Origin of the sequence: Planotetraspora kaengkrachanensis (assembly GCF_016862895.1) — a bacterium.
Classification (GTDB): domain Bacteria; phylum Actinomycetota; class Actinomycetes; order Streptosporangiales; family Streptosporangiaceae; genus Planotetraspora; species Planotetraspora kaengkrachanensis.
Genome location: NZ_BONV01000037.1, coordinates 57672 through 113823, shown reverse-complemented (window position 1 = coordinate 113823; position 56152 = coordinate 57672). Strand labels below are relative to the sequence as shown.

Below are 56152 nucleotides of genomic sequence, written 5' to 3'. Positions count from 1 at the left end.
TCTCCGCCTGCAGGGCTCCCGCCTGTTCCAGGGCCAGCGGAAGATCGCCCAACTCCTCGGCCAGGCGGCTCGCCTCGGGCTCGGCGATGGACGCGGCCACCCGCTTCTTGAGGAACTGGACGCTCTCCTCCCGGCTGAAGACGTCGACGGGGACCGTGTCGACCACGCTCTGCCAGGCGAAGTTCCGGGACGTGATGAGCACGTGCCCGGGGCCACGCGGCACCAACTCGTTGATGTCCTCCGGCTCGTCCGCGTTGTCGAAGATCAGCAACCAGCGGGAGTAGGGCTCTCCCCTACGCAGAGCGTCCAGCACGGCCTCGGACGCGTCGACCACGCTTGTCGCCGCGGAGGACGGCAGGCCCAAATGCGGGGCGAGACCGGCCAGAGCCGACCTGATCAACATGAGCTGGTCCGCCGGAATCCACCAGACCACGTCGTACTCGTGCCGGAACCGCCATGCGTACTCGATCGCGACCTGGGTCTTGCCCACGCCGCCGAATCCGTGCAGCGCGTGCGGGAGGACGGCCGTGACCTCGGACGTCACTCCCTGATGCACCTTGTCCAGAAGGTCGTCCCTGCCGGTGAAGTTCTTGTTCCGCTGGGGAATGCGACCCCACACGCGCGGCTGCGGTCCGGGCCCCGAGGGCTGCGGGATCGACACGGGAGACCTCTCGTTTGACGGGCCGATCCGCCCTCGCGCAATAACCAGATAATTCAGAGCGGACTCGCCGGCGATCTTGACCGGGAACACAGGTGCGTCTCGATGTTAGAACTACATGCTGAGCGTGGAAAGATTACGGCGAGCACTACGAGGAGGCACATATGAGTGAGCACGTTTCCCTGGTAGACGAAGAGCTGACCACCGACCTCCTCGATGTCAGCCGGTGGCAGCTGACCGAGTTGGACACCGTGGACGGTTCCGTCCTCAGTGTCGCGCTTCAACGCATCATCGGCGGCGAGGACTTCGCCCCTGTCGCGGGGTTCAGCGCCGAAATATAAATCTTGACGGATCGCCGACTTTATGCGAGATAGGGTGTCATAAGGAGACATTCCCATCAGAGCAGCGGGGCGGCGTGGTGGATGATGCGGACTGGAGACGTTTGGTCAACCAGGTCCGCTCTGGCGACTGCCTGCCCTTCCTCGGTGCGGGAGCGTGCAGCGGGACGATCCCGAACGCACGCGACCTGAGCAGGCGATACGCCGATCAGTACGGTTATCCGTTCGACGACGACATGGATCTCGCGCGGGTCATGCAGTATGCGTTGACCGAAATCAGAGATCCGGTTGATCTGAAAGTCGAACTATGTCGATTTTTCGGCATGTGCGGTTATCCACCGTCGACAGACCTGGCCGAACCTCATTCGCTGCTCGCAAGCCTCCCGATTTCCACGTTCCTCACCACCAATTACGACGACTTTCTTGCCGTGGCCCTTCGTCGCGTGGGCAAACGGCCACAGGTGGAGCTCTCTCGATGGTGGGACATCCTGAATCACCCGGTCGACCCTCCGCTGGAAGCGACCGTGGAGAGCCCGCTCGTCTACCATCTGCACGGCAACTGCCGCAATCCACTGTCGATGGTGCTCACCGAATCCGACTATTTAACCTATATGGTTAATATTGTGGAATTTCCGGCATCTACGGGACGTTCCTTGCTGCCGCCCGTCGTCCTGGAAGCGATGAGCAACAAGCCGCTCCTGTTCATCGGGTACAGCCTCCAGGACTGGACCTTCCGCGTGCTCTTCCACGGACTCGCCAGAACCACGCCCCGGCAGAACCAGCGCCGGCACGTCAGCGTCCAGCTCATGCCCAGGGTCAACGGCGGGGCGAGGGACGCCGAGCAGAAAGCACGCCGCTACCTGGAGCACTATCTCAACGGCTGGAACATCTCGATCTTCCTGGGTAGCGCCTCCGACTTCTGCGCCCAGTTGCGGGCGAGATTGGACGCCGCCTCATGACGCCGTCGCCGTACGTCGGCCTGCGCGCCTTCGGCACCGACGAGAACGCGCTCTTCTTCGGGCGCGAACGTGAGGCGCGTGAGCTTGCCATCATCTGGCAGGCGACGGGGCTGACCATCCTCTACGGAGCGTCGGGAAGCGGCAAGACGTCCCTGTTGCAGGCTGGAGTCCTCCCCCGTATCGAACCCGGGCGGGCGGACCTGCTACCCGTGGCGAGGGTCCGCCCGGAGACCGCCGGCCACGGCAACCCCTACGTCCGCGGCCTGCTCTCGGCCCTCGCGCCGGACAGGCCGGTGGAGGCCCTCGCCGGCATGACCGTCTCTCGCTTCTTCGGCGACCGGCCGGAGCTCAGGGACAGGTACGGCGATCCGATGCCTGTGCTGGTGGCCGTCGACCAGGCGGAAGAGCTGTTCGACGTCCCCGCGCAGCGCGAGGACGAGCGGGACGCGTTCCTCGCCCAGCTGGCCGAGGCCGTGGCCGAACACGACGGGCTTCATCTGCTGCTGGTCCTCCGCGAGGAGCACCTCGCCGGCGTTCTCCCCCACGAACGGCTGCTCGGCCGGGGTTCCCGTGCCCGCTTCCCCCTGCAGCCGCTGGCGCGCACCGCCGCGCTCGACGCCGTCGTGCGACCGCTGGGAGTGACCGACCGGGTTTTCGCACCCGGCGCCGCTGAGCTTCTCGTCGACAGCCTGCGCACCGTGACGTACGCGCGAGATGACGGTCGTGTCTCGCAGATCGAGGGCAAGACGGTCGAACCGGTGCAGCTCCAGGTGGTCTGTTCCGCTCTGTGGGAGTCGCTTGAGCCGGACATCTCCGTGATCACCGTCGAGCATGTACGGCTGCGTGCCGACGTCGACAGGTTCCTGGTCGGGTTCTGCCGACGCGCGCTCGAGCGGGTGGCCGCCGAACATGGCCGTACCCCGGGCGAACTCCAGCACTGGCTGCGGACTTCTTTCGTCACCGACCACGGCACCCGCAACACCGTCTACGAGGGCCTGCACGAGACCGCTGGAATGCCCAACGAGATCGCCGCGGCCCTCGAGGACAGGCACATACTGCGTGGCGAGCACCGGCTCGGGATCCGCTGGTACGAACTGCAACACGACCGGCTGATCAGCGCTGTCCGAACCGCCGCTCCGCCCAGGAACTACCTCGACGACGCTCGTCTGGCACTCGGACGCGGGGAGTTCGAAACGGCGCGGAGGCTGACGGACGAGGCAGTGCGCGCGTCGTCGTTCGACGACGTCCACGTGGAGGGTGAGGCGCAACTGATCCTCGGCGAGGTGGCCGCGGCGAGCGGCGACGTCGAGGGGGCCAAGGATCATTTCGAGAAGGCCGCGGGCATTTCCGCCAGTCTCCAGCAGTACGACGCCGTCGCCGAGGCGCTCACCGCGGACGGACGGCTCTGGCTGGCCCAGGGCGACTACCCGCAGGCGATCGACCGGCTGAAGGCGGTGCTGAGCTGGGTGCCCAATCATTCGGGCGCGCAGTTGGCCCTCGGGCAGGCCCTGTGGCACTCGGGACAGCCTCAGGCCGCGCTCCCCCTGCTCAATGGGGCGGTGGAGCTCGCCCGTTCCCCGTCGGGCGAGGCGCTCGCCCTGCGCGGCCAGATCCTCGCCGACCTGAACCGGTCGGCGGACGCCCTGCGCGACCTGGACCGGGTGCGAGATCATCAGCAGCCGGACATTCTCGCTGCACGTGCGCTGGCCCTCGCGGCCACGGGCCGCCTTGACGCCGCGGAGCAAGAGATACTGGACGCTCTCGCGGCCGGTCCGCCGACCGGACCCGTCCTGTTGCGGGCCGCCCGCGTGTACGCGCTCCTCGGCCGTCCCGAGTCGGCCGTCGAGTTCTCCGCCCGCGCCCTCGACGCCGCTAGTCCGGCGCTTCCACCGTATCTACGGGCGATTGCTCTGAAACTGCGGGCCGCTGCGTGACCGCGGCCGCGTCCCACAGGCTTTCGAACTGCTCGATCCAGTAGGAATACCAGCGCTCGTTCCGCTCGCGGGTCAATTCCAGGTGCATGCGCGCGAACGTGGACTGATTGCGGAAGCCGTGGATCTCCACGATCACCCGGCCGTGTGTCGTCTCCGGATCGATGATCACGAGACTGAACCCCGGATTGTAAGGAAAGAGCCGATAGCCGAAAGAGCCGGCGACCTGCCATCCGCTCATCGCTCCCAGCCTGTCGATCATGCTTTCCAGCGCGCCGGGCAGGTTCTGGATCTGGTAGCGGACCGACTGGTCGAGCTGGCGGGAGGCGATCTTCACCGCTTCGGTCTCACGCGGATCGAGGATGACCACACGCACCGAACCTCCCCTGCGGTTCAGCACGCTCGTACGGAGGATCTCACAGGCGTGCGGCGACAACAGGTTCACGGCGGAAGGGGCGAAGACCCGGATGTCCCGCGCGTTGGCGAAGGCGACGGAAATGGGAACGGAATCGAAGGAAGCCCGATCATGCAGGAAGTCCCCTCCCTGGTCCCGATCCTCCGGCAGGGTGATCCGGTAGACGAGAAGTCCCACCCCGGACAACAACGCCGCCCATTTCAGGCTGAGCGGAACGATGTCGTCGACCACCGACACGACCGCGAAAGAGCCCACAACGAGCGTCACGACGTACGCCTCAATGTGCCGCCGGGCTTTCACATCCGTAATGATCTTACGAAAGAATTTCATATGATCATCTCGCCTTCGCACGCATTACCCGAATCACGGCACGTTTGTTGAAAACACGATCACCAGGATGAGGCGAGAATATCCGGGCTGATCTACGGACGATAGGGCCGGACGATCCGCTCTCCCCGTGCCTGCGGAGGTGAGCACCCGTCAGGACGGAGCACCTAGACTCCGGCTGTGAAGAGCGACGACCTCGAGTCGATGAGCGTGCTCGCCGATCCCGTACGGCGGGACCTGTACCGATTCGTCGCCGCGCAGGGGCGGGACGTCGGGCGCAACGAGGCGGCCGAGGCGGCCGGCATTCAGCGCACGCTCGCCGCCTTCCACCTCGACAAACTGGTCGACGCCGGCCTGCTGGAGGCGGATTTCCGCCGGCTCGGTGAGCGCAGGGGGCCGGGCAGCGGGCGGCCGGCGAAGGTCTATCGAAGAGGCGGGCCGGAGCGGACGGTGAGCCTGCCGCCCCGGGACTATCGGACCCTCGCACTCGTCCTGGCGGAGGTGGTCGACCGGCTCGACGGCGACCAGGAGGGACAGGAGGCGGCCCGCCGCACGGGTGAGCGGCTGGCGGCGGCGAGCGAGCACACGACGCTGACCGACGTCCTGGCCGAGCGCGGATACGAGCCGTACGAGGAGGGCGGCCGGATCAGGCTGCGCAACTGCCCGTTCCACGTTCTGGCCGAGACGCATCCCGTGCTCGTCTGTTCGATGAACCTCGCGATGTGCGAGGGCCTGCTTCGCGGCCTGGGCGAGGACCGGTTCACGGCGGCGCTCGACGCCCGTCCCGGCGAGTGCTGCGTCGCCTTCGTCGCGGAGGACATCACCGGGCACATCCCAGAAGGCCCTTCTAAAAATAATCAAGACTGACATAGAATCCGGTCATGCATCTGGCCCAGCTGAACGTCGCGCATCTCATCGCCCCCATCGACGGTCCTGAGCTGGCGGACTTCGTCGCCGCGCTGGAACCCGTCTACGCCATCGCGGACTCGGCGCCCGGGTTCGTCTGGCGCATGAAGCGGAGCGACGACCCCACCGAGGTCATCGTCCACGAGTACGGCGACGACCTGCTGGTCAACGTGTCCATATGGGAGTCGCGCGAGGCGTTGTGGAACTTCGTCTACCGCAGCCCCCACCTGGAACTGCTGCGCCGCCGTCGCGAATGGTTCCTCCGTACGGCCGTGCCGTACACGCTGATGTGGTGGGTGCCCGAAGGGCACACGCCGACGCTCGGCGAGGCCATGGAGCGGCTGGAGTCGCTCCGGACCCGGGGGCCGGGACCGGAGGCGTTCACGTTCAAGGAGTTCTACGAGCCCGGCGCATCAGAGCCGTCCCTGCCATGACCCGCCCGCCGTGCGCGGCTGACCCGACTCGGGGAGCATGGCCTGCCCGCCGTCCGCGGCTGACCCGACTCGGGGATGACCGGCTTTCAGCCGCCCGGACCGACCTCGTTGTTCGGCGCGCCGTCACCCACCGTCGGCAGGTCGCCTCGCTCGACCGGAGTGCGCGGCGGCTCAGGAGCTTCGGTAACGTCGCCGGTGATCTGCCGCGCACCGGCGACCGCCGCCTTCAGCGTCTCCCGGGTCACCTCGGTCGCCATGCCGTTGAGCCGGATGAAGTGGTCGCCCCGGACGACGATGTACTCGTGGCGATCACCGGCCGTCCGGTACCAGCCCACGTCGTCGCGGTCGCAGGTGACGGGGGCGTCGACGACGTTGTGAACGGGCATGTCCGCGCACACGGCGTCGTCGAAGGCGCCGCGGTCCACCCGCAGTTCCACGGTCCTCCCCTCGGATGAGGAGTAGATCGCGCCGAACCCCTCGTCGTTGATGACACCCAGCGACTGCTCAGCGAGCGTGTAACCCGGCACGTCGACCAGATAGATGAGGTCCGGGGCGACGCCCTGGGCCCGAATCCGCGCGAGATCCGCCTCCGGCAGCGATGCGCCGGAATCACGCCCGGCGAAGGCGACGAGGCCGAACACGACGAGCACGAGGGCGACGACGCCCGCGGCCACAAGCAAGATCGCCCGAAACTGCATTCGGCCATCCTGCCCCACGGCCGGTCCGGGTGCGACAATCGGCGGCATGGCCGCCTTCAAGCGACTCACCGTCGAGGAAGCACGGACACTCAGCCGCGACGAGCTCCTGCCGCGCGTCGAAGCCGAACAACACCACTGGGACCGGCTCATCTCACGCGGCCAGATCCGCGTCGGCGAGGACGAGGACTACAAGACCTTCCTCCTGATCACGCAGGTCGTCATCGACCCCATGGCCGGGGAGGCACCGCAGGACCGGGACTTCTGGACGAAACCCCTCGGCGAACTCGGCGAGCTCTGAGCCGCACACCCCAGCCGGAAAGGGCTCGCGTCCCGGCCGCCCTCACCGATAGCGTTAGCCGACACTTACGCTTGGAGGGTTTCATGAAGTACGTGATGTTCTACGACTCCGGCGACGACGCCGCGTCGAAGGCTCCCGCCCACTTTCCCGCCCACCGCGCCCTGCTCGACGAGTTCCACGCCCGGGGCACGCTCCTGATGGTCGGCCCCTTCGGGGACCCGCAGAACGAAGGCTCGATGGCCGTGTTCACCACCCGCGAAGCGGCCGAGGCGTTCGCCAGGGAGGACCCCTTCGTCCTGAACGGCGTGGTCCGCAACTGGTACGTCCGCGAGTGGAACGAGATCTTCGCGTGACCGGGCCGGACCCCGGCGACCCCCATGGTGCGCCGCGCCGATCGGAACATCCCCGTTAGAGTTGATCCGGGTCGTGACTGGCGCTGAGGTGGGGCACCACCGGGGAGCGGCCCGGCGGACATCGTCAATGCCGTGCGCCTGGGCGAGATCACCTGACGCCTGGAGCAGCCCGTGCCGATGACACCGACCGCCCGTCTCATGGACGGCACCCGCCTCGCCCGCCAGATCCTCGATCACAGTGCGGCCACGGCCAGGGCCGTCACACAACAGACCGGCGAGGCTCCGTGCCTGGCGACCGTACTGGTGGGAGACGACCCCGCTTCCGCGACCTACGTCCGGATGAAGCGTGCCCGATGTGAGAAGGCCGGCATCGCCTCCCGGCACCTTTCCCTGCCCGCGGCGACCACGACGGCGGAGCTCGTCGAGGCCATCACGGCCCTGTCGGAAGACCCCGGGGTGCACGGCATCCTGCTGCAGCACCCGGTGGGCGCCCACATCGACGAACGGGCCGCGTTCGAGGCCATCGCCCCGCACAAGGACGTCGACGGGGTCACGATGCGCTCGTTCGCCGCGATGAGTTTCGGCCTGCCCGGCTTCGTGTCCTGCACACCGGCTGGAATCATGCGCCTGCTGGATCACTACGACGTCGATCTGGCGGGCAGGCACGCCGTGGTCGTCGGCCGCAGCGCGATCCTCGGGAAGCCTGCCGGCATGCTGCTGCTCGCCCGGGACGCGACCGTCACGTACTGCCACTCGCGCACCCGCGATCTGAAATCGATCGTCCGGGAGGCCGACGTCCTGGTCGCCGCGGTGGGCCGCCCGCGCTTCATCCGCGGCGAGGACATCAAGACGGGTGCCGTGGTGATCGACGCCGGCTACAACCCCGGCAACCTCGGCGATGTGGATTTCGACGCCGCCGCGACCCGCGCCGGCCTGATCACCCCGGTGCCCGGTGGTGTCGGTCCCATGACCATCGCCATGCTGCTTTCCCAGACGGCGGAGGCGGCCGCGCTGCAGTCGGGCCTCGCACCCGCCGATCGCCTCCCGGCGTCGTCGGGGTGACGGCCTGACGGCATACGGCTCGAGCGGGCGACGAGCCACTCGCAGCCCGCGCCTTTGCCCTCGTCACACCGTTTCCGTGGCCGTCCTTTCCTGATCATCCTCCCAGGTTCCGGTCACGGATCGGCGCCGACCCCTAACGTGGAGTGAGTGAAACGACACCCCTACGTCGCACGCCCGCGGTCGCGCCTCACCTACCAGTTGACGTACGCGCTACGCCATCCGAAGAAGGTCTGGCCGCATCTGAGGCGCCTGGCCCGGGACGCGAAGCTGCGGAGCACGACACGGGACCACGTCTCGTACTACCGCGAGGTCATGCGGGCCGACATCCGGGATATGACCGCGGACGGCGCTATCGGCAGCCACCGGCGGGCGAGCTGGCTGCGCGTCGGCAGGATGCAGTTCGACTACCTGGTCAAGCACGGGCTCACACCGCAGGATCGGGTCCTGGACATCGGCTGCGGCAACCTGCGGCTCGGCTGGCGCCTCGTCGAGCATCTCGAGACGGGCAACTACTACGGCGTCGACATCTCCCCCGAGATCCTCATGGCCGCCGCGGACACCGTCACGGAGCACGGGCTGCAGGCGAAGCTGCCGCATCTGAGCCTGGTGAAGGACCTCACCTTCGCCTCCCTTCCCGACGCGCACTTCACCGTGATCCACGCGCACAGCGTGTTCTCCCACAACCCGATCGACGTGATCGACGAATGCCTGCGGCACGTGGGACGGATCCTTCACCCGGACGGGTTCTTCGACTTCACCTTCGACCGGACGGAGAAGGCCGAACATCACGTCCTCCGCGAGGACTTCTACTACCGGACGGAGACGCTCATCGGGCTCGCCGAACAGCATGGGCTGAAGGCCGAATTCATGGGTGACTGGGAACGGTCTCGGCACAAGCAGTCCAAGCTGCGCGTCACGCATCCCCGATGATCAGGTGAGCCGGGAGTCCCCGACCTGAGACCGCCCCGGTGGGCGTGGGGCCTCCCTCATGGCCCGAAACGGGCTCGCGAACCGATCGCGATCTGATCAACTTTCTGGTGCGGGACCCTGCGGTCACGGTGCAATGAGACCGTGAGCCGGCGACAAGGCACCTTTTCCCAGACACTTCGGTACGCGAGCGACAACCCAGCGATCACCCTCTCCGCCGTGCTGGCCGGATCCGGGGCGTTCGCCTTGACGATCGTCGGCGCTCTGTCCGCCGACAACCTGACCGTCGTGGCCGCAACAGCGGCCGGCAGCGTTCTACTGATCACCACCCAGTTCCTGTGGGCGTCCCGGAGACGGCGCAAGGCCCTGGAACAGGCGGGTGAGGATCCGGGCGAGCGGCTGCGCCGTCGGGTGGAGAGCGTGAGCGCGGCGTTCACCGAAGCGGTCACCCTCATGGACGACCTCCGGCGAGACGTCGAGGCACAGCAGGCCACCCGTCAGGCGCTCATCACCGAGGCCGAACGCCAGCAGCAACTGCTCGCGGTCAACAGGGGTGAGGCCGAGAGGATCCGCGAAATCCTCATCGGCGAGACCAAGGAGACCCTCCGCGCCGAGCGGAGGCGCGAATGGATGTTCTTCGTGCTCGGATTCGCGGCCTCCGCCGTCGTGTCCGTCCCGATCGGGATCCTGGTCAACCGCATCAGCTGATCGCGGCCTGTGCCGCACGACAGCGTCTGTGCAGGCAGGCCGACCTCCATGCGGCCAGGACGTCTGCTCCCTGGGTGTGCCACACCCAGGCGGCCCGCCGCCTCGCGGCCTAGCCTGAAGCCATGCCGGAAAACCAACTGGGGGATTTCCTCCGCGCGCGCCGGGCGGGCCTGCGGCCGGAGGACGTCGGCATGACGAGCCACGGCGTGCGGAGGGTCGCCGGACTGCGCCGCGAGGAGGTCGCCGTCCTGGCCGGCGTCAACGCGGACTACTACTCCCGCCTGGAGCAGGGCCGCGAACGCCATCCCTCGTCCCAGGTGCTCGACGCGCTCAGCCGTGCCCTGCGCCTCGAGGCCGACGCCCGCGCACACCTGTATGGGCTGGCGGGGACCTCACCGAGCGTCCGGTTCACCCCCACCACGGACCGGGTCAGTACGGCCCTGCGCCAGCTGATGGACGGCTTCACGGCCTCGCCGGTGTTCGTCATCAACCCGTCCTTGGACATCCTGGCGGCCAACGCGCTGGCGGAGGCCCTGCATTCGCCGTTCGAGCAGGCGGACAACCTGGCCCGCATGGTTTTCCTCGATCCGGCGGGCCGGCGGTTCTACTCGCGATGGGCCTGGACGGCGCAGGCCGCGGTGGCGAGCCTGCGGCACGCCTCCGGCCTCGACCCGCACAACCCGCGCCTGCGCGAGCTCGTCCGCACCCTCACCGAGCGCAGCAAGGACTTCAGCGACCTGTGGAACACCCACGCGGTGCGTGGCAAGACCCAGGAGGCCAAGGAGTTCTCACACCCGGACGTCGGCGCCCTGTCTCTCAGCTACCAGGCGTTCGACGTACGGGATGCCCCGGGTCAGCAGCTCATCGTCTACCAGGCCGAAGTCGGCAGCCCCAGCGCCCAGGCGCTCAACCTTCTCGGGTCCATCCACGTCACCTGGGGTCAGGCCGGGTCTCGCCCGGGCCAGTAGACCGGCCCCTCCGCGGGGTGCGGCCCGGCGGGGTTTTCCGCGCGCACCTGACCAGGTCAGGATGCAACGCGAAACGCCCTGACCGAGATCACGCGAGGGCAATGCTCTCGTTCTGCCCGTACCGGTGGCGCGGCAGGGAAGATGACTTCATGAGCTGGAAAACCCACGCTGCGCGGCTCGCCGACCGTGTCACCCATCAGGGTTCACGCTGGTGCGCCGCCATCGCTGATACTCCACGGCATTTCGTGCCCTCTTGGTGGACGTGGAGCGACGACCGCTGGGAGCTCAGCAACAGGCCAGGTGACGAGCGGTGGCTGGAGACCATCTACCAGGACCGGACCCTGGTCACACGCGTCGGCGCACTGCATGCCGACCAGGCCGCCCCAGGCGACCACCCGGAAGGGTGGCCGACATCATCCTCGACTCTCCCTGGCCTGCTGCTGCAGATGTACCGGCACGCTCGCATCGGAGATGGGCACACGATCCTGGACGTCGGCACCGGGTCCGGGTACGGCACCGCCCTGCTCTGTAACCGAGTCGGCGACGACCGAGTCACATCCGTCGACGTCGACCCGTACCTCACCGCAGCCGCCGGTGACCGGCTCGCTAAGACCGGGCTGAAGCCGCGCCTGGCAACGGTCGACGCGACGGGGCCGCTGCCGGACGGGTTCGACCGGATCGTGGCCACCGTTTCGGTCAGACCCATCCCCGCGTCATGGCTGGAGGCGCTCAGGGTCGGCGGTCGGTTCGCAACGACGATCATCGACACGTCGCTCATCCTCACCGGGCGGAAGACCCAGGAGGGCGGTGCCGTCGGCCAGATCGAGCGAGACTGGGCCATGTTCATGCGGACCAGGGACGGAGAGGACTATCCGCCGGGCCTGGCCGACCTCATGGAGACTGCACGGACCGCGGACGGGGACACGGTCGACCGAGCCAGATTCCCCATCCTCGATCTCCTGCAGACGTGGGATGTCCGGTCGATGCTGGAGATCACCGTACCGGGGATCGAACACCACTACTCGGAGGAGCCGGGGAGCCGTACCGCGCTGATGGTCCACGAGGACGGATCATGGGCTCGCGCCGTCTCGACCCACGGCCCGCCCATGGTCCACCAGGGCGGCCCCCGTCGACTATGGGACCTCCTCGACGAGGTGCGACTACTGGCTCCAGCACGGAGCACCTCCCCTGTACGGTGCCGCTGCACGCGTGACCCCCGAGGGGGCGATTCATCTCCAGCGTGGTCAGTGGAGGGCCACAATCACTTGAGAGCGGCCTGCGGGGTGCACTACCGAACAGCTGGGCCCGTCACCGCGCGGCCGAGCTGGGTGCTGTGCGCTTCGCCATGTCGATCTATCCGCTGTCTCATCGCATAACTACACCACTCGCTTGACGACCTCTCGTGCCCAGCCGATGCTGAGCATGCGAGCAATGTCGAGCAATCCCTATCACGAGGAGACGGCAATGCGGCTAACGTTTCTCGGCAAGACCGGCGGATCCAACGAGGGTGGGTGCCCCGCCCTGTACCTCACCGACCGCGGGACCTACGTCGTCCAGGGCGTGAAGGTCGAGGACGCCCAGGCCCTCGCCGATGTCCGGGACCTGGCACCGGACGAGACCCTGGTCGAGATCCCTGCCGACGTCCTACTGCTTCACCGGGAGGCCCAGCCGTGACCGATCTCGTGACAGGTGAGGACTTCCTTCGCCTGTTCACCAGCTTCGAGCACACTGCATTCCGCCTGGAACTCCGCGATCAGTACAACGAGCCCAGCGAGCGGGAGAGGTTCGCGGCGTTCCTCTCCGGCGAGGCCGAGCAACTCGACCGGCTCAACAAGATTCAGCGCGTCCGTTGGTTCGACCTGATGAGGGACGCGACGTCGGCCGGAAAACGGGTCGAGAGGGTCCGCGTCGTGACCGAACCGCACGGCGACTACACGCGATACACGCTGGCACTCACGGCCGGAAACGCATCGGTCGGAGAGGACATCCGGTACCTGCCGCGCCACCACACCAGCGTCAGCGCGCTGCCGTCGTGGGACTACTGGCTCTTCGACTCCCGGCTGGTCGCGCGGCTGTGGTTCGACGATGGGGGAGACAGTCGGCTGTTGGGGGCCGAACTGATCGAAGTTCCGGCTCAGGTCGTGGAGCATTGCGCCTGGCGTGACGCCGCCTGGCACTATGCGATCCCTCACACCGAGTACACCAAGGGCTGATCGTGCCGAACGTCCGCCAGACCCGGGAAGCGCTCGGGACCCGGTTACGTGAACTGCGCCTCGACATCGGCCTGAACGGAAAGCAGTTCGCCGAGTCCCTGCACTGGCTGGCGACCAAGGTCTCCAAGATCGAGCACGGGAAGCAGACACCGACCGAAGACGACATCCGCGCATGGGCAGCAGCGACTGGCACCGAAGATCAGGTGCCATCGCTGCTCGCGCAACTCCGAAGTCTCGAGTTGGCCTACGCCGAATGGCGGCGGCACCTGCGTTCCGGGACGACCGCCCGGCAGCAGCAGATCGCAGCGATCGAGGCTGAGACGACGGTGACCAGGGTCTTCGAGCCGTCCACCGTGCCGGGTCTCCTTCAGACGAGTGAGTACGCGCGGAGCATCATCACCCAGTCGATCCGAGTCCACCAGATCCCTGACGATCTCGACGCCGGCGTGGCCGCGAGGATGGCTCGCCAGGACGTGCTGTATCAGGCGGGTAAGGGTTTCCACTTCATCCTCACCGAGGCCGTTCTCCGAAACCGCCTCTGTCCGGTCGACGCGCTCAAGGGGCAGATCGAACGGCTCATGGTGACCACGTCGCTGGCGAATGTCGTCTTGGGTGTGGTCCCGTTCACGGCCCGGCTACCCAAGGCGCCGGTTCACGGGTTCTTCCTGTACGACGATCGGATTGTGCAGGTCGAGACCTTCGCCGCGCACCTGACGTTGACGCAGCAGGAGGAGATCGAGTTGTACGGCAAGATCTTCAACCTGATGCACGGCGCCGCCGTCTACGGTCGCGAAGCCGTGGCGCTCATGACCCAGGTTCTCCACGACCTGTCCGCTGCTGAGCAATAGCGAGCAATCCCCTTGAGGATGCGAGAGACGCGATCGTAGCGTCGGCTTCGGTGAACGCCGATGCGCGCAACCAACCTGTTCTCTCGCCCAGGAGCCCCCCGCATGGCCGTGCTCTTTGCCCAAGACATCGAGAAGCGCCTTGATGTCGTGACCCCACGCGTCAACGGGGCGGGCCTGTTCCCTCCCGCGCCTCCAACTGAGCAGTACGTGCGCCTCCCGTTCCCAGCGCTGCGTAGGCCCCGACGAGGGGATGTACAGTCATGATCGAGATCGTTCGCGAGGTCCTCCCCGAGGAGCGGGTAGGCCGCGCCGAACAGGTCGCCAGGCACCTGGTCAACGTGCTTGCCACCAAGCACAACATCCCAGCCGACGTGCACGTGCCGGGATGCGACGAAGCCGTGGTGTCCGTCTTCGTGGGCCTCCTCGCACGAACTGACGGCCGCAGCATCTGGTGGTCCGTGCCCAACATCGACGGCAACCGCAAGAGGCCGTTCGTCCGCCTCCGGTACTTCGTGCCGACCGCCGCGGCCGGGCTAGCAGACGACTATGCGACGATTCGCGGCGCCGATCTCGGCGAACTGTTGGCCAGCGGACGCATCACGCACGTGGCGGCCGAACTCGCCGCCCTCTGGTTCGGCGAGGAGGTGGGCGATGTCGCTTCCCCGGTTTGATCAGGAGAACATCGCCCACGCCGAGCACATCCAGGCGATGACCCCGCCTGGGTCATCGTGTACGACCTCTGCAGCCGGACCTTCACCGCCTTTCACGTAGGCGACCCGCGTGAATGCCGAATCGTCTGGGCCGAAACGCCTGCCGACCTGCGGGACGGCAGGCAGAAGGCCGAGGCGGAGGTCTGGCGGACCTCCCATCTCCTTCCTCGCCGCGCCCACCCCAGCGGCACCCGGGGATGTCCGCCAGGCCAACCCCACCGAGACACGACCCACGACGTCGTGATCTGGGACCCGGTCCCGGGGCCGTTTCCAGGCAGCCCTGGGACCGCCAACCCCATCTCCACGAACAAGGGAGCGCCATGGCGTCACCGCACGAACTCCCGACCACGGTGCCCGCCTCCGCGCCGGCCCCCGTGACGTTCCTCGAACTGGACATCACCGGCCGGCTCGAATGCGATCCCTACCAGGCCGAATCCGGTCCCACGATCTTGCGCGGCACCATGAACACGGACGACTGGGAGCGGCTGATCATCTCAGCACCGGCCGCCGGAATCACTGCCGTCCAGATCATCGGCGGTGAGCCGACCATGCACCCGGACTTCGAGCATCTGATTGGGCGCGCGCTCGACCAAGGCCTGCGCGTGCAAGTCCACAGCAACCTCTACCAGGTGCGTGAGAGCCTGTGGGGCCTGCTGTCCGAGCCCGCCGTGTCTTTGTCCACGTCGTACTACTCCGATGACCCGGAACAGCACGAAAAGATCACCGGCCGACGCGGCTCGCACGGCCGCACCCTCGCGAACATCCGCGAGGCCATACAGAGAGGTATCCCGCTCCAGGTCGGCATCGTCGACACGGGCAACGGGCAGCGCGCCCAGGAAGCTCACGACCAGATGACCGCGATCGGCGTTCCCCTAGTCCGCATGGACAGGATGCACGGCGTCGGCCGAGCTACTCACGCCACCGCCACGATCGTCGGCGAATTGTGCGGCCGGTGCGGCCACGCCAAGGCCGCAGTGTCCCTTAACGGCGACGTGTGGATGTGCGCACGGTCGCGGTTCCTCCAGCCTGCCGGGAACGTCAAGGACTCCTCACTCGCAGCGATCTTCGCCGGTACTGTCTGGTGGCAACTCCTCGTGATGGTGCACCGCTCCTCGGCCTCGACCGAGTGCAGGCCGGACCCGGACGGGAACGACTGTCGCCCCGCCGAGATGATCTCCCCACCGCTGCCTCTCGGCCGCCTGTCGTCGGGCCCTTAAACAACGCTTCGTCGAGGAGATCAGCACTGGACGGACCGCCTGGGCGGCCGCCGCCGTGCGCGGTCGTGCACGCGTACCGACGGACGTGCTGCGAGGCCGACTGATCGCGATCCGATCACACCTGTTTCACCCGTCGGCTCCCTGCGATCAAATAAGCCATGGCTCGCCGTCAGCACAGGTACATATGGGTCACCATCATCACCTGCACCGTGATGGCTTCCATCACGGTCGCTTGCTTCTACGGGATGTACAGAGGCGCGATCAATCTGGGCGTTGAAGGGATTCCGGACGTGCCGGGGATCGGATGGGCCGCCTGCTTCGCCTTTGTATGGGGCGTGGCAGCACTGATGGCACGTGAGGACATAGCCCGCGCGAAACTGGCCCTCGCCAGAGCGGAGGAAGATCCCCGCGAACGTCTCCAACGCCGCGTCGCCCGCGTCAATTCACTCTTCACCGAAGCTACGGCGCTCATGGACGACCTGCGGCGCGACCTCGAGGCCCAGCAGGCCACCCGTCAGGCTCTCCTCGAGGAAACCGAACACCAGCAGCACCTACTCGAAGTCAACAAGGACGAAGCAGAGAAGATCCGCAAGCTCTTCGTCGGAGAGACCGAGAAGTCCATCCGCGCCGCACGGCTCCGCGAGTGGATGTTCCTGTTGATCGGCCTGGCCGCGTCCATCCCCATCGGCCTCCTGGTCAACTGGATGAGCTGAGCCGCGCCCCGCACAGGCCACCCACACAGCGGATCACGGTCCTCAAGCGAGGGCGAAACCACGCAGGCCCCAATGGAGGGGGTATTACCGGACGGGCAGGCCGGTGACGGCGCGGCCGATGATGAGACGCTGGATCTCCGACGTCCCCTCGAAGATCGTGAAGATCTTGCTGTCGCGGTGGAAGCGCTCCACCGGGTGCTCACGGGTGTAGCCGGCGCCGCCCAGGATCTGGATGGCCTGCTCGCTCACCCACACCGCCGTCTCGCTGGCGACGAGCTTGCTCATCGAGCCCTCGGCGTGGTCCAGCGGCCGCCCGTGCCTGGCCATCCACGCCGCCCGCCAGGTCATCAGCCGTGCCGCGTCGATCCGGGTGGCCATGTCCGCGAGGAGGAAGGCCACCGCCTGGTTCTCACCGATCTTCCGGCCGAACTGCTCACGCTCCCTGGCGTAGTCGCGGGCGTACTCGAAGGACGCCCGGGCCAATCCGACGGCCATGGCCGCGACGAGCGGCCGGGTCGACTCGAACGTGCGCATCGCGGCCTGCTCGCCGCTCTTGGCGCCGGCGCGGACCCTGGCCAGGCGGGCGTCCAGCTTCTCCTTGCCGCCGAGCAGGCACGAGCCGGGGACGCGCACGTGGTCCAGGACGACCTCGGCGGTGTGCGAGGCGCGGATGCCGTGTTTCTTGAACTTCTGCCCCTGGGACAGGCCGGGCGTGCCCGGCGGGACCACGAACGACGCCTGGCCGCGGGTGCCGAGCGACGGGTCGACCGAGGCGACGACCACGTGCACGTTGGCGATGCCTCCGTTGGTGACCCAGGTCTTGACGCCGTTCAGCTCCCATTCGTCGGCCGCCTCGTCGTAGACCGCGCGGGTGCGGATCGAGCCGATGTCGCTGCCCGCGTCGGGCTCGGACGCGCAGAAGGCGCCCAGCTTGATGTCGTCGACGGAGCCGAACATCTGGGGCAGCCACTCCCCCATCTGCTCGGGCGTGCCGTTCGAGGCGAGGGACGCGGCGGCGAGGCCGGTGCCGACGATGGACAGGCCGATGCCGGCGTCACCCCAGAACAGTTCCTCGAAGGTCGCCGGCAGGCCGAGCCCGGACTCCTCGAACCACTGCGCGGCGAAGAAGTCGAGGGAGTAGAGGCCGATCTTGGCCGCTTCCTGCAGGACCGGCCAGGGAGTCTCCTCCCGCTCGTCCCATTCCGCCCCGGCAGGACGGATGACGTCACGGGCGAACTCGCGCGCCCAGTCACGTACCTCGCGGACGTCGTCACTCAGCTCGGGGTAGAAGCCCGTGGTGTTGTCGGTCATCGAGTCCTGTCCATGGAAAGCCGAAAGCGGGATCAATGGAGAGGAATGCTACTCGCCAGTAACAGGCTCGGATAATTCACCCCCGGGTTAGGGAGTGTCCGACTGGGCGCTACAACCCTCTGCCTGCGTACTGCGGCACCGTGACCATCGGCGGGCGCTCGGCCACCGTGACGTCCCTGACAAGTGGATCGTGGCCGGACAGGCCCCGGCGGAACTGGGTCACCCGCGCCGACGGGACGTGTAAGGAAACGATCTTTCCCTGCCGTTCGAGGCGGGACCACGCGGTGTGCATGATCTGGCCCGCCATCCCGCCGAGCGCCTCGGTCGACTGATGGGAGTGCACCCGCCTGCCCAGGTCGACCTGGGCCAGCGCGTCCAGCCCGGCGAACTCGAGCATGTCGATCAGCAGGGCCAGTTCGACGCCGTACCCGCTCACGAAGGGCACCCGCTCCAGCGCGCTGCGCCGTCCGGCGTACTCACCCGAGAGCGGCTGGACGAAGCCGGCGAGCAACGGCCAGTGCAGGTTGAGCAGCGGCCGCGCGACGAGTTCGGTGACCCGCCCGCCCGCTCCCTGCACCCCCGACAGCGGCCTGTCGTAGCAGCCCTTCACGTACGCCACCGAGGGGTCGGCCAGGAGCGGCCCGAGTAACCCGGTCACGAACGAGGTGCGGAACTCCCGCAGGTCGGCGTCGACGAAGACGATGAGGTCGCCCGTCGTCACCGCGAGCGACTTCCACAGCGCCTCGCCCTTGCCGTCGAGGGGCTCCAGCTCGCACAGGATCTCGTCCTGCGCGAAGACCTTCGCCCCAGCCTGTACGGCCTGGGCCGCGGTGTCGTCGGTCGACCGGGAGTCGATGACGATGAGCTCGTCGACCAGGGGCACCGACTCGACGAGGTCGCGCCGGATCGCGCCGACGATCTCCCCCACCGTCTCCGCCTCGTCGCGCGCCGGGAGCACCACGCTGATCCGCGTGGCCCCCTTCGCCGCCATCAACGTGCTGACGGGCCAGTCGGCGGACGACGTGGTGCGGCTGCGCAGCCAGGATTCGACCTCAGGCAGCACGCATGATCCTCTCGTCGCCCTCTGAGTCCACGGCCATCACCCTACGGTGCGCCGGCCGGACCCCGGAGCCCCGGGGACCGGCCGAGAGGATGGTCAGGACGACGCATGGCGGTCGAGGAAGGCGTAGACGTCCGCCTCGTCGACGCCGGGGAACGAACCGGGCGGCAGCGCGGCCAGGATGTGCGAGTTGGCCAGGACCGAGGGCCAGGCGTACCCCTCCCACCGTTGCGCCAGATCAGCGGGCGGCCGGCGGCAACACTCGCCGTTCGGGCAGTTGGACTTGGTCCTGCTGGTCGTCTCCCTGCCGCGGAACCAGCGCGACTCCCGGTACGGCACGCCGAGCGTGATCGCGAAGTCCTTCTCCTGCGAAGGGTCGACGTGGGCCACACAGAAGTAGGTCCCGGTGGGGGTGTCCGAGTACTGGTAGTACAGCGAGAACCGGTCGGGCGACTGGAACACCTGCCGGCCGGACCACCGCAGGCAGAGCCGCTGGCCCTCGATCGCCCCCTGCTCGTCGGCGGGGAAGACGATCCCGTCGTTCTCGTAGGCCTTGTAGATGATGCCGCCCGCGTCGTTGCGCACGAAGTGGCACACGAGGTCGAGGTGACGGGTGGCGAGGTTGGTGAACCGGTGGGCCGCCATTTCGTAGGAGACCGCGAAGACGTCCCTGAGGTCCTCGACGGACAGCGCCTTGTCCTGCTTGGCCTCCAGCAGGTACGGCACGGCCGCCGTCTCCGGGACGAGGACGGCCGCCGCGAAGTAGTTCGCCTCGACCCGCTGGCGCAGGAAGTCGGCGAAGTCGCGGGGCTTGTGGTGCTGAAGCGCGAAGTGGCCGAGGGTCTGCAGCAGGATCGTCCGGGGCGTGTGCATGCCGAGTTGCTCGCGCTTGAGGTAGATCCGCCGGTTCCTGAGGTCGGTCACCGACCGGGCGGAGCGCGGCAGGTCCTGCGCCTGGTGGACGGTGAACCCGAAGTGCGAGACCAGCGCCTGGACGGTGCTCTCCGACAGCGCGCCCATCCGGTAGCCCACCGCCGCGAGGGCCTCGGCGGCCGCCTGCTCGATGTCCTCGAAGTAGTTGCCCAGCTCCCGCTGCTCGCGGCGCAGGTCGGCGTTGGCCGCCCGCGCCTCCTCCGGAGTGGCCGTGCCCTTCGCCTCACGCGCTTTGAGCTCGTCGAACAGGCCGAGAATGTGCTCCAGCACGTCGTTCGGCACCCGGGCGGAGACCTTGAGCCTGCTCAGCCCGAGGCTCGTGTAGAGCGGGTCGCGCTGGGCCTCCTCCAGGGCGATCTCCAGCTGGGCCCGCCGGTTGGGCGCCTGCCTGCGGAGCAGTTCCTCGACGGGGACGCCCAGCGCGGTGGCCAGGGCCTTCAGCAGCGACAGCTTCGGCTCGCGCTTGCCGTTCTCCAGGAGGGAGAGCTGGCTGGGCGCGCGCCCCACCCGCTCACCGAGCTCGGAGAGTGTGAGCCCACGTTGCCTGCGCAGGTGCTTCAGGCGTTGGCCGAAGGCCAGAAGGTCGAGCTCCTGCGTCAAAGACAGTGGTTCTTCACCCAGCAAGGACGGCATGGCTCGATCCTAAGCGGAATTTCCTCCTTTCTTCCAGCCTCTCGCACACCCCCGCGCTCAGATTGGTCTAGTCCATAGGAGAAGATTGACGATTCTTCCCTACAAAATACCGGCCGGTATTCGAATCTAAGAAAATTTCCCGGTTCTTTCACGACATCTCGCCTTGTTGACCTCCGATGCCGGGAACAAACTCGAAATAAGCACCCAGGTGACGGCACAGCACGCAACGAGGGAGTGACGGACATGACGGACCGCATCGCCGCTGAGGCCGAGCAACTACGCCATGAATGGGAGACCGACCCCCGCTGGAAGGACGTGGAGCGCACCTACACGGCCGAGGACGTGGTCCGGCTCCGCGGCTCCGTGCAGGAGGAGCACACCCTCGCCCGGCTCGGCGCCGACCGGCTCTGGCGCCTGCTCAACTCGGAGGAGTACGTCCACTCCCTCGGCGCGCTGACCGGGAACCAGGCGGTCCAGCAGGTGAAGGCCGGCCTGAAGGCCATCTACCTGTCCGGCTGGCAGGTCGCCGCCGACGCCAACCTCGGCGGGCAGACGTACCCCGACCAGAGCCTCTACCCCGCCAACTCGGTTCCCGCCGTGGTCCGGCGCATCAACAACGCACTCCTGCGCGCCGACCAGATCACCTGGTCGGAGGGCGAGGACGACGCCCCGCACTGGCTGGCGCCCATCGTGGCCGACGCCGAGGCCGGCTTCGGCGGCGTTCTCAACGCGTTCGAGCTGATGAAGGGCATGATCGCCGCCGGTGCGGCGGGCGTGCACTGGGAGGACCAGCTCGCCTCGGAGAAGAAGTGCGGCCACCTGGGCGGCAAGGTGCTGATCCCGACCGGCCAGCACATCAAGACCCTCAACGCGGCCCGCCTCGCGGCCGACGTCTGCGGAGTCTCCACGCTGGTCATCGCGCGGACCGACGCCCAGGCCGCGACGCTGATCACCAGCGACGTCGATCCCCGCGACCGCCTGTTCGCGACCGGCGAGCGCACGGCCGAGGGGTTCTACCGGGTCCGCAACGGCGTGGACGCCTGCATCGCCCGCGGCCTGGCCTACGCGCCCTACTCCGACCTGCTGTGGATGGAGACCTCCACGCCGGATCTCGACGTGGCACGCGAGTTCGCCGAGGCGATCAAGGCGCAGCACCCGGACCAGATGCTCGCCTACAACTGCTCGCCGTCGTTCAACTGGAAGAAGCACCTCGACGACTCCACGATCGCCAAGTTCCAGCGCGAGCTCGGCCACATGGGGTACAAGTTCCAGTTCATCACCCTCGCCGGCTTCCACTCGCTGAACTACTCGATGTTCGACCTCGCCCGCGGCTATGCCGAGGACGGCATGACCGCATACGTCGGGCTTCAGGAGGCCGAGTTCGCCGCCGAGGGGCGCGGCTACACCGCCACCCGCCACCAGCGCGAGGTCGGCACCGGATACTTCGACCTGGTCAGCACGGCCATCGCGCCGGACTCCTCGACCACCGCCCTCAAGGGCTCCACCGAGGAGGAGCAGTTCGCCGAGGCCCACTGATCACTGATCGATCGGGCACAGTGATCAATGAGGCTCACTGACCCCGGCGACGGCACTGCCGGTCGGAAACCCAGGCCCCGTCACGGAGCCGCAGGTCACCCCTCGGGATCTGACGGCCACCGGCGGGGCCTGATCCTTGAGCGAACGCGCCCGCCGGGGGCCGGCCCCGCGTGACGCGCGTCAGGCCCGGGTGGCCCGCGCGTACCACCGGCCGTCGACCGAGTCGAGCCGGAGTGGCCGGCCGAAGCAGTCCGACAGGGCGGGACCGGTGAGGACCTCCCCCACCGGGCCCGCCGCGAGCACGCGGGTGTCCTTCATCAGCAACGCGTGGGTGGTGGTGGCGGGCACCTCCTCCAGGTGATGCGTGACCAGCACGGTCGTCAGCCCGTCACGCGTGCTCGCGAGATCCTCCAGCGCCTCGATCAGGTCCTCCCGCGCGGGCAGGTCGAGTCCCGCGAACGGCTCGTCGAGAAGCAGGATCGCCGGATCCGCCATCAGCGCCCTGGCCACCCGGATCCGCGCCTTCTCCCCCTGTGAGCAGACCAGAAAGGGGCGGTCGGCAAGCTCCTTGCAGCCGAGATCGGCGAGCATCCGGTGGGCCCGCTCCCGCTCGGCGTCGCCGTACCGGTCCCACAGCGGCGCGCTCGTCCCGGTGTGCCCCGTGAGGACGACCGTCAGCGCCGTCGCGGCCTCCTCCTCGAGCAGTGCCTCGTCGACCAGCCGCTGACTTGCCGCCACCAGCCCGATGTCCCGCCGCAGTTCCCGCAGGTCGGTCCGGCCGAGCCGCCGCCCCAGGACCGTGGCGCTGCCCGAGCTCGGGTGCCGTACGGCCGCGGCCACCGAGAGCATCGTCGTCTTGCCCGCGCCGTTGGGTCCGAGGAGGACCCAGTGCTGCCCGTGATCCACCCTCCAGTTCACCTCGGACACCAGGGTGCGGCCGACCACGCGGACGGTCATGTCGTTCAGTTCGAGCGCTGCCTGCATGCGCCCAAGGATGCACCACGCCCGCGACCGGTCAGCCTGCCGGGGGGACGAGACTCGGGCTCGGGGACGGACTCGGCTCCGGGCTGGGCACGGGCGAGGGGCTCGGCTGGGGCGAGACGCCGCTGTCGTCGGGCGACGGCTGGGGGCCGGCGGGAGACGGCGGCGCCGGCGTCGGGGGTTGCGACGGTTGCGACGGCACGCAGTCCTTCGGCCGGCCCGCCCGGACGAAGCACGGGTCCACCGGCGGGAGCGGCGGCAACGGCGCCTCCACCCGCACGATGGGAGGGGACGCCGTCGCGGTGACGGTCGTACGGATGATCGGGCTGAGGCCGGTCGCCGACGGACTCGGAGGCGGCGGCGTCTGCTGGGGAATCGACACGCCCTCGTCTCCCGGCATCACCACTGGGGCGGGGGGTGGCGGCTCGGTGCCCCCTCTGAGGCGCGCCACCCCGGACCCGGTCGCCACCACGGTCATCGCGGCGATCGTGACCGTCGCCAGGGCCGCGAACCCCGCGTGGGTGACGTGGCCGCCCGCCCTGCGGCGCGACGTCCTGCCGGCCGGCCGCTCGGCCGTGTCCTCCTCGTCGTCCTCCGGGTACGGCACCGGCTGCCAGATCTCCGCCATGATGCGGCCGACGGCGTCGCGGACGTCCCCCGGCATGGCGATCCCACCCACCGCGAGCAGCGCCGACAGCAGTTCCCCGGCGTCGGGGCGCTCGGCGGGCTCCTTGCGCAGCGACGCGGAGACGCTGTCCCACAGCAGCCTCGGCACACCCGCGATGCGCGGTTCCTCCACCAGGATCCGCCGGCTGACGACGTCGAGCTCCCCTGTGCCGAACGGATGGAGGCCGGTGGCGGCGAAGGCGACGAGACAGCCCCACGAGAAGACGTCCGATGCCGGGATGGCGGGGCCGCCGGTCAGCCGCTCGGGGGCGACCCAGCCGGGGCTGCCCATGATCTGGCCGGCCTGGGTGTGGGCGGTGGCGGCGTCCACGTCGCGGGCGATTCCGAAGTCGATGACGTAGGGGCCGCGCGGAGACAGCAGCACGTTCGCCGGCTTGAGGTCACGGTGGACCAGCCCCGCCTCATGGGTGGCGAGCAGGGCGGCCGCCGCACCGAGCGCCACGCCGTAGGCGAGATCGGGGGTGAGCGGACCGCCGTCGACGACCACCTGGGAGAGCGAGGGCCCTGGGATGTACTCGGTGACGAGGTAGGGCCGGCCGTTGTCGAAGCCGTCCTCGATCGCGGTGGCGGTGTGGAAGGGCACCACGCGCCGGGAGAACTCGGCCTCCTCGGCGAACCTCGCGCGGAGCGTGGGATCGGACAGGTGCATCGAGTGCGGGGTCTTCACCGCCGCCAGGCCGCCCTCGGGCCGCTCGGCCAGGTAGACCACGCCCATGCCGCCACTGCCGAGACGGCCGAGAAGCAGGTACCGTCCGATGATCACCGGATCGCCCACCGTCAGCGGCCGCACGCCCCGGGGCATGCCGTTCTGGGGGCCGTTTCCGCCACGCGCCATCCGGAAGCTGCCTCTCTCACGGAAGTACCGCACAGCACACTGTGCTCTCTTGGAACGCGCCAGGGGCGGTACTGACCGGAAGCGGCATGCGAGGTAAGGCCAATGACACCTTTAGGTAAGGGGAATTCGGGAAACCGCAGGTCACAAGCGTCCCATTGGTTACAAATACCTACATCAGGCGGCTTCCTGCCCGGATCGCGCGGACCGCGCCTCGACCGCTCCGATGAAACGGGAGATGTGCTGGAAGACCAGGCGCGCCTCGGGGACGACGTCGGCGAGGATCGCGAAGACGTGGGGCATGCGGTTCCACTCTTCGTAGGTGACCGGGACGCCGTTCTCCCGTGCGCTGAGCGCGACCCGGCGGCCGTCGTCGCGCAGGATCTCCGTGGAACCCGTCACGATCATGAGCGGGGGGATGCCGGTGTAGTCGCCGAACACGGGAGAGACCAGGGGGTCGCGGCAGTCGAGGCCGTCGGTCCAGCGTCTGGCCAGCCAGTCCACGCGGCCCGCGGGCAGCAGGGGGTCGGCCCAGCAGTTGACCCGCCGGCGCACGTCGCTGAGGTCGGTCCAGGGCGACATGCAGATCGCGGCGGCGGGCAGCGGGCGCCCCTGGTCACGCAGGGAGAGCAGGGTGGCGAGGGCCAGATGGCCGCCGGCCGAGTCGCCGGCGAACAGGATGTCCCCGGGGGCGTGCCCCCGGTCGAGCAGCGACTGGTAGGCCTCGAGGGCGTCGGTCAGAGAGTGGGCGAGCGTGTGGATGGGTCCCTGCCGGTAGTCGATCGCCAGCACCGGCCGCTTGGCGACCGCCGACAGCCTCCAGGTGATCGGGCGGTGCGTGGCGGCGGAGCAGATGAAATAGGCGCCGCCGTGAAAGTACAGAAGCACCTTGCTCTCGTCGACGTCGTCCCCACCCCGGACCCATTCGCCCGCGCAGGACTCGAATCGCTCCTGCCGTATCGTGACGTGCTTGGGGAGGATCCCGGGAACCCGCTCACCGAGACAGATCAACCGGCTGGCGACTGCCATGCCGGTCGTGTTGCGGAGGAGGATGGTGGAGATCGGTTTCATCGTGCCGCGCAGTACCCCGTTGAGCGCCGCCGCCTGCCAGCTGACCGGATATTCCGGATTAATGTCCGCGTCGATCTCATCCGCCATGCAAACCTCCCAAAAGGGACATACCCGGCTAGGCAATCGTTCTACCGGTTGGTACGTTTCTCCTGCCTTACAGAGTGGTTACAGAGCGGTAACGTTCACAGTCCGAGGATCCCCCCGATATGAGCGAATATGCCGGAGTCCCCCTGACGAGGAAGCTCGGAATCAAGCCGGGCATCTCGTCCGGCTCATCGGAACCCCGCCCGATCCTCCGGACCTGGGCATAGAGGGCGCCGACGGCCCCGGGCCGTACGACGTGACCCTGCTGTTCTGCCGCGACGAGGCGGCGCTGGCCCGGTGGTTCCCGGGGGCCCTGGACACGCTCGCCCGCGACGGCGGGCTCTGGGTGTGCTGGCCGAAGAAGTCGAGCGGGGTCGCGACCGACCTGTCCGACGACAGGGTCAGGGCCTACGGCCTCGGCCAGGGACTGGTCGACAACAAGGTCTGCGCCGTCGACGCCGTCTGGTCGGGGCTGCGTTTCGTCTATCGCCTGGCCGACCGTTGACTTAGGATCATCGCGTTCCCCCGGCCTTGGAGGTGCCCGCTCTTCACCCTCTATGTGCGGCTGATCGGCTACGGCTTCCGCAGGCACGCGACCTACTGGGCCGCCGCGGCGGCCGGCGCGTTCACCAACACCGTCTTCGGCGTCCTGCGCGCGTACGTCCTGATCGCCCTCTGGCAGGCGCGGCCCGGCCTCGGCGGATACGAGGTCGTCGACGCGGTCACCTTCTGCTTCCTCACCCAGGCCTACATCGGGCCGATGCAGGTCTTCGGCGGAGGGCTGGACCTCCCCCAGCGGATCCGCACCGGGGACGTCGCCCTCGATCTCGTGCGTCCAGCGTCGCTTCAGCTCTGGTGTCTTTCCGAGGACCTCGGGCGGGCCGCCTACCTCTTCGTCGCCCGCAGCGTCCCGCCCGCTCTGGTCGGCGCCCTGCTGTTCGGCATCGTGCTCCCCGCGGGCCCGGCCACCTGGGCCGCGTTCATGGTCAGCTTCGTCCTCGGCGTCGTCGTCAGCTTCGGCTGGCGCTACCTGGTCGCGCTCGCCACCTGCTGGGTGATCGACGACCGCGGGCTCTCCGTCCTGTCGACGATCCTGACCACGTTCTTCAGCGGCCTCATGCTGCCACTGGTGATCTTCCCCGGCTGGCTGGGCACGCTCGCGCGGTCGCTGCCCTGGGCGGCCATGGTCCAGGTGCCCGCCGACGTGTACCTCGGGAAGACCTCGGTCGCCGGCGCCCTCGCCTTCCAGACGTTCTGGGCCGCCGCCCTGCTCGGCGCGGGCGCCCTGGCCACGGCCGCCGCCCGCCGCAAGGTGGTGATCCAGGGTGGTTAGGACGTACCTGCTGCTGGTGTGGGCCTGGACCCGCGCCGCCGCCCAGTACCCCGTGTCCTTCGCGCTCATGACCGTCGGGGGCTTCGTCATCAGCGGCCTCGACGTCGCCGTGATCTGGGTGATCTTCACCAACACCACCAGCCTCGGGGGCTTCGACCTCGGCGAGGTCATGTTCCTGTACGGCACGGCCGGCCTTTCCTTCGCCCTCGCCGACCTGCTGTTCAGCAACGTCGACCGGATCAGCCAGCACATCAGGGCCGGCACGTTCGACGTCATGCTCATCCGGCCGGTGAGCCCGTTCGTGCAGGTCGCGACCGAGCGGTTCGTGCCGCACCGGATCGGCCGGGTGATCCAGGCCGCCGCGGTCCTCGCCATCGCGCTGAACCGCGTCGACGTCCCCCTGGAACGCGGCTGGATGATCCCCGTCATGGTCGCGTCCGGCACGGTGATCTTCACGGCGCTCTGGGCGCTGGGCGGCGCGGCCCAGTTCCTGCTCACCGACGCCCCCGAGGTGGCGAACGCCTTCACCTACGGAGGCGCGACCCTCACGCATTACCCCCTCAGCGTCTACGGGGGCGAACTCGTCCGCGGCGTCACCTACGTGCTGCCGCTGGCGTTCGTGAACTGGCAGCCGGGGCTCTACGTGCTCGGCCGGGACGACCCGTTCGGCCTGCCGTACTGGCTGCGTTTCCTCTCTCCGGCCGCCGCCGCCGCGATCGCGCTCGCCGCGTTCCTCGCGTGGCGCGCCGGCGTCCGCCGCTACCGATCGACGGGGAGCTAGATGATCGAGGTCGACCGCCTAGGGCGGACGTTCAAGGTGCGAGGGACGGTCGTGCACGCCGTGCGGGACCTGTCCTTCGCCGTGGAGGCCGGGGAGTTCGTCGGCTGCCTGGGCCCGAACGGGGCGGGGAAGTCAACGACGATCAAGATGCTCACGGGCATCCTCGCGCCCACCTCCGGCAGGCTGCGGGTGGCCGGGCTGGACCCCTCACGCCGCCGTATGGCTCTCGCGCGCATGATCGGCGTGGTGTTCGGCCAGCGGACGACGTTGTGGTGGGACCTGCCGCTCAAGGACAGCTTCGAACTGGTCCGGCTCCTTTACAAAGTAGATCGCCGGGTGTTCCGCAGGAGGCTGGACGAGTTGTGCTCGCTCCTCGAACTCGGGGACTTCCTCGCCACTCCGGTGCGCCAGCTCAGCCTCGGGCAGCGGATGCGGGGCGACATCGCCGCGGCGCTGCTCCACGACCCGCCGATCCTGGTCCTCGACGAGCCGACCATCGGGCTGGACGTGGTCAGCAAGGCCGGGGTGCGCGACTTCCTGCGGCGGCTCAACGCCGAGCACGGCACGACGATCCTGCTCACCACCCACGACCTGGGCGACATCGAGCAACTGTGCCGCAGAGTGATGCTCATCGACCACGGGCGGCTGGCCTTCGACGGGACCGTCGCCGGACTCCGGGCCGTCGTGCCGGGCGAGGCCTCGATCGAGGAGGCCGTCACCCACCTCTACCTCAGTAGCCGACGTTCTCCTCGTACTCATCCTCATCGTCCCGCACCGGACCCGCCCAGCGTGACGGCATGAGAACGGGGACGAACAGGGCCACGCCGAGCATGCCCAGAATGCCGGTGGACAGCAGGGCCAGCATGCCCCGGCCGGCCTCCGCGACCTCCGCCTGGACGGAGGAGCCCGTCGGGGCGAGCCCGGTGGCCCGGGTGACGTCGAGGACGTAGACCACGGTCCAGGCCAGCAAAACGAGGGAGGGGACGAACGCGGCCAGCGGCGAGACCCTGGTGACGAGCACGAGGGCGACCAGGAGGCCGACCAGCGCCATCACTCCGATGGCGGTCAGCATGCGCCAGTCCCTGGACGGATCGAGGTTCAGGGCCGCGCCCCGGATCACCTCCTGAGACGCCCACCCGGCGCCGAGGAGAACGGCCGCGGTCACGACGACACCCAGCAGCAACCCGAAGAAGTGCCGCAATGCACACCACCTAGTCAGAGGTTCGCGGCAACCATAGCGACAAAGCGCAATAAAGAGCACCCCACTTGAGGAGTTAGGTCAGACTGGTTCCAACCGGAGTCCTCCGAAGGAACCGGGCCCTTCGCCGGGTCAGGCCACTCCCGTTAGCATCCTCGTGACGCGAGGAGATCGACATGCTTCCCGAGCACGGCAGGACCGCGCAGGACCTGCTCGCCGAACTGTCCGGACTGAAGGCCGCCGATCTTCCGGTCCGCGGCGGCAAGGTGACGGCGTACGTCTACGACACGGGACGGCCGGAGGTCCACGAGACCGCCCACCGCGCATACGCCGAGATGCTCGAGGTCAACATGCTCGACCCGACGGCGTTCCCCAGCATGGTGGCGATCGAGAAGCAGGTCGTCGGCGCGGTCGCCGAACTCCTCGGACGGCCGGGCGCCCCCGGGATCTTCACGAGCGGCGGCACCGAGTCGATCATGCTGGCGGTGAAGGCCGCCCGCGACCACGGCCCGGGCGGCGGGGAGATCGTCCTGCCGGTCACCGCCCATCCCGCGTTCCACAAGGCGGCCCACTACCTCGGCCTGGACGTGGTGCCCGTACCGGTGGACCCGGTCACCTTCACGGTCTCCCCCGCGGCGGTCGAGGCGGCCCTCACCGCCAGGACCGTGCTGGTGGTGGCGTCGGCGCCGTCCTACCCCCAGGGCGTGATCGACCCGGTCGAGGAGGTCGCCGCCCTGGCCTCGGCGAAGGGGGTGCTGTGCCACGTGGACGCCTGTGTGGGCGGCTGGCTGCTCCCCTGGCTCCGGGAGGCGGGAGCCGCCGTGCCGCCGTTCGACCTGAGCGTCCCCGGCGTGACGTCGATCTCGTGCGACCTGCACAAGTTCGGCTACGCGCCCAAGGGCGCCTCGGTGCTGCTGTTCCGGGACGCCGCGCTGCGGAGGAAGGCGTACTTCGCCTCTGCGGCGTGGCCGGGGTACACGATCATCAACGCGACCGTGCAGAGCTCCCGGTCGGCCGGTCCGCTCGGCGGCGCGTGGGGGACGCTTCAGGCCCTCGGGGCCGAGGGCTATCGGGAGCTGGGCCGTACGACCCTGGAGGCGACCCGCCGGCTCGTCAAGGGCGTGGCGGCGATCCCGGGCCTGCGCGTGCTGGGCGAGCCGGAGTCGTCGCTGGTCGCGATCGCGGGCTCGGACGAGGTCGACGTCTTCGTGGTCGCCGACGAGGCCAGGCGACTCGGCTGGTTCCTGCAACCGCAACTGTCGTACGCGGGGATCCCCGCCAATCTCCACATCACCGTCACCGGGGTCACCCTCGCCGGCGTGGACGCCCTGCTCGAGGTGATCGCCGCCGCGGCCGGGGCCGCGCGGGCAAGGGGCCCGGCCGTGGTCCCCGACGGTCTTCCCGAGCTGATCGCCGGGCTCGACCTCGACGCCCTCGACGATGCGACGTTCGCCGAGCTCGCCGCGTCCGTCGGCGTCGACCTGCGGGGGTCGGGTTCCGGCGACGCCGCGCAGCCGGAGATGGCCGTGGTGAACGCGGTCCTCGACGCGCTGCCTGCCGCGACCCGCGAGGCGGTCCTGGTCCGCTTCCTGTCGGTCATGTACTCCTGACGCACCGCCGGGAGGCGTCCTGACGCACCGCCGGCGAGCGGGCCTGCCTCACGCGTCCCTGAGCCGCTCCACCGCGGCGAGTGCGGCGCGGGCGCCGGCGGCGTCGTGGACGCGGAAGACCCGTGCTCCCTGCACGGCCGAGACCGCGAGGGTCGCCAGCGTCCCCTCGTGCCGCCGCTCGACGGGCAACCCGCCGAGGGCCTCCCCGACGAAGTCCTTGTTGGACACGGCCACCAGCACCGGCCAGCCCGTTGCGACCAGTTCTCCCAGCCGCCGGGAGACCTCGAGCGAGTGCCAGGTGTTCTTGCCGAAGTCGTGGGCCGGGTCGATGAGCACCGCGTCCCGGCGGACTCCCACGGAGACCGCCCGCTCGGCCAGGGCCGTGGTGTAGCCGATGACGTCGGCCACCACGTCGGCGTAGCCGATCCGGTGCGGCCGGGTCCGCGGCTCCACCCGCCCCGCGTGGGCGCACACCAGCCCGACGCCGTACGCGCCCGCGACCTCGGCCAGCCCGGGGTCCACCCCGCCCCAGGTGTCGTTCAACAGGTCGGCGCCGGCGTCCGCGACCACCTTGGCCACCTCGGACCGCCAGGTGTCGACGCTGATGATCACGTCGGGATGGCGGGCTCGGACGGCCGCGACCACACCGGCGACCCGGTCGATCTCCTCCGCCGGGCCGACCACGTCGCCGGGGCCGGCCTTCACCCCGCCGATGTCGACGATGTCGGCCCCCTCGTCGATCAGCCGCGTGGCCGCGTCCACAGCGGCCGTGAAGCCGAACGTCGCGCCCTTGTCATAGAAGGAATCGGGCGTCCGGTTGACGACGGCCATGACGGCGAAGTCGCCCGGCCCGAACGTGCGGCCCCGAAGACGCAGAGCAGAGGGATTAGACATCGTGGCCACACTACTCGGCGCCGACCGCGAGCCCGATGGTGGAACGGTCCAACACTGCGCCCGCCGATCAGGCGGCCGAACCGCCCTCGGCCATGGTCAGGAAGTCCTGCGCCACCGCGGTCAGCCGCTTGCGGACGTGGACCACGGCGATGATCTTCTTGAGCTGGGGATCGAGGGATCGGACCACCAGCCCCGTCCGGGCCGCCTGGTCCGCCATGCCGCGGTACCACAACAGGGACGCCTTGCCGTCCCGGACCGCGCGCAGCCAGCCGCCGCGCTCGTCCGACTCCACCGCGGGGATGGGGCGGACGCCGTAGGTCGCGAAGATGTGGTCGAACTCCCGCCGCCGGGGGCTTCCCGGCGCCGGCAGGACCAGCCGAAGTCCGTTCAACCGGGTCAGCGGGACCGGGTCGGGCAGGTCGGCGCCGGGCGGCGAGATCAGCACGATCTCCTGGCGTTCGACCGGATGGCTGACGAGGTCGGTCGGCACCGGGAGATCGGTCAGGCCGAGATCGGCGCGCTGCTCGCGCACGGCGCTCACCACGGCGTCGCGCCCCTCGCATCGCACGATGTGCACCCGGACGTCCGGATGCTCGGCCACGTACGCGGGGAGCAGGCGACCGGCGAGGCCGGGCTCCAGGCTGGGGGTCGAGGCGACCCGGAGTTCCGAGCCCGACGACGGGGTGTTCGTCGCCAGCGCCTCGATCTCATGGACGGCGTCGAGCGCCTCACGCGCGAGCTTGACGACGCGGCGGCCCTGCGCCGTCACCACCACACCCCTGCCCGAGCGCGCGAAGAGCGTCATTCCGAGCTCCCGCTCGAGGTCCCGAATCGCCCGGGAAAGAGCGGGCTGCGCGATGTAAAGCGATCTTGCGGCATCGGTCATGGTGCGGTGCTCCGCGGTGGCGACCACATAACGGAGCTGCTGCAGATTCATACGAAAAACGCTAGGGCAGACGAGCCCGGCGATTCCGGAACATCGCAGAGATCACCTCGGACGATTACGCATTGTGCCCGGTTACCGCTACATCCGTGACGGGTGAGAAAACAGTGACATTTGGCGTACATTCACCGCACTTGGGCGGGGTGTCGGCGGACAGCCCGGCCGAAGACCCAGGCGTCGTCGGCTTCTTGCTGAAACACAGGAAACGGCTTCTTTTCGATAACTATCGAGAGGAATGAAGAATAACGCCGGACTTGTCCGAATTTATGGCTACAATCCCGTGCCAAGCTTTTACGGGAGGGGAGCCAGTGGTGAGTCAGGCCTCACGGGGGACGGCTGACAAGACCGGAGGCGAGCAGGGACCACGTCCCACCGGCGGAGGACCGCGCTTCGTCCGCCCGGTGACGACCGGATCCCTGATCGGGTGGACGGCTCTGTCCGCGGTGATCCCCGGGGCGGCGCATCTGAGAGCGGGCAAGCGGAAGACGGGGTTCGTCCTGCTCGCCGTCTTCGGCGCCGCGCTCGCCGGCCTCGTGGTCTTCGGCCTGCAGCTCACCCAGAACGCGGGCGTCGTGGTCAGGAACAGCACCCTCAACGCCATCATGGTCGGCGCGGCGGTGTGCGCGCTCGCCTGGTTCGCGCTGATCCTGTTCTCGTTCATGGCGCTTCGTCCCAGTCGTCTTCCCCGGGGCGGCCAGGTCGTGGCGGGCATCATGGTCGGCGTCCTGTGCATCGCGGTGATGGCCCCGTTCGGCTTCACCGCCAGCACGGTCAAGACCGCGAACGACCTTCTCGACGCCGTCACCGCGCCCGATGTCGGCTCATCAGGCGTGACCGCCTCGCCCGTCCGGGCCGAGGACCCGTGGAACGGGCGCAAGCGGGTGAACTTCCTGCTGCTCGGCGGTGACGCGGCGGGCAACAGGATCGGCGTAAGGACCGACTCCATGACCGTGGCGAGCGTCGACATCGCCAGCGGCAACACCGTTTTGATCAGCCTCCCGCGCAACCTGCAGTACGTGCGCTTCCCCCCGTCGAGCCCGCTGCACAAGCAGTTCCCCAACGGGTTCGACGCCGAGGGCCAGGGCCTGCTCAACTCGGTCTGGTACTACGCGGACAACAACCCCCAGATCATGGGCGGGAAGAACCGCGGCGCCCAGGCGCTGCGCGACGCGATCGGCTACACGCTCGGACTGCACATCGACTACTACGCGATCGTCGACATGTTCGGCTTCGCGGCGCTGATCGACGCCGTCGGCGGCCTGAAGATCCGGGTCGAGCGCGACATCAAGTGGGGCGGGCACTACGGCACGGCGGGCACGATCAAGGCGGGCTACCGGCAGCTCGACGGCGAGCAGGTGCTCTGGTACGGCCGGTCCCGCGTTGACAGCGACGACTACTCCCGGATGGCCCGCCAGCGCTGCGTGATCGGGGCGATGGCGCAGCAGATCACTCCGGCCACCTTCCTCGCCAACTTCACCAAGATCGCCGCGGCCGCGCGGCACATGTTCCGCACCGACATCCCGCGCGACCTGCTGGAGCACCTGGTCCCCCTCGGCCTGAAGGTGAAGGCCGCCAAGATCACCAGCCTCCAGTTCGTCCCCCCGCTGATCTACACCGGCGATCCGGACTGGAAGAAGATCCGCACCCTCACCACTCAGGCGATCAAGGATTCGATGGCGGACACGGAGACCGTCGCCGCCGACGCGACCTCGGGCGCGACCCCCGACCCGACCAAGACGAAGGACAAGCCCAAGGCGCACTCGACGCCCACGTCCAACAAGGACGCGGCCAAGAGCCTCGACGACTTGTGCGGCTTCTAGGCCGGTCACCAGGCGGCCCGCTCCGGTCTGGCGGGCCGCTCCGATCTGGCGGGCCGCTCCGGTCAGGCGCCTCCCGGCCCGCGGTTCCAGGCAGCCGGCTTGCAGGCCGATGAGCGGGCGTCCCGCCCCGGCGGGGCACCATGACAGGGGCGGACGCGATCGGGGAGGTGTGATGGCGGCACCGGTGTGGGTCGTGTCGGGGCCGCCCGGCTCGGGCAAGTCGACGGTCTGCTCGATCCTCCTGCGCCTCCTCCGTCCCGTGCCCGCGCTGCTGGACAAGGACACCGTCTACGGCGGATTCGTCGCGGCCACACTCGCGGCCGGCGGCCGGCCGCAGGGCGAGCGCGAAGGCGCGTGGTACGACGAGCACATCAAGCGGCATGAGTACGCCGGGCTGACCGCGACCGCTCGGGAGATCCGATCGCACGACTGCCCGGTCATGCTCAGCGGGCCCTTCACCGCCCAGGTCCACGACTCCGCCCGATGGCGCGAATGGGCGGCGGAACTCGGCGGCCCCGACATTCATCTCCTCTGGATCAGGTCCGACGGTGCCACCCTGCGCGAGCGCCTGGAAAGGCGGGGCTCGCCCAGGGACGCGGGCAAGCTCGAGCGGTTCGCGGAATACCTGAGGGCGATCCGGGTGGACGAACCGCCCGCCGTGCCGTACATCGAGGTCGACAACCGGCTCGGCGCACCGCCCCTCGAGGACCGGCTTCGCGCCCTGACGCCCTGACGCGGCGCCGGTCCGCGTTCAGATGCGCCGCGGCCGGCGCAGGCGTGACGAACGGCGAGCCCCACTGCCCCGAACCTTCTCCCGGTGACCGGCGTCAAATGGTCCAGGAATCATGGAGGGGGCAAGATGAGGGAATTCCTGCGGCCGCTGGCCGTCACGGGGGCGGCCGCCGCGTTGATCGCGGCCTGCTCGTCGGCGCCTGTGTCTGGAACGGTCCACCGCCCGGCGGACACCGGCGGCGCCGCCGAGACGCCGCAGCCGCCGGCGAAGGGCGCGGCCTATGTACGGCACGGCGAGGACGGCACGAAGCAGATCGTCTGGGATCGGCCGGACGGGAAGCCGCGGGTGGAGACCCTCGCGGACGGCCGGCCCCTCACGCAGGTGGCGGTGTCGCCGGACGGCAGCAGGGCGGCCTGGATCCTCGACGGGGAGCTGCATGTCACCCACTACTTCGGCGCGGGCCGCGATGTCGAGGACCGGGTCGTCGCCTCGGACGCGGGCATCGCACCCTGCGAGACGCCCGTCTTCTCGCCGGACTCGGCGACGGTCGCCTATTCGGTCAGGTCGGACTCGGGCGAGCCCGCCGTCGCGACCGTGGCCGTCGACGGGACGGGAGGACGGGTCGTCGGACCGAGCGAGGGGATCTGTCACCTCGCGTGGTCCGGCGATGGCCGCTTCCTGGCCGGCTACGCGGGGACGACGGAGGGGGTCTACCTGCTCGACACCACGACGGGGGCCGCGCACAGGGCCGCTGGAATCGAGCTCGCCAAGCACGTCCAGAGCCTGTCACCCGACGGCGGCCGGGTCGTCGTCCACCGGATCGGCCCCGAGGACCCGGGCGGCGACGGCGCCTGGCCGCCCGGGTTCCCCCCGACGATCGTCGACACCAGGACAGGGAAGAAGGTCGCCATCCCGGTCGGCGGCACGCTGATCGGGGCCATGTATCTCCACGACGGCCGTCTCGCGGTCCGTGTCAAGGGATCGGCGCACAACACCATCGTCATCGTGGGGACGGACGGCGCGGTCGAGCGGCGGACCGGTGAGCCCGTGAGGTTCAAGGACGACAGTCTCGTCACCGTCCTCGGCTGACCCGCCGCCGGCCCGGGGAGCGTCCGGTGAATCGACCGCCCGTCCACGCGCGGCAGGCGGTCGCTTCACCGGACACGTCCTAGCGCGAGTAGTGCTCGACGACGAGCTGCTCGTCGACGGGAAGCACGATGTTCTCGCGGACGGGGCGTTCGACCAGCGTGAACCGCAACTCCTTGTGGTCCACCGAGAGGTAAGGCGCGATGCGGTCGTCGGCGTAGACGCCCTCCGAGGCGGCGACGAACGGCTGCATCGCGCGGGACCGGGCCCGGACGGCCACGACCTGACCCGGCTTGACGAGGTAGCTCGGGATGTCGACCTTGCGGCCGTCGACCGTGATGTGGCCGTGGTTGATGTACTGCCGGGCGGCGTAGATGGACGGGGCGAGCCCGGCGCGCAGCACGAGCGAGGCGAGCCTGGTCTCGAGGATGACCAGCAGCTCCTCCCCGGACCGGCCCGGCCGGCGCACCGCCAGGTCCCAGTAGCGGCGCAGCTGCTTCTCCGAGACGTCGTAGTACCAGCGCAGCTTCTGCTTCTCCAGCAGCCGCATCCCGTAGTCGCCGGTGGTGCGCCGGTTGGTCTTGCGGCCGTGTTCTCCAGGCGGGTACGGCCGGGCCTCGAAGTACTTGACCGCCTTGCGGGTCAACGGAACGCCCGCCCGGCGCGACAACCGCACCTTCGGCCCTGTGTAACGCATGTACTCGCCTTCCCAAGTTAGGTAATCCTTACTAAGGTAAGACTAACCTAATCGTCTCACGGCACTCGAGGAGAGTCATGCAGCACCCCGTCGCGGCGGCCCCGATCCCCGAGCGGGTCAGGACCCTCGCCGCCATGGCCGCTCCGACCCACGTGTCCATCGCGGAGGCCGGCCTCCCCGCCTGCCCGGCCCGCGGGGGCGTCGACGCGCAGGGCAGGCCCGTGCTGCTGCTCAAACCCGGCGAGGCCCTGTACGGCTCCGCCTCGGAGACCGTGGTGACCGTCGATCTCATGGCCACGCGTGTCGTGGCGGGCGGGGAGAAGGCGCGCGGCCTGCTGAAGGTGCGGGGATGGACCCAGTCCGTACCTGACGACGAACTCCGCGAAACCGCGATCGCGATCGCCGAGGCCTGCCCGGACGAGGACCTGTTCGCGGCGCTGGAGGACGGCCCTCCCCGGCTCGTGCGCGTCGACGTGGCCCACGTCGTCTACCTGACCGGACAGGAGTCCGGACTGCTCGACGCCGACGACTACCTGGACGCCCGGCCCGACCCCTTCCTGCACGCCGCCGAGCGGATGATCAGGCACATCAACGAGGCCCACCGGGACCAACTGGCCCTGGCGACCGCCGTTCTGATGGGAGAGCCCGCGGCCGACGCCTGGCTCTGGGAGCTCGACCGTTACGGCGCCACGATCAAGTCGGCCGCACCCGGGGCGGAGTCATCCGGAGCGGGTGAGGACCGGTTCATCCGCCTCCCCTGGCCGATTCCCGCGGCCAGCCCGCAGGCCCTCGAGTACGCCCTGCGCTGCCTGCTGTTCCCGCGTCCGCACGATCACGCGCGGGGCCGCTGAGACGGTCCGCCGCTCACCGCGGAGGGCGGTCAGCAGCCCGCGAAGGAGGCGGGCCGGCCGCTCGCCGCGTCGACCGCGTCGGCGGAGAGCACATGGTCGAGAACCATGAGCGCGCACCCCGTCAGCCCCGCGCCGGGGCCGAGCGTGCTGCGCTCGATCCTGAGGCTGCGGGTCGCGAGCTGGGTCGAGCGCTGGTAGATGACCTCGCGGACGCCCGACACCAGCGGCTGGAACATCTCCGCGATGTCGCCCCCGAGCACCACGACGGACGGATTGAGCAGGTTCACCGCGCCGGAGATCACCTCGCCCAGCCAGCGCCCGGCCTGCCGTACGACCGCCATGGTCTCCGCGTCGCCCGCGCGCACCAGCGCGGTCACATCGGCCATGGTGGACACCTCGCGGCCCTTGGCACGCAGGTCACGCAGGATGGCCGTGCCGCTGGCGACCGAGTCGACGCAGTCGAGGTTGCCGCACCGGCACAACACTCCCCCGCCGTCCCTGACCGGGATGTGGCCGATCTCACCGGCCGCGCCCAGGGCACCGCGCAGGATGCTTCCGCCGGAGATGACGCCGGCCCCGATCCGGGTGGAGATCTTCACGAAGAGCAGGTCGTCGAGCTCGGAGGCGTAGACGACGCGGTGCTCCCCCATCGCGATGACGTTCACGTCGTTGTCGACGAGCACGGGGACAGGGAACCGCTCGGCGATGATCGGCGGAATGACCACCCCGGTCCAGCTCGCCATCACCCGGGCGCTTTCCGTGCGCCCGGCGGCGAACTCCACGGTCGCGGGCACGCCGAGACCGACTCCCACGACCGGCGCCTGCCCGTCGAGCAGCTTCTCCCACGTGTCCATGAGCAGGGGCAGCACGACCTCCGGCCCCTCCTCGACGTCGATGTCGAGATCGGTGCGCACCAGCACGTCACCGGCGAGGTCGCACACCGCGATCTGGGTACGACTGGCACCCAGTGAGGCCACCGGGACCACGCCGCCCGCCGCGTCGAAGCGCAGCCGCACCGGCGGCCTGCCTCCGGTCGACGGCCCCTCCGCGTCCTCCACGATCAGGCCGCGGCCCAGGAGCTCGGACACCCGCAACGCGACGGCGGGCCGCGACAGTCCCGTCACCCGCCCGATGTCGGCACGCGTGAGGGCCTCTCCGCTCCTGATGAGCTGGAGGACTTCTCCGGTGGTTGCAAGTCGTGACATCTACGGAAGTCAAGCACAGCGACTCACCTAAGTGCAATGACTTATTCATCTTTAGTTACAAAAGTCGGCTTGAAAGAGCACATATCTCCCGCTAATGTCCCGAACATGCCCGTTCAACCCTCTGCCGACAGGCAAGCCGTCGATCTGATCATCTTCGGCGGCACCGGGGACCTGTCCATGCGGAAGCTCCTCCCGGCGCTCTACCACTGCGACCGCGACGGGCGGCTCGCCGAGGAGACCCGGATCATCGCCATGTCGCGCGGCGGGCTGGACGACGCCGACTTCCGCGGCAAGGTGGACGCGGAGGTGCGCCCCGCACTGGGCTCAGCCGAGGGCTGGGACCGGTTCGTCGACCGGCTCCACCACGTCTCCGTCGACGTCGGCGGGCCCGCGGAGAAGGCCGGCTGGGACGCCCTGACCGCCATGCTCGCGGGCCGCGAGGACCGCGACCGCGTCTTCTACCTGGCCAGTCCGCCCATGACGTTCGGCCCCTTCTGCCGCAGCGCCTACGAGGCGGGGCTGGTGACGCCGCTTTCGCGGGTCGTACTGGAAAAGCCCCTCGGACGCGACCTGGCAAGCGCCCAGGCCATCAACGACGAGGTCGGTGCCATCTTCGACGAGCGGCAGATCTTCCGCATCGACCACTACCTGGGCAAGGAGACGGTCCAGAACCTGCTCGTGCTCCGGTTCGCCAACGCGTTCCTCGAGCCGATCTGGAACTCGCTGTGGATCGACCACGTCCAGATCACGGCGGCGGAGACCGTCGGCACACCGGGCCGCCGCGGTTACTACGACCACGCGGGCGCGCTACGCGACATGGTCCAGAACCACCTGCTCCAGCTGCTCTGCCTGGTCGCCATGGAACCGCCGTCGAAGAACGACCGGGAGGCCGTCCGCGACGAGAAGGTCAAGGTGCTCCAGTCGCTGCGGCCCATCGTCGGCTCGGAGGTCGACCGGTTCACCGTCCGGGGCCAGTACACCTCGGGCCGCCTCGGGGACGAGACCGTCCCCGGTTACCTGGACGAGCCCGACAGCACCCGGCCCACCGCCGCGTCGCACCGGGTGGAGACCTTCGCGGCCGTCCGCGCGGAAGTGAAGAACTGGCGCTGGGCGGGCGTGCCCTTCTACCTGCGCACCGGCAAGCGGCTGCCGGCCCGGCGGTCGGAGATCGTCGTCCAGTTCAAGGACGTGCCGCACGCGATCTTCACGGGAGCGGCGCCGAACCGCCTCGTCCTGCGGCTGCAGCCCGACGAGGGCATCCACCTGCGGCTGATGGCCAAGGAGCCGGGGGCGGGCGAGGTGACGCTCCGCCCGGTGCCGCTCAGCCTCAGCTTCGCCGACACCTTCACGGCCCGCGTGCCGGACGCGTACGAGCGGCTTCTCACCGACGTGCTCGCCGGCAACCCCACCCTGTTCATGCGGCGCGACGAGGTCGAGGCCGCCTGGCGCTGGATCGACCCGATCATCGCGCACTGGGAGGGATCGGGGATGACGCCGGAGCCCTACCCGGCCGGCACCACCGGCCCGGCCGGCGCCCACGAACTGCTTGCCCGCAGCGACCGCACGTGGCACGAGGAGGCATTCGAGTGACGAACCGCGTGATCGACCAGGTCACCGACCGGATCCGCGAGCGGAGCGCAGACAGCCGCGCCGCCTACCTGGAGCGCGTCGGACGCGCGGCGGACGAGCTGCGCGAGCGCGGACCCGCCCGCGGCCGACTCGGCTGCGCCAACCTCGCGCACGGGTTCGCCGGCGCCCCGGAGGACGACAAGCGCGACCTGCGCGGTACGGCCAAGCCCGGCGTGGCCATCGTCACGTCGTACAACGACATGTTGTCCGCGCACCAGCCGTACGAGACCTACCCGCCGGAGCTGAAGCGGGCGGTGCGGGCCGCGGGCGGCGTCGCGCAGGTCGCAGGCGGCGTCCCGGCCATGTGCGACGGCATCACCCAGGGCCGGGCCGGCATGGAGCTGTCCCTGTACAGCCGCGACGTCATCGCCATGGCGACCGCGATCGCGCTGTCGCACGACATGTTCGACGCCACGCTGCTCCTCGGGGTCTGCGACAAGATCGTGCCGGGTCTGCTCATCGGCGCCCTGCACTTCGGCCACCTTCCCGCGATCTTCGTTCCCGCCGGACCGATGACCTCGGGCCTGCCGAACAAGGTCAAGGCGAGGGCCAGGCAGCGGTTCGCCGAAGGCCTGATCGACCGGGCCGAGATGCTGGACGCCGAGGCGAAGTCGTACCACTCGCCGGGCACCTGCACGTTCTACGGCACCGCGAACTCCAACCAGCTGCTCATGGAGGTCATGGGCCTCCACCTGCCGGGCGCGACCTTCGTCAACCCGCACACCGAGCTGCGGCACGCGCTCACCGAGGCGGCGGGCCGCCGCGCGGTCGAGATCACCGCGCACGGAGACGAGTACACGCCGGTCGGCGAGATCGTCGACGAGCGTGCCATCGTCAACGCGGTGGTCGCGCTGCTCGCCTCCGGCGGGTCGACCAACCACACGATGCACCTGGTGGCCATGGCGGCCGCGGCGGGCATCGACCTGACCTGGGACGACATGGCCGACCTGTCCCGAGTGGTGCCGCTGCTCACGCGCATGTACCCGAACGGTCAGGCCGACGTGAACCACTTCCAGGCCGCGGGCGGCATGCCGGTGCTCATCGGGGACCTGCTCGACGGCGGCTTCCTCCACGAGGACGTCCTCACCGTCGCGGGACGCGGGCTCGGACACTACCGCTCCGCCCCCGAGCTCAAGGAGGGCTCGCTCGTCTGGGAGGAGCGCGCCGAGGGCAGCACCGACCACGACGTGCTGCGGCCGGCCGCCGAGCCGTTCTCGGCCGACGGCGGCATCCACATGGTGTCGGGCAACCTCGGCCGCGCGGTGAGCAAGGTGTCGGCGGTCAAGCCGGAGCACCTCGTCATCGAGGCGCCGGCGCGGGTGTTCGACGACCAGCGCGACCTGCTGGCCGCCTTCGAGTCGGGCGACCTCGACGGGCAGGACTTCGTCGCCGTCGTCCGCTACCAGGGCCCGCGCGCGAACGGGATGCCGGAGCTGCACAAGCTCACGCCCCCGCTGGCCGTCCTGCTCGACCGCGGCCAGAAGGTGGCCATCGTCACCGACGGCCGCATGTCGGGCGCCTCGGGCAAGGTGCCCGCGGCGATCCACCTGTCGCCCGAGGCCGCCGACGGCGGGCCCATCTCGCTGATCCGCGACGGCGACCTCATTCGGCTCGACTCGGCCGCCGGGACCCTGAGCGTCCAGGCGGACCTGTCGGACCGCACGCCCGAGGGCGCGCCGCTGAGCGACGCGGAGTGGGCGGGCACCGGCAGGGAGCTCTTCTCGTCCTTCCGCCGCATGGTCGGCCCGCCCGACCGTGGGGCGAGCGTGTTCGCGGGAGGTGCCCGGTGACGTTGCCGTGGCTGGTCGCAGACGTCGGGGGGACGAACGCGCGATTCGGCCTGGTGAACCGCCGAGGCGGGCCGCCCGAGCACGTCGCCGTACTGAACGTCGCCGAATATCGGGGACTCTCCGATGCCGTAGCCGCCTATATCGCAGACCATGCGGGCGGAGTTCGGCCGGGGGCCGCGTGCCTGGCGATCGCCGGTCCGGTCGAGGACGACCGCTATCGGCTGACGAACGCGGGATGGTCGGGCTCCGTCGAGGACCTGCGCATCCCGCACGTCGACCTGCTCAACGACTTCGAGGCGCTCGCGGTCTCCCTCCCCCATCTCGCGGGCGACGATCTCGTGTCGCTCGGCGGGCCCCCTCCCGCCGCCGGAGACACCAAGGCGGTGCTGGGGCCCGGCACCGGTCTCGGAGTGAGCGGCCTGGTTCCGGTGCGCGGCGGCTGGGTGCCGGTTCCCGGTGAAGGGGGCCACGTATCGGTCCCCGCCGTCACCGACCTCGAGATGGAGATCGTGCGGGCGCTGCGGGCGGACGGCCTGCCGTACGTGGACGCCGAGCACCTGCTGTCCGGCACGGGACTGCCCCGGCTCCACCGGGGCCTGGCACTCGTGCGCGGAGTGACGCCGACGGCGGCCACCGCCGCGGAGGTGGTCGGTTCCGACGACCCGCTCTGCGTCGAGACGGTCGACGTCTTCCTCGCCCTCCTCGGCGGTTTCGCCGGGAACGTCGCCCTGATGCTGGGCGCGCGCGGCGGGGTCTACCTCGGGGGCGGCGTGCTGCCGCGGATCGCGGAGCGCGCCCGCCGGAGCGACTTCCGGGCACGGTTCGAGACGACCGCGCCCGCCCTGACCGACTACATCACCGCGATCGCGACCTCGCTGATCGTCGCCGAGCAGCCCGCGCTGGTGGGAGCCGCCGCATGGCTCGCCCAGCGGTCGTCTACCGTGGAGCTGATATGAGCCTTCTCGATCTCGCCCCCGTCGTCCCGGTCGTCGTGGTGGACGACCCCGAGACCGCCGTTCCCCTCGCCAGGGCCCTCGTCTCCGGCGGCCTGCCGGTCATCGAGATCACCCTGCGCACGGCCACCGCGCTCGAGTCCATCCGGCGGATCGCCGCCGAGGTGCCTGACGCCGTGGTCGGAGCGGGCACGGTCAGGTCGGCCGCCGACGTCGACGCCGCGGTCGCGGCGGGCTCGCGGTTCCTGGTCTCCCCCGGCACGACCCCCGGGCTGCTCGACGCCCTGCTCGCGTCGGGTGTGCCGTTCCTTCCCGGCGTGGCCACCGCCTCCGAGGCGATGACGCTGGCCGAACGGGGGATCGGCGAGATGAAGTTCTTCCCCGCCGAGGCGGCGGGCGGCGTGCCGTACCTGAAGTCGCTGGGCGGGCCGCTGCCCGACGTGCGGTTCTGCCCCACGGGAGGGATCACCCTGTCGAGCGCGCCCTCCTACCTGGCCCTGCCGAACGTCGGCACCGTCGGCGGAAGCTGGCTCACACCGGCCGACGCCCTGGCCGCCGGCGACTACGGCCGCATCGAGAAGCTCGCGGCCGAGGCGGCGGCGCTGCGCCCCTGAAAGACCTCGTCAGCCGAGCCTTTCTCCCTCGGCGGAGCTGACCGGCCATGCTCGTGTCCGCGACCCGGAACCACGTCCATGGTGCTGGCCCGTGACTTCCGACCGGTGGTCACGGGCCTTCGCCGTCCACGCCCGCGACCGTGCACGCACGGGCGCCGGCCAGCGCGCCCAGCCGTACGCACTCCTCCAGTGGGCGACCGGTCAGCCGCCCGTGGAGAAACCCGGAGACGAACGCGTCTCCGGCGCCAACGGTGTCCACGACCGGGCCCGGCGGCGGCTCCGCCGGGAAGTGCCTGACGCCCGCACCGTCCGACAGGACGTGACAGCCGTCGGCGCCGTCCGTGCAGACCACCACGCGTGCACGGCCGCGGGCGGCGATGTCGCGCATGACCGCCTCGCGGCGTTCCCCGAGCGCCGTCGCGGACATGAAGACGAGGTCGGAGGAGTAGGCGAAGTCGCGGTGGTAGTCGTTCTCGCCGTCCCAGTCGTGCAGGTCGGTCGACGTCGTCGTCCCGGCGGGGATGTCGGCGTAGACGTGCCGGGAGAAGTCGACGATCGACAGGTGCACGTGCCGCGCGGCGCGCAGCGCCGGAAGGTAGAGGTCCGGGGGCAGCCGCCGGCCGTCGACGGGACGAGGGTCGTGCAGCGACAGCCGGCGGCCGCCCGGGTCGACGAGCACGATGCTGCGCCGCGTACCCGCCGCGGAGGGCGCCCAGGCGAAGTCGACGCCGCGCGCGTCGAGATGACGGCGGATCAGCGCGCCCTGTGCGTCCTCGCCGATGAGGTCGACGAGTGCCACGCGCAGTCCCAGGGCGTGGCAGCCCAGTGCGACGCCTGATCCGGTGTTGCCTATCCGGTCGACGACGGGCGGGACCGGGTAGGTGTCGGCGTACGGCAACGGCAGTTCCGGGACCCGGACGGTCGTGTCCACCCCTGTGCCGCCGACGACGAGCACGTCCAGTGCATGATCACCACGGGTGTACTTCGAGGTCATCGGGCCTCCCGGCGAATCCGCGCATGATCACGATGTGAGTTGTGCGAGGTCAGGTGACACGCAGCCGAACCTGTGCATGATCACCCCCAGTGGTCGCGGTTGACCAGGGGGCCGGAGCTGGTGGAGCCGCGGACCACGAGTTCGGGCTGATACACCAGCTCGACCTGCTTGGCCGGCGTGCCGCCGATCTCGTCGAGCAACGTCTGTACCGCGGCCGTCGCCATCGCGCCGATCGGTTTGCGGACGGTGGTGAGCGGCGGGTCGGTGAAGGCCATCAGCGGCGAGTCGTCGAACCCGACGATCGACACGTCGCCCGGCACCGACAGTCCCCGCTCCCTCGCGGCCCGGATCGCGCCGAGCGCCATGAGGTCGCTGGCGCAGAAGATCCCGGTGCAGCCGCGTTCGATCAGGGCGGCGGCCGCGGCCTGTCCTCCCTCCACGGAGAACAGCGAGTGCTGGATCAGGTCGCCGACCTCCGTCACCCCGAGCAGGTTCGCCATGGCCTGGCGGAAGCCCTCGATCTTGCGGATCACCGGGACGAAGCGCCCCTGGCCGAGGGCGAGGCCGATGCGCTCGTGCCCGAGGTCGACCAGATGTTGCACGGCGAGGCGTGCGGCCAGCCGGTCGTCAGGCGAGATGAACGGCGCGGCGATGGCCTCGTTGTATCCGTCGACGAGCACGATCGGCAGACCGCGGTCGGTGAGCCGGGTGTAGCGGTCCATCCGCGCCGTCGTGTCGGCGTGCAGACCGGACGCGAACACGATGCCGGAGACGCCCCGGTCGAGGAGCATGTCGGTGAACTCGTCCTCGGTCGCGCCGCCGGGCTCCTGGGTGCACAGGATCGGCGTGTACCCGTGCTGGGTCAGCGCCTTCTCCACCGCCTGGGCGAACGCCGGGAAGATCGGGTTGCCGAGCTCCGGGATGACCAGGCCGATGAGCCCGTTGCTGCGCGCGCGTAACCGTTGCGGGCGCTCGTACCCCATCAGGTCGAGCGCGGTGAGCACGGCCTGGCGGGTGGCGGTGGAGACCCCCGCCTTCCCGTTGAGCACGCGGCTCACCGTCGCTTCGCTGACCCCTGCCTGAGCCGCGATGTCGGCGAGCCGCGTGGTACTCATGGGCATTACTTTAGACATCGTCCGCGCGCCGGACGGCGTCCCCGAGATCGCCGGACCACCAGGTGACCGAGTCCGGCGCCAGCCTGACGACGTTGCCCGAGACGGCCGGGGCCGAGCTCGCCAGGAGCAGCTCGCCCGGGCCCGCCGCCAGCTCCACCCACTCGCCGGTCAGGTTGGCGACGCAGGTGAAGTCCTCGCCGCGGGAGAACACGAGCGTGCCGGCCGGACTGTCCCGCCAGGTCATCGCGCCGTCTCCGAGCGAGGGGTGCTCGCGCCTCATCGCGAGCGCGGTGCGGTAGAGGCTCAGCATGGACGCGCCGTCGCGCGTCTGCGACTCCACGCTGAGGTCCCGCCAGTGGGCGGGCATCGGCAGCCAGCTCTCCACCGCGCCGGGAGGGGCGAACCCGTGCTGCGGCTCCCCCGAGGCCGTCCACGGGAGCGGCACGCGGCAGCCGTCCCGCCCGCTGTCGGGGTCGCGCAGCCGCTGCGGATCACGCAGATAACGCTCGGGCAGGTCGAGCACCTCCGGCAGGCCGAGCTCCTCCCCCTGGTAGATGTAGGCCGAGCCGGGCAGTGCGAGCATGAGCAGCGCCGCCGCCCGCGCCCTGCGCAGTCCGCGCTCGCCCCCGCCGTATCGGGTGACGTGCCGCTTGACGTCGTGGTTGGACAACACCCAGGTGGACGGCGCCCCGACGAGGGCGGCGGTCAGGAGCGACTCCTCGATGACCGCGCGGAAGGCGGCGGCGTTCCACGGCGTCTTCAGGAAGTGGAAGTTGAAGGCCTGGTGCAGTTCGTCGGGCCGGACGTATCGGGCCAGCCTCTCGGGCGAGGGCGCCCACGCCTCGGCCACGCCGATGCGCTCGCCTTCGTAGGAGTCGAGGATCCGCCGCCAGGCGCGGTGAATCTCGTGCACGCCCTCCTGGTCGAAGAACGGCACCTCCGCGACGCCGATCATCTCCACGTGTCCCGGGCGTCCCACGTCGGGCAGACCCGGCGCCTTCACCATGCCGTGCGCCACGTCGATCCGGAAGCCGTCCACGCCGAGGTCGAGCCAGAAGCGGAGCACGTCGGCGAACTCGGCGTGCACCTCCGGGTCGTCCCAGTTGAGGTCGGGCTGCTCGGGGGCGAACAGGTGGAGGTACCACTGCCCGTCCTCGATCCGCGTCCACGCGGGGCCGCCGAAGACGGACTCCCAGTCGTTGGGCGGCAGCTCCCCGGCCTCACCCCTGCCGTCCCTGAAGACGTACCGGTCGCGCTCGGGGCCGCCGCGGGCGCCCGCGAGGGCGGCGGCGAACCACGCGTGCCGGTCGGAGGTGTGGTTGGGGACGACGTCCACGATGATCCGCAGCCCCAGGTCGTGGGCGTCCTCGATCAGGGCGCGCGCGTCGGCCAGCGACCCGAAGATGGGGTCGACGTCCCGGTAGTCGGCGACGTCGTAGCCGAAGTCGGCCATGGGCGAGGTGTAGAACGGCGTCAGCCAGACGGCGTCGACGCCCAGCCCGGCGAGGTACGGCAACCTGCTGCGCACTCCCGGCAGGTCGCCGACGCCGTCGCCGTTGCCGTCCGCGAAACTGCGGACGTACACCTGGTAGATCACCGCGTCGCGCCACCAGCGGGTGGCCACCGCGGACGGCGGGACGGCGAGCTCGGTCATTGGGATCCCCCGGTTCTCAATATGGTCATGCCTTCGTCGCGCCGGCGGTCAGGCCGGTGACGAGATGGCGCTGGACAAGAAGGAAAACGGCCGCCGCCGGGATGGCGATCAGCACGGAGGCGGCGGTGAGCAGGCCCCACTCCGCCTTGTGCTGCCCGACGAACTGGCTGAGCCCGACGGCGAGGGTGTATCTCTCGTCGCCGGTCATGAACGCGGTCGCGTAGGCGACCTCCGCCCATGCGGTGAGGAAGGAGTAGAAGGCGGCGACCGCGAGCCCCGGCTTGGCCAGCGGCACGATCAGGCGCCAGAAGGTGCCGAACGGCGTGAGCCCGTCGACCCGTCCCGCCTCGTCGATCGTCACGGGAACGGTGTCGAAGTAGCCCTTCATCATCCAGGCGCAGAACGGCACGGTGGACGTCAGGTACGCGACGACCAGCCCGGGGAACTGGTTGATGAGGCCGAGGCCGGCCATCAGGTTGTAGATCGGCACGATGAGGATGGCCACGGGGAACATCTGCGTGATCAGCAGCATCCACATCACGGAGCGGAACCCGGGAAAGCGGAACCGGCTGACGGCGTATCCCGTGGTGGCGGACAGCAGGACGCCGAGCACGGCCGTCGCGAGCGACACGATGACCGAGTTGGCCGCCCAGGTGAGGAACTTCGTCTGGCCGAGGACCTGGGTGTAGTTGGCGAGCGTCGGCTGCTCGAAGATGCCGACCGACGCCGTCTCGATGACCTGCCGCGGCTTGAGCGACGTCAGGACCAGCCAGGCGACGGGGAAGACGGAGACGACGCTCGCCGCGATGAGAGTGAGGTGCAACGCCACGGACTTCGCCGGTGAGCGCGAGTCCCTGGTCTTGACGGCGACGCGACTCACCAGGCTTCTCCTTGTCGTTTGAGGGCGCGCCGGTACACGGCGGCCAGCACGACGAGCAGGGCGAGGATCACCATGCCCCACGCCGCCGAGCCGGAGTAGTCGCGGATGCCCTCGAACGCCTGGCGGTAGGCGTACGTCACGAGGATCTCCGTGGCGCCGCCCGGCCCTCCCTTGGTCAGCAGGAAGATGACCGGGAACTGATTGAACGTCCAGATCGTGCCCAGCAGCACGACGGTGCTCGACACGGGGCGCAGCCCGGGCAGGGTGATGTGCCGGAACCGCTGCCACGGCGTCGCGCCGTCGACCTCGGCGGCCTCGTGGAGCTCGCGCGGGATGGCCTGCAGGCCGCCCAGCAGCGCGAGCATCATGAACGGCACGCCGAGCCACACGTTGCAGGCGATCACCGACACCTTGGCCCAGAACGGGTCGTCGAGCCAGCTGATCCCGCCGAGGCCGGCGGCCCTGAGCATGGCGTTGACCACGCCGAACTCGCCGTTCAGCAGGTAGCGCCAGATGAACGCCGACACGAAGGCGGGGACGGCCCAGGGCAGCACGAGCAGCACGCGGTACAGGGACCGCAGCCGCATCGGCCGGTTGAGCAACATCGCCATGCCCAGGCCGATGCCCACATGGAGCGCCACGCACACGATCGTCCACACGACGGTCCAGGTCAGACGGGAGACGAACGTGCCGGACGTCAGGATGTCCGCGTAGTTGGCCAGCCCGACGAACTCGTAGGTCGACGGGATGACGTTCATCCCGATCGTGCGGCCCATGTTGGCCTCGGTCGCGTCCGTGAGCGAGAGGTAGACGCCGCGGACCAGCGGATAACCGACGAGCACCAGCGTCACGACGGCGACCGGCGCGGTCATCGCCCACGCGTACCAATGACGGGACAGGAAGCGCCGCGCCCCTGAGTGGGGCGCGGCCCTTCGCCGCCCGACGACGTCAGTCGTCATGTGTCACTGGCTCCAGCCCTTGAGGATGCCCTGGTAGGCCGTGGCGACGTCCTTCAGCATCGGCTCGGTCGCGGTCTGGCCGCCGGCCAGCTTCTGGTAGCCCTCGACGAGCGGCTGGAACAGCGAGGCCGCCTCGGGGATCCACGGACGCTCGACGGCGGACTCCATCGGCTTCTGCCACTGAGCGATCTTGGGGTTGGCCGTGGCCTCCGGCGCGGAGTACGCGGGGGTGCGGGTGGGCAGCAGCCCGAGCTTGCCCGCGATGGCGGCCTGGCTCTCGGTGGCGGCCATGAATTGGATGAACAGGTACGACGCGGCCAGGTTCTTGGATCCCGCGTAGACCGTGTAGTCGTGACCGCCCACGGGCGAACCCGCCTTCACCGTTCCGGCCGGGACGGGGGCGACGCCGAAGTTGTCCGGGTCGTCCTTGAAGACCTTGCCGCCGAGGTTGTCGGCGTTCGACCACGGCCCGTTGAAGATCATCGCGACCTTGCCTTCCTTGAAGGCGGTCTCGGCGTTGGTGTAGCTGTCCTGGAGAGCGGGCTTGGCGGTCGCGCCGGACGCGATCAGGTCCTCGACGATCTTCACGCCCGCGGTCGTCTGCGGCGAGGAGATGGTGATCTTCTTGTTCGGCACGTCGACGAAGTCACCGCCCTCGCCGTAGATGAACGGCAGCAGGAAGTACGCGTCGACGTTCAGCGCGAGGCCGTCGGCGCCGGCCTTGGACTTGACGTCGAGCGCGACCTTCTTCAGGTCGGCCATCGTCGCCGGAGGGGCGTCGTAGCCCGCCTTCTTCAGCAGCTCCTTGTTGTAGAGGAGTCCGAGGGTGTCGGTGACCTGCGGGACGCCGTACGTCTTGCCGCCGTACTTGCCGCTGGCCGCCGGGGACGGGAGGAACTCCTCCGGACTCACCAGCGCGGGCGTGCCGTCGAGCGGCGCGAGGTAGCCCAGGGAGGCGAACTCGGCGACCCAGCCGACGTCGGTGCGGAGCACGTCGGGGGCGCCGGCACCGGACTGGGCGGCGGTCTTGAACTTGTCCCGCGCCTCGGCGAACGGCACGTTCACGTAGTTGACCTTGATCTTCGGGTACTTGGCCTCGAAGTTCTTGATGAGCTCCTGGAACGCGGGGGCCTCCGTTGTGGCGTCGGAGGTGTCCCACCAGGTGACCTCGCCGGACACGTCGGCCGGGGCGACGCTTTGCTGGGGGGTGCCGGTGCCGGTGCCACCGCAGGCGGAGGCCGCCAGGGCGAGTGACGCGACTACCGCCACGGCGGAGATGACTCGCCGCATGATGTCGTACTCCTCGGGCTCAGGGGGATTTGCCCGGAACGTAACAGGGTCGGCACACCCCTGAAAGGCCTTGCTGAAACTTTCAGCAAAGTTGTTACATTTCGCCGCGGGCCGGCGGTCGCCCCAGGTCATTAACAAGCCCTGACAAACGGCCTTAACGACGGGAAACGTATCAGTAACGCCAGGTTTCACAGTGATGCTGGATTTCTCACAACATGTATGGACACAAGACGTCAGACGCGATGTACTACCTCATCAATCACACTGATGGCTGGGGATCCGGGCTCGTGTGCCCGGGAGGAACGAGCTTTCATGAGCACCGTCGTCCTCGACAACGTGACCAAGGTCTACCCGGGTGGGCATCTCGCGGTCGACCGCATGAACCTCCGGGCCGCCGAAGGTGAGCTGCTCGTCCTGCTGGGGCCGTCGGGCTGCGGGAAGTCGACGCTGCTGCGCATGATCGCGGGACTCGAGGAGATCACCAAGGGCGACCTGTGGCTGGGCGGCAAGCTCGCCAACCACCTCGCGCCACGCGACCGCGACGTGGCGATGGTCTTCCAGAACGGCGCCCTCTACCCGCACCGCACCGTGCGCGGCAACATCGCGTTCCCGCTCGAGATCGCCAAGGAGGACCCGGCGACGGTGAAGGAGCGGGTGGTCGAGTTGTCCCGCGCCCTGCACATCGACGAGACCCTGGACCGGCGGCCGGCGACCCTGTCAGGCGGGCAGCGCCAGCGCGTCGCGATGGGCCGGGCGATCGTGCGCCGGCCGTCCCTGTTCCTCATGGACGAGCCCCTGTCGAACCTGGACGCGGGCATGCGGACGGAACTGCGGATGGAGATCTCCTCACTGGTCCGCTCGCTCGGCGTGACGACGATCTACGTGACACACGACCAGGTCGAGGCGCTGACGCTGGCCGATCACATCGCCATCATGAACAGGGGCGTGCTGCAGGACATCGGCACTCCCGGGCAGGTGTACAACGATCCCGCCACGGCGTTCACCGCGGCGTTCCTGAGCTCCCAGCAGCTCAACCTGCTGGCCGCCAACGTGCGCACGCCGCAGAACCAGTACATCCTCCTCGACTTCGGCCCGCACCAGATCACGATGCAGTGGACCGATCCACGGGCGTACGCGGTGTCGAGGCACGCGGGGACGCAGATCATCGTCGGCATCCGGCCGGACGCGCTCGTGGCCGTGCCCGAGCACACCGAGGGCCCGACCTTCTTCGGGCGAGTCCGCACCCTGGAGTACCACGGTCACGAATGGCTGGCCTACCTGGAGGCGGGCATCCCCTCGGTCGTCGTGCCCGAGCCTCCCGACAGGCGGCACGCGAGCGGCGGCGGCCAGCAGGGCGCCAGATCACGATCGGTCATGCGCCGCCTCCTCGGCAACGACGCGCAGGACGACCAGCGGGAAGCGCCTCCCGTGAGCACCGGCAGCGGCACCCACCGCCGCGCCGACCTGATCGTCCGCCTCGGCAGCCGGCCCGTGTGGAGAGCCGGAGAACTCGGGCGAGTGGCCGTCGACGTCTCCCGGCTCATGCTGTTCACCCAGGGCGGCGACCGCATCGATCCCCCGCGCCGCTGACCCCGCGGCCCGCCCCTGTCGTCCTACTGCGGTCCTACTGCCGTCCTAGACCGTACGGCTGACGCCCGAACGGGCGAGCACGGCGACGATGCCGGCGAGACGAGCGATCTTGTCGAGCTCCGCCCGGTGGAAGGCCGGCCCCTGCGAGCGGGCCACCACGAGATGGGCGTCGTCCATGGGCACGCACGCCAGGTGCAGGGACCCCTCACTCACGGCGGACGGCCGAAGCGGCGTCAGCTCGGACACCGGCACCACCTCCGGAGCCTGCCAGCTGCCGTGCACGACCTTGCCGTTCCCCGAGTCGACGGCCACCGCCCAGTCGGCGCTGACGACGTCGGGAACCGCGTCGACCAGCGTGACGACGGCCCGGTCGGGCTCGCCGGCGACATGGCCGAGCAGGTCGTAGTCCGGGCTCGTACCCGGCGCCTCCCGGGTCGGCCAGACCGCCTCCACCCGGGTGCCCGGCACCACGCCGATCCGCTCGCGCAGTTCGCCGGGCTCGAACACCCCCGACCAGGAAACGGTGAAGTCGTCGACGGCCCTGCCGGCCTGCCGTTCGAGGACGGTCACCTGCAGGATGTCGGCCCCCATCACGCCGAACGCCCGGGCCACCTGACCGAGGACCCCCGGCCGGTCGGGGAGCGAGACCCGTAGCCGCAGCAACATCCGCGTCACCTCCTTGTGCGACAACAACAGTGTCCGACCCAGGTTTCAGGTGCATTACGGCAATGGGTCATGCCATTGCCTCCCGATTCCCGCCGCCACCCGTACCGCCGTAGGCCACGGGGTGGAAGACCTCCCCACCTCAGGCGGGACCATTGAGAACTTTGACCAACTTTGGCAATGGCTTGAGGATGTCGCGAAATACCGCGCGATGACCATGAGTAACCTCGGGGGATGCCCCTCCCCTGGCCGCGTTCGCGATCTCTGCGCGCACGGCTGACCTTCATCGCCACCGCTGCCGCCGCCCTAGTCCTCATCCCCGTCTCCATCGCGGCGGACGTGGGCGTCCGGCATGCCGTCGCCGCGCACATCTGGAACGACAGCCTCGACGCGGCGAGCAGGATCGCCGCCGAGATCCGCGACGGGCGGACGCCCGCGGACATCACCACGGCGGAGGGCGGCATCGACCTGATCGCGGTGACCGGCGCGAACGGGGCCGTGATCACCACCAGCGCCGCGGCCAAGGGGCTCCAGGCCTTCACGTCGATCCGGCCGTCCGTCGACACCCGGGTCGCCCAGACCACCACGTGCGAGCTCCCCAACCGCGACTGCGTTTACCTGACCGCCGTACGGGTCTCGGACACCGACGACTCCCTGATCGTCTACGCGGGGCGCTCGGCGCCCGCGATCTTGGACAGCCGATTCCCGGAACTGGAGCTGCTCCTGCTGGTCGTCGTCCTCGGCGGCGGCGCGGGGCTGATGGCGTGGTGCGTCTCCGGCCGCGCGTTACGCCCGGTCGAGGCCATCAGCTCGGAGTTCGAGGAGGTCTCGGCCGACAACCCGGGATCCCGCGTGCCCGAGCCGCCGGGCGACGACGAGATCGCGCGCCTCGCCCGCACGGCGAACGACGCGCTCGCCCGGCTCGACAAGTCGATCCGGCAACAGCGGCAACTCGCCGCCGACGCCTCTCACGAACTGCGCACGCCCATCGCCGGGATCCGGGCCCAGCTGGAGGACGCGCGGTTGCACCCGCAGGACACCGCCGTGGCCATCGACGCGGCGCTTCGCGACACGGGCAGGCTGGAGGCGATCGTCTCCGACCTGCTCCTGCTCACCAGCATCGGGACCGCCCCGCACACCGCACGCGAGCGTGTGGATCTCGGACGGCTGGTCTCCGGCGAGGTGAAGCGCAGGTCGGGGCGCCTGCCCATCCGGCTACAGCTCGAGCCGGACGTGATCGTGAGCGCGCTGCCCGCCCAGATCGCCCGCGTCGTGACGAACCTGCTCGACAACGCCGAACGGCATGCGGCCACCGGCATCAGCGTGGACGTGCGCGCCGACGACGAACGCGTGATGTTGTCGGTGGTCAACGACGGCGATCCCATCCCCGAGGAGGACCGGGAACGGATCTTCGAACGTTTCTACCGCAGGGACACCGCGCGGAGCAGGCGGGACGGCGGGACGGGGCTCGGCCTGGCCATCGCGCGCGAGATCGCCGAGGCCCACCACGGCACCATCACCGTCGAGGACGTCGCCCAGGGAGTCAGGTTCGTCGTCCGCCTCCCGCGGGCTCCGCAGGAACCGCCCGCCGACGACGCGCCTCCTCCGGCCCGCTGAGATCGTCCGGCGGCACCCCGGAACCCCTCAGGCGGGAAGCAGCGCGGGCAACACGTCTTCGAGCTCACGGGTCCAGTACCGCCAGTCGTGAGTGCCGGCGCCGTAGAAGTCCGTGGTGACGGCCACGCCGGCGGCCTTCGCCGCGGTGACGAAACGCCGGTTCCGCTCGAGGATGGACCGCTCCCCCTCGTCCACGGACTGACCCGGACTGTCGAACGGGCCGGGCCCGCCGTCACCGCACGCGAGGTAGACGCGCACCTTCCCGAGGCGCCCGGCCAGATCCGCCGGGTTGTGCGCCTTCCAGACCTCCGGCCGCTCGCGGGCGTCCCCCCACAGATCCCGCGGGTCCACGCCGTATTCGCGCATGAGCCCCTCGAGCCCTCCGGGGTCGTATCGGGTGTCGATCACCCCGGAGAAGGACGCCGCCGCCTCGAACACGCCCGGATGCCTGGCCGCGTACGCGAGCGCGCCGAACCCGCCCATGGATGCGCCCGCGATCGCACGGCGGTCACCCGTGCGGTACCGCGCCTCCACGAGCGGCACCACCTCTTTCATGTGGAACGTCTCCCAGGCCGGTCCGTCGAGCCAGTCCGAGTACCAGCTCATCGCGCCGCCCTCGGGGACCACCACGACGGCTTTCAGGCCGGCCGTAACCCGCTCGGCGTCGCCGTACGCCAGCCAGGCGTCTCCTCTGCTGACGCAGCAGCCGTGCAGCAGGTACAGAACCGGCCATCCGGTGGACCCCTGAGTCCAGCCCTCGGGCTTGAGCACCCACACCGAGCCCTCCCGGCCGAGCGCGGGCGACCGGATCGACAGGCGGTCGATCCTGCTGCTCAGCACCTCGACGGCGGTGACCCGCGCTCCCCGCGTCCCGGTCGCGCCCCCGCCCTCCGGCGTCGTGCCCGGCGCAACCGAGCACCCCGCCAGGGCGGCCAACACGACCAGACCAGCGAAGATCCGGCGCATTCCCGCACCTCCCCTCGCCGTGATCGCCCGCTCGGACGTCATCCAAAGTTAAACATGCGGCCTATACCTGTTCAGCTGACTCACGCCCAACCAGCCCTCCCACTGGCTAGGTTTCGGGGCACCCCCAATCTGGGGGAACTGTCGTCGCATGCAGAAGGAGTCACTCGTGCGAGTGCTGGCTGTTGTCCCCGCCCGTGGTGGTTCGGTGGGCGTCCCGCTGAAGAACCTGGAGAAGGTGGGAGGCACACCACTGGTCGCGCGAGCGGTCGCCGCGTGTGTGCAGGCCGAGCTCATCGACGAGGTCGTCGTCAGCACCGACCACGACCGCATCGCCGAAGTGGCCGAGAACGCCGGGGCGCGCGTGGTCCGCCGCCCGGCCGAGATCAGCGGGTCGACCGCCTCCAGCGAGTCGGCCGTACTGCACGCCCTGTCGGAGGGCGTCGACGAGGACCCGGAGATCGTGCTCCTGGTGCAGT

At 69.6% G+C, this 56152-nt stretch carries 57 protein-coding genes and 1 riboswitch (2 of these 58 only partly in view); of the genes, 35 read left to right on the top strand and 22 right to left on the bottom strand.

Annotation, left to right across the window (positions count from 1 at the left end):
* Window positions 1–661 carry the start of an FxSxx-COOH system tetratricopeptide repeat protein gene (gene fxsT / locus Pka01_RS31770; RefSeq protein ID WP_203886633.1) on the bottom strand. Its footprint begins 1865 nt before the window's first position, so the window shows 661 of its 2526 coding nt (coding positions 1–661); the start codon lies at window positions 659–661; its stop codon lies beyond the left edge, outside the window.
* A 161-nt stretch (window positions 662–822) separates the two neighbouring features.
* On the opposite strand from fxsT, the gene Pka01_RS31765 reads away from it, so the two are divergent.
* From Pka01_RS31765 to Pka01_RS31755, 3 genes are all read left to right on the top strand, one after another.
* Entirely contained in the window at window positions 823–999 is a 177-nt protein-coding gene (locus Pka01_RS31765; RefSeq protein ID WP_203886632.1) for an FxSxx-COOH-like cyclophane-containing RiPP peptide, read from the top strand.
* A 77-nt stretch (window positions 1000–1076) separates the two neighbouring features.
* A complete protein-coding gene (locus tag Pka01_RS31760) occupies window positions 1077–1955 on the top strand; it encodes an SIR2 family NAD-dependent protein deacylase (protein WP_203886631.1) in 879 nt (292 codons plus the stop codon).
* Window positions 1952–3889, top strand: coding sequence for an nSTAND1 domain-containing NTPase (locus tag Pka01_RS31755; RefSeq protein ID WP_203886630.1), 1938 nt, complete (start codon window positions 1952–1954; stop codon window positions 3887–3889). The genes Pka01_RS31760 and Pka01_RS31755 overlap by 4 nt, the downstream gene beginning before the upstream one ends.
* Here the strand turns inward: Pka01_RS31755 and Pka01_RS31750 are convergent.
* Window positions 3828–4631, bottom strand: coding sequence for a hypothetical protein (locus Pka01_RS31750; RefSeq protein ID WP_203886629.1), 804 nt, complete (start codon window positions 4629–4631; stop codon window positions 3828–3830). The two genes, Pka01_RS31755 and Pka01_RS31750, sit on opposite strands and share 62 nt — an antisense overlap.
* A gap of 177 nt (window positions 4632–4808) precedes the next feature.
* On the opposite strand from Pka01_RS31750, the gene Pka01_RS31745 reads away from it, so the two are divergent.
* Window positions 4809–5495, top strand: coding sequence for a helix-turn-helix transcriptional regulator (locus tag Pka01_RS31745; RefSeq protein ID WP_239115646.1), 687 nt, complete (start codon window positions 4809–4811; stop codon window positions 5493–5495).
* A 14-nt stretch (window positions 5496–5509) separates the two neighbouring features.
* Complete coding sequence (locus Pka01_RS31740; RefSeq protein WP_203886628.1) at window positions 5510–5968, top strand: DUF3291 domain-containing protein; 459 nt, start codon at window positions 5510–5512, stop codon at window positions 5966–5968.
* A gap of 86 nt (window positions 5969–6054) precedes the next feature.
* Here Pka01_RS31740 and Pka01_RS31735 read toward each other — a convergent pair whose 3' ends face one another.
* Window positions 6055–6666, bottom strand: a complete 612-nt coding sequence (locus tag Pka01_RS31735; protein WP_203886627.1) for a hypothetical protein — start codon at window positions 6664–6666, stop codon at window positions 6055–6057.
* Between the two features lie 46 nt (window positions 6667–6712).
* On the opposite strand from Pka01_RS31735, the gene Pka01_RS31730 reads away from it, so the two are divergent.
* The 13 genes from Pka01_RS31730 (at window position 6713) to Pka01_RS31670 (ending at window position 16683) form a co-directional block, all read left to right on the top strand.
* A complete protein-coding gene (locus Pka01_RS31730; protein WP_203886626.1) occupies window positions 6713–6964 on the top strand; it encodes a hypothetical protein in 252 nt (83 codons plus the stop codon).
* Between the two features lie 83 nt (window positions 6965–7047).
* Window positions 7048–7317: a YciI family protein gene (locus tag Pka01_RS31725; protein ID WP_203886625.1), complete on the top strand. Its 270-nt coding sequence runs from the start codon at window positions 7048–7050 to the stop codon at window positions 7315–7317.
* A 63-nt stretch (window positions 7318–7380) separates the two neighbouring features.
* Window positions 7381–7468: riboswitch (ZMP/ZTP riboswitch) on the top strand.
* A 26-nt stretch (window positions 7469–7494) separates the two neighbouring features.
* Window positions 7495–8379: a bifunctional 5,10-methylenetetrahydrofolate dehydrogenase/5,10-methenyltetrahydrofolate cyclohydrolase gene (locus Pka01_RS31720; RefSeq protein ID WP_203886656.1), complete on the top strand. Its 885-nt coding sequence runs from the start codon at window positions 7495–7497 to the stop codon at window positions 8377–8379.
* A 147-nt stretch (window positions 8380–8526) separates the two neighbouring features.
* Window positions 8527–9309, top strand: coding sequence for a class I SAM-dependent methyltransferase (locus Pka01_RS31715; RefSeq protein WP_203886624.1), 783 nt, complete (start codon window positions 8527–8529; stop codon window positions 9307–9309).
* A 216-nt stretch (window positions 9310–9525) separates the two neighbouring features.
* Window positions 9526–10014: a hypothetical protein gene (locus Pka01_RS31710; RefSeq protein WP_203886623.1), complete on the top strand. Its 489-nt coding sequence runs from the start codon at window positions 9526–9528 to the stop codon at window positions 10012–10014.
* A 122-nt stretch (window positions 10015–10136) separates the two neighbouring features.
* Entirely contained in the window at window positions 10137–10982 is an 846-nt protein-coding gene (locus Pka01_RS31705; RefSeq protein ID WP_203886622.1) for a helix-turn-helix transcriptional regulator, read from the top strand.
* Between the two features lie 149 nt (window positions 10983–11131).
* Window positions 11132–12358 carry a methyltransferase domain-containing protein gene (locus Pka01_RS31700; protein WP_203886621.1) on the top strand — a complete coding sequence of 409 codons (1227 nt, stop codon included), beginning with the start codon at window positions 11132–11134 and terminating at the stop codon, window positions 12356–12358.
* Between the two features lie 88 nt (window positions 12359–12446).
* Window positions 12447–12656, top strand: a complete 210-nt coding sequence (locus tag Pka01_RS31695) for a hypothetical protein (protein ID WP_203886620.1) — start codon at window positions 12447–12449, stop codon at window positions 12654–12656.
* The gene (locus Pka01_RS31690; protein ID WP_203886619.1) at window positions 12653–13195 is read left to right on the top strand and encodes a DUF6879 family protein; all 543 of its coding nucleotides are present in this window, start codon (window positions 12653–12655) and stop codon (window positions 13193–13195) included. The genes Pka01_RS31695 and Pka01_RS31690 overlap by 4 nt, the downstream gene beginning before the upstream one ends.
* Before the next feature lie 2 nt (window positions 13196–13197).
* Window positions 13198–14043, top strand: coding sequence for a helix-turn-helix domain-containing protein (locus tag Pka01_RS31685; RefSeq protein WP_203886618.1), 846 nt, complete (start codon window positions 13198–13200; stop codon window positions 14041–14043).
* A gap of 260 nt (window positions 14044–14303) precedes the next feature.
* Window positions 14304–14714: a hypothetical protein gene (locus tag Pka01_RS31680; protein WP_203886617.1), complete on the top strand. Its 411-nt coding sequence runs from the start codon at window positions 14304–14306 to the stop codon at window positions 14712–14714.
* Window positions 14715–15073: 359 nt separating this feature from the next.
* A complete protein-coding gene (locus tag Pka01_RS31675) occupies window positions 15074–15970 on the top strand; it encodes a radical SAM protein (protein ID WP_203886616.1) in 897 nt (298 codons plus the stop codon).
* A 212-nt stretch (window positions 15971–16182) separates the two neighbouring features.
* Window positions 16183–16683 carry a hypothetical protein gene (locus Pka01_RS31670; protein WP_203886615.1) on the top strand — a complete coding sequence of 167 codons (501 nt, stop codon included), beginning with the start codon at window positions 16183–16185 and terminating at the stop codon, window positions 16681–16683.
* A gap of 84 nt (window positions 16684–16767) precedes the next feature.
* On the opposite strand, the gene Pka01_RS31665 is transcribed toward Pka01_RS31670, so the two are convergent.
* The 3 genes from Pka01_RS31665 to Pka01_RS31655 all read right to left on the bottom strand — a co-directional run bounded on the left by Pka01_RS31665 (window position 16768) and on the right by Pka01_RS31655 (window position 20620).
* Complete coding sequence (locus Pka01_RS31665; protein ID WP_203886614.1) at window positions 16768–17994, bottom strand: acyl-CoA dehydrogenase family protein; 1227 nt, start codon at window positions 17992–17994, stop codon at window positions 16768–16770.
* 109 nt (window positions 17995–18103) lie between these two features.
* Window positions 18104–19057 (bottom strand): glucosyl-3-phosphoglycerate synthase, encoded by a 954-nt coding sequence (locus Pka01_RS31660; protein WP_203886613.1) that lies wholly within the window; start codon window positions 19055–19057, stop codon window positions 18104–18106.
* Between the two features lie 93 nt (window positions 19058–19150).
* On the bottom strand, window positions 19151–20620 hold the full coding sequence (locus tag Pka01_RS31655; protein WP_373318199.1) for a helix-turn-helix transcriptional regulator: 1470 nt from the start codon (window positions 20618–20620) through the stop codon (window positions 19151–19153).
* A gap of 243 nt (window positions 20621–20863) precedes the next feature.
* Here Pka01_RS31655 and aceA point away from each other — a divergent pair, with 243 nt between their 5' ends.
* Window positions 20864–22156, top strand: a complete 1293-nt coding sequence (aceA, locus tag Pka01_RS31650; protein ID WP_203886612.1) for an isocitrate lyase — start codon at window positions 20864–20866, stop codon at window positions 22154–22156.
* A 180-nt stretch (window positions 22157–22336) separates the two neighbouring features.
* Here aceA and Pka01_RS31645 read toward each other — a convergent pair whose 3' ends face one another.
* The 3 genes from Pka01_RS31645 to Pka01_RS31635 all read right to left on the bottom strand — a co-directional run bounded on the left by Pka01_RS31645 (window position 22337) and on the right by Pka01_RS31635 (window position 25814).
* Window positions 22337–23140 (bottom strand): ABC transporter ATP-binding protein, encoded by an 804-nt coding sequence (locus tag Pka01_RS31645; RefSeq protein WP_203886611.1) that lies wholly within the window; start codon window positions 23138–23140, stop codon window positions 22337–22339.
* Window positions 23141–23171: 31 nt separating this feature from the next.
* Complete coding sequence (locus Pka01_RS31640; RefSeq protein WP_203886610.1) at window positions 23172–24659, bottom strand: serine/threonine-protein kinase; 1488 nt, start codon at window positions 24657–24659, stop codon at window positions 23172–23174.
* A gap of 174 nt (window positions 24660–24833) precedes the next feature.
* Entirely contained in the window at window positions 24834–25814 is a 981-nt protein-coding gene (locus tag Pka01_RS31635; protein ID WP_203886609.1) for an alpha/beta hydrolase, read from the bottom strand.
* Between the two features lie 253 nt (window positions 25815–26067).
* Here Pka01_RS31635 and Pka01_RS31630 point away from each other — a divergent pair, with 253 nt between their 5' ends.
* The 4 genes from Pka01_RS31630 to Pka01_RS31615 are packed head-to-tail and all read left to right on the top strand — an operon-like array spanning window position 26068 to window position 28726.
* Window positions 26068–26316 (top strand): hypothetical protein, encoded by a 249-nt coding sequence (locus tag Pka01_RS31630; protein WP_203886608.1) that lies wholly within the window; start codon window positions 26068–26070, stop codon window positions 26314–26316.
* Between the two features lie 54 nt (window positions 26317–26370).
* Complete coding sequence (locus Pka01_RS31625; protein ID WP_203886607.1) at window positions 26371–27144, top strand: ABC transporter permease; 774 nt, start codon at window positions 26371–26373, stop codon at window positions 27142–27144.
* Window positions 27137–27925, top strand: coding sequence for an ABC transporter permease (locus Pka01_RS31620; protein WP_203886606.1), 789 nt, complete (start codon window positions 27137–27139; stop codon window positions 27923–27925). The genes Pka01_RS31625 and Pka01_RS31620 overlap by 8 nt, the downstream gene beginning before the upstream one ends.
* Window positions 27926–28726, top strand: coding sequence for an ABC transporter ATP-binding protein (locus tag Pka01_RS31615; protein ID WP_203886605.1), 801 nt, complete (start codon window positions 27926–27928; stop codon window positions 28724–28726).
* Here Pka01_RS31615 and Pka01_RS31610 read toward each other — a convergent pair.
* The gene (locus Pka01_RS31610) at window positions 28656–29126 is read right to left on the bottom strand and encodes a hypothetical protein (protein WP_203886604.1); all 471 of its coding nucleotides are present in this window, start codon (window positions 29124–29126) and stop codon (window positions 28656–28658) included. The two genes, Pka01_RS31615 and Pka01_RS31610, sit on opposite strands and share 71 nt — an antisense overlap.
* Window positions 29127–29299: 173 nt before the next feature.
* On the opposite strand from Pka01_RS31610, the gene Pka01_RS31605 reads away from it, so the two are divergent.
* Window positions 29300–30733, top strand: coding sequence for a pyridoxal phosphate-dependent decarboxylase family protein (locus Pka01_RS31605; protein ID WP_203886603.1), 1434 nt, complete (start codon window positions 29300–29302; stop codon window positions 30731–30733).
* Window positions 30734–30781: 48 nt separating this feature from the next.
* Here Pka01_RS31605 and folP read toward each other — a convergent pair whose 3' ends face one another.
* The gene (gene folP, locus Pka01_RS31600; protein ID WP_203886602.1) at window positions 30782–31627 is read right to left on the bottom strand and encodes a dihydropteroate synthase; all 846 of its coding nucleotides are present in this window, start codon (window positions 31625–31627) and stop codon (window positions 30782–30784) included.
* Window positions 31628–31694: 67 nt separating this feature from the next.
* Window positions 31695–32564, bottom strand: coding sequence for a LysR family transcriptional regulator (locus Pka01_RS31595; protein WP_203886601.1), 870 nt, complete (start codon window positions 32562–32564; stop codon window positions 31695–31697).
* 317 nt (window positions 32565–32881) lie between these two features.
* On the opposite strand from Pka01_RS31595, the gene Pka01_RS31590 reads away from it, so the two are divergent.
* From Pka01_RS31590 to Pka01_RS31580, 3 genes are all read left to right on the top strand, one after another.
* Window positions 32882–34390: an LCP family protein gene (locus Pka01_RS31590; RefSeq protein WP_239115644.1), complete on the top strand. Its 1509-nt coding sequence runs from the start codon at window positions 32882–32884 to the stop codon at window positions 34388–34390.
* Window positions 34391–34562: 172 nt separating this feature from the next.
* Window positions 34563–35123, top strand: a complete 561-nt coding sequence (locus tag Pka01_RS31585; RefSeq protein ID WP_203886599.1) for a P-loop nucleotide/nucleoside kinase family protein — start codon at window positions 34563–34565, stop codon at window positions 35121–35123.
* A gap of 126 nt (window positions 35124–35249) precedes the next feature.
* A complete protein-coding gene (locus Pka01_RS31580) occupies window positions 35250–36212 on the top strand; it encodes a hypothetical protein (RefSeq protein ID WP_203886598.1) in 963 nt (320 codons plus the stop codon).
* 79 nt (window positions 36213–36291) lie between these two features.
* On the opposite strand, the gene rpsD is transcribed toward Pka01_RS31580, so the two are convergent.
* On the bottom strand, window positions 36292–36906 hold the full coding sequence (gene rpsD, locus Pka01_RS31575; RefSeq protein ID WP_203886597.1) for a 30S ribosomal protein S4: 615 nt from the start codon (window positions 36904–36906) through the stop codon (window positions 36292–36294).
* 77 nt (window positions 36907–36983) lie between these two features.
* Here rpsD and Pka01_RS31570 point away from each other — a divergent pair, with 77 nt between their 5' ends.
* Complete coding sequence (locus tag Pka01_RS31570; RefSeq protein ID WP_203886596.1) at window positions 36984–37757, top strand: DUF2470 domain-containing protein; 774 nt, start codon at window positions 36984–36986, stop codon at window positions 37755–37757.
* Window positions 37758–37786: 29 nt separating this feature from the next.
* Here Pka01_RS31570 and Pka01_RS31565 read toward each other — a convergent pair whose 3' ends face one another.
* Entirely contained in the window at window positions 37787–38962 is a 1176-nt protein-coding gene (locus Pka01_RS31565) for an ROK family transcriptional regulator (RefSeq protein WP_203886595.1), read from the bottom strand.
* Between the two features lie 105 nt (window positions 38963–39067).
* Here Pka01_RS31565 and zwf point away from each other — a divergent pair, with 105 nt between their 5' ends.
* The 4 genes from zwf to eda are packed head-to-tail and all read left to right on the top strand — an operon-like array spanning window position 39068 to window position 43948.
* On the top strand, window positions 39068–40552 hold the full coding sequence (zwf, locus tag Pka01_RS31560; protein WP_203886594.1) for a glucose-6-phosphate dehydrogenase: 1485 nt from the start codon (window positions 39068–39070) through the stop codon (window positions 40550–40552).
* Window positions 40549–42381 carry a phosphogluconate dehydratase gene (gene edd, locus Pka01_RS31555; RefSeq protein ID WP_373318197.1) on the top strand — a complete coding sequence of 611 codons (1833 nt, stop codon included), beginning with the start codon at window positions 40549–40551 and terminating at the stop codon, window positions 42379–42381. Before zwf ends, edd begins: the two co-directional genes overlap by 4 nt.
* On the top strand, window positions 42378–43337 hold the full coding sequence (locus Pka01_RS31550) for a glucokinase (protein WP_203886593.1): 960 nt from the start codon (window positions 42378–42380) through the stop codon (window positions 43335–43337). The genes edd and Pka01_RS31550 overlap by 4 nt, the downstream gene beginning before the upstream one ends.
* A complete protein-coding gene (eda, locus tag Pka01_RS31545; RefSeq protein ID WP_203886592.1) occupies window positions 43334–43948 on the top strand; it encodes a bifunctional 4-hydroxy-2-oxoglutarate aldolase/2-dehydro-3-deoxy-phosphogluconate aldolase in 615 nt (204 codons plus the stop codon). Before Pka01_RS31550 ends, eda begins: the two co-directional genes overlap by 4 nt.
* 109 nt (window positions 43949–44057) lie before the next feature.
* Here eda and Pka01_RS31540 read toward each other — a convergent pair whose 3' ends face one another.
* From Pka01_RS31540 to Pka01_RS31515, 6 genes are all read right to left on the bottom strand, one after another.
* The gene (locus Pka01_RS31540) at window positions 44058–44942 is read right to left on the bottom strand and encodes a carbohydrate kinase family protein (RefSeq protein ID WP_203886591.1); all 885 of its coding nucleotides are present in this window, start codon (window positions 44940–44942) and stop codon (window positions 44058–44060) included.
* 80 nt (window positions 44943–45022) lie between these two features.
* Entirely contained in the window at window positions 45023–46057 is a 1035-nt protein-coding gene (locus Pka01_RS31535; RefSeq protein WP_203886590.1) for a LacI family DNA-binding transcriptional regulator, read from the bottom strand.
* Between the two features lie 10 nt (window positions 46058–46067).
* Window positions 46068–47711, bottom strand: a complete 1644-nt coding sequence (locus Pka01_RS31530; RefSeq protein WP_203886589.1) for a glycoside hydrolase family 13 protein — start codon at window positions 47709–47711, stop codon at window positions 46068–46070.
* Window positions 47712–47736: 25 nt separating this feature from the next.
* Window positions 47737–48591: a sugar ABC transporter permease gene (locus tag Pka01_RS31525; protein ID WP_239115642.1), complete on the bottom strand. Its 855-nt coding sequence runs from the start codon at window positions 48589–48591 to the stop codon at window positions 47737–47739.
* Window positions 48588–49550 carry a carbohydrate ABC transporter permease gene (locus tag Pka01_RS31520; RefSeq protein ID WP_203886588.1) on the bottom strand — a complete coding sequence of 321 codons (963 nt, stop codon included), beginning with the start codon at window positions 49548–49550 and terminating at the stop codon, window positions 48588–48590. The genes Pka01_RS31525 and Pka01_RS31520 overlap by 4 nt, the downstream gene beginning before the upstream one ends.
* Window positions 49551–49553: 3 nt before the next feature.
* Window positions 49554–50840, bottom strand: coding sequence for an extracellular solute-binding protein (locus Pka01_RS31515; protein WP_203886587.1), 1287 nt, complete (start codon window positions 50838–50840; stop codon window positions 49554–49556).
* Window positions 50841–51152: 312 nt separating this feature from the next.
* Here Pka01_RS31515 and Pka01_RS31510 point away from each other — a divergent pair, with 312 nt between their 5' ends.
* Window positions 51153–52430: an ABC transporter ATP-binding protein gene (locus Pka01_RS31510; RefSeq protein ID WP_203886586.1), complete on the top strand. Its 1278-nt coding sequence runs from the start codon at window positions 51153–51155 to the stop codon at window positions 52428–52430.
* A 45-nt stretch (window positions 52431–52475) separates the two neighbouring features.
* On the opposite strand, the gene Pka01_RS31505 is transcribed toward Pka01_RS31510, so the two are convergent.
* Window positions 52476–53096 carry an ACT domain-containing protein gene (locus tag Pka01_RS31505; protein ID WP_203886585.1) on the bottom strand — a complete coding sequence of 207 codons (621 nt, stop codon included), beginning with the start codon at window positions 53094–53096 and terminating at the stop codon, window positions 52476–52478.
* A gap of 231 nt (window positions 53097–53327) precedes the next feature.
* Here Pka01_RS31505 and Pka01_RS31500 point away from each other — a divergent pair, with 231 nt between their 5' ends.
* A complete protein-coding gene (locus Pka01_RS31500) occupies window positions 53328–54710 on the top strand; it encodes a sensor histidine kinase (RefSeq protein WP_203886584.1) in 1383 nt (460 codons plus the stop codon).
* Window positions 54711–54737: 27 nt separating this feature from the next.
* Here the strand turns inward: Pka01_RS31500 and Pka01_RS31495 are convergent, their stop codons facing one another.
* Entirely contained in the window at window positions 54738–55676 is a 939-nt protein-coding gene (locus Pka01_RS31495) for an alpha/beta hydrolase (RefSeq protein ID WP_203886583.1), read from the bottom strand.
* Between the two features lie 166 nt (window positions 55677–55842).
* Between Pka01_RS31495 and Pka01_RS31490 the strand changes: the two genes are divergently transcribed.
* Window positions 55843–56152 carry the 5' portion of an N-acetylneuraminate synthase family protein gene (locus Pka01_RS31490; protein WP_239115639.1) on the top strand. 1763 nt of this gene lie beyond the right edge of the window, so the window shows 310 of its 2073 coding nt (coding positions 1–310); the start codon lies at window positions 55843–55845; its stop codon lies beyond the right edge, outside the window.

Coding starts and splice junctions, on each gene's coding strand:
- Pka01_RS31765 (WP_203886632.1), top strand. CDS start 823: ATGAGTGAGCACGTTTCCCTGGTAGACGAAGAGCTGACCACCGACCTC.
- Pka01_RS31755 (WP_203886630.1), top strand. CDS start 1,952: ATGACGCCGTCGCCGTACGTCGGCCTGCGCGCCTTCGGCACCGACGAG.
- Pka01_RS31750 (WP_203886629.1), bottom strand. CDS start 4,631: ATGAAATTCTTTCGTAAGATCATTACGGATGTGAAAGCCCGGCGGCAC.
- Pka01_RS31740 (WP_203886628.1), top strand. CDS start 5,510: ATGCATCTGGCCCAGCTGAACGTCGCGCATCTCATCGCCCCCATCGAC.
- Pka01_RS31735 (WP_203886627.1), bottom strand. CDS start 6,666: ATGCAGTTTCGGGCGATCTTGCTTGTGGCCGCGGGCGTCGTCGCCCTC.
- Pka01_RS31730 (WP_203886626.1), top strand. CDS start 6,713: ATGGCCGCCTTCAAGCGACTCACCGTCGAGGAAGCACGGACACTCAGC.
- Pka01_RS31725 (WP_203886625.1), top strand. CDS start 7,048: ATGAAGTACGTGATGTTCTACGACTCCGGCGACGACGCCGCGTCGAAG.
- Pka01_RS31720 (WP_203886656.1), top strand. CDS start 7,495: ATGACACCGACCGCCCGTCTCATGGACGGCACCCGCCTCGCCCGCCAG.
- Pka01_RS31705 (WP_203886622.1), top strand. CDS start 10,137: ATGCCGGAAAACCAACTGGGGGATTTCCTCCGCGCGCGCCGGGCGGGC.
- Pka01_RS31700 (WP_203886621.1), top strand. CDS start 11,132: ATGAGCTGGAAAACCCACGCTGCGCGGCTCGCCGACCGTGTCACCCAT.
- Pka01_RS31695 (WP_203886620.1), top strand. CDS start 12,447: ATGCGGCTAACGTTTCTCGGCAAGACCGGCGGATCCAACGAGGGTGGG.
- Pka01_RS31680 (WP_203886617.1), top strand. CDS start 14,304: ATGATCGAGATCGTTCGCGAGGTCCTCCCCGAGGAGCGGGTAGGCCGC.
- Pka01_RS31675 (WP_203886616.1), top strand. CDS start 15,074: ATGGCGTCACCGCACGAACTCCCGACCACGGTGCCCGCCTCCGCGCCG.
- Pka01_RS31670 (WP_203886615.1), top strand. CDS start 16,183: ATGGCTTCCATCACGGTCGCTTGCTTCTACGGGATGTACAGAGGCGCG.
- Pka01_RS31665 (WP_203886614.1), bottom strand. CDS start 17,994: ATGACCGACAACACCACGGGCTTCTACCCCGAGCTGAGTGACGACGTC.
- Pka01_RS31655 (WP_373318199.1), bottom strand. CDS start 20,620: ATGCCGTCCTTGCTGGGTGAAGAACCACTGTCTTTGACGCAGGAGCTC.
- aceA (WP_203886612.1), top strand. CDS start 20,864: ATGACGGACCGCATCGCCGCTGAGGCCGAGCAACTACGCCATGAATGG.
- Pka01_RS31645 (WP_203886611.1), bottom strand. CDS start 23,140: ATGCAGGCAGCGCTCGAACTGAACGACATGACCGTCCGCGTGGTCGGC.
- Pka01_RS31640 (WP_203886610.1), bottom strand. CDS start 24,659: ATGGCGCGTGGCGGAAACGGCCCCCAGAACGGCATGCCCCGGGGCGTG.
- Pka01_RS31635 (WP_203886609.1), bottom strand. CDS start 25,814: ATGGCGGATGAGATCGACGCGGACATTAATCCGGAATATCCGGTCAGC.
- Pka01_RS31615 (WP_203886605.1), top strand. CDS start 27,926: ATGATCGAGGTCGACCGCCTAGGGCGGACGTTCAAGGTGCGAGGGACG.
- Pka01_RS31605 (WP_203886603.1), top strand. CDS start 29,300: ATGCTTCCCGAGCACGGCAGGACCGCGCAGGACCTGCTCGCCGAACTG.
- folP (WP_203886602.1), bottom strand. CDS start 31,627: ATGTCTAATCCCTCTGCTCTGCGTCTTCGGGGCCGCACGTTCGGGCCG.
- Pka01_RS31595 (WP_203886601.1), bottom strand. CDS start 32,564: ATGAATCTGCAGCAGCTCCGTTATGTGGTCGCCACCGCGGAGCACCGC.
- Pka01_RS31585 (WP_203886599.1), top strand. CDS start 34,563: ATGGCGGCACCGGTGTGGGTCGTGTCGGGGCCGCCCGGCTCGGGCAAG.
- Pka01_RS31580 (WP_203886598.1), top strand. CDS start 35,250: ATGAGGGAATTCCTGCGGCCGCTGGCCGTCACGGGGGCGGCCGCCGCG.
- rpsD (WP_203886597.1), bottom strand. CDS start 36,906: ATGCGTTACACAGGGCCGAAGGTGCGGTTGTCGCGCCGGGCGGGCGTT.
- Pka01_RS31570 (WP_203886596.1), top strand. CDS start 36,984: ATGCAGCACCCCGTCGCGGCGGCCCCGATCCCCGAGCGGGTCAGGACC.
- Pka01_RS31565 (WP_203886595.1), bottom strand. CDS start 38,962: ATGTCACGACTTGCAACCACCGGAGAAGTCCTCCAGCTCATCAGGAGC.
- zwf (WP_203886594.1), top strand. CDS start 39,068: ATGCCCGTTCAACCCTCTGCCGACAGGCAAGCCGTCGATCTGATCATC.
- eda (WP_203886592.1), top strand. CDS start 43,334: ATGAGCCTTCTCGATCTCGCCCCCGTCGTCCCGGTCGTCGTGGTGGAC.
- Pka01_RS31540 (WP_203886591.1), bottom strand. CDS start 44,942: ATGACCTCGAAGTACACCCGTGGTGATCATGCACTGGACGTGCTCGTC.
- Pka01_RS31535 (WP_203886590.1), bottom strand. CDS start 46,057: ATGAGTACCACGCGGCTCGCCGACATCGCGGCTCAGGCAGGGGTCAGC.
- Pka01_RS31530 (WP_203886589.1), bottom strand. CDS start 47,711: ATGACCGAGCTCGCCGTCCCGCCGTCCGCGGTGGCCACCCGCTGGTGG.
- Pka01_RS31520 (WP_203886588.1), bottom strand. CDS start 49,550: ATGACGACTGACGTCGTCGGGCGGCGAAGGGCCGCGCCCCACTCAGGG.
- Pka01_RS31515 (WP_203886587.1), bottom strand. CDS start 50,840: ATGCGGCGAGTCATCTCCGCCGTGGCGGTAGTCGCGTCACTCGCCCTG.
- Pka01_RS31510 (WP_203886586.1), top strand. CDS start 51,153: ATGAGCACCGTCGTCCTCGACAACGTGACCAAGGTCTACCCGGGTGGG.
- Pka01_RS31505 (WP_203886585.1), bottom strand. CDS start 53,096: ATGTTGCTGCGGCTACGGGTCTCGCTCCCCGACCGGCCGGGGGTCCTC.
- Pka01_RS31500 (WP_203886584.1), top strand. CDS start 53,328: ATGCCCCTCCCCTGGCCGCGTTCGCGATCTCTGCGCGCACGGCTGACC.
- Pka01_RS31495 (WP_203886583.1), bottom strand. CDS start 55,676: ATGCGCCGGATCTTCGCTGGTCTGGTCGTGTTGGCCGCCCTGGCGGGG.